This window comes from Marivirga atlantica (assembly GCF_016734805.1).
Classification (GTDB): domain Bacteria; phylum Bacteroidota; class Bacteroidia; order Cytophagales; family Cyclobacteriaceae; genus Marivirga; species Marivirga atlantica.
In genome coordinates this window covers 115,344-173,014 of sequence record NZ_JAERQG010000004.1, presented here as the reverse complement: position 1 = coordinate 173,014, position 57,671 = coordinate 115,344, and the positions used below count along the sequence as shown (strand labels likewise).

At 36.5% G+C, this 57,671-nt stretch carries 44 protein-coding genes (2 of these 44 cut by a window edge); 31 read left to right on the top strand and 13 right to left on the bottom strand.

Features of this window, described 5'->3' with window-relative positions:
• Window positions 1-1,155, bottom strand: partial view of an ADP-forming succinate--CoA ligase subunit beta gene (gene sucC, locus JKP34_RS15040; RefSeq protein WP_201923285.1) — the 5' portion only. The gene continues 57 nt to the left of window position 1, outside the view; the window shows 1,155 of its 1,212 coding nt (coding positions 1-1,155); it begins with the start codon at window positions 1,153-1,155; the stop codon falls past the left edge of the window.
• A 130-nt stretch (window positions 1,156-1,285) separates the two neighbouring features.
• Here sucC and JKP34_RS15035 point away from each other — a divergent pair, with 130 nt between their 5' ends.
• From JKP34_RS15035 to JKP34_RS15020, 4 genes are all read left to right on the top strand, one after another.
• Window positions 1,286-1,945, top strand: coding sequence for an ABC transporter ATP-binding protein (locus JKP34_RS15035; protein WP_201923963.1), 660 nt, complete (start codon window positions 1,286-1,288; stop codon window positions 1,943-1,945).
• Between the two features lie 65 nt (window positions 1,946-2,010).
• Window positions 2,011-2,619: a nitroreductase family protein gene (locus JKP34_RS15030; RefSeq protein WP_201923283.1), complete on the top strand. Its 609-nt coding sequence runs from the start codon at window positions 2,011-2,013 to the stop codon at window positions 2,617-2,619.
• Window positions 2,620-2,628: 9 nt separating this feature from the next.
• Complete coding sequence (locus tag JKP34_RS15025; protein WP_201923281.1) at window positions 2,629-3,120, top strand: VOC family protein; 492 nt, start codon at window positions 2,629-2,631, stop codon at window positions 3,118-3,120.
• A gap of 69 nt (window positions 3,121-3,189) precedes the next feature.
• A complete protein-coding gene (locus tag JKP34_RS15020; protein ID WP_201923279.1) occupies window positions 3,190-3,570 on the top strand; it encodes a VOC family protein in 381 nt (126 codons plus the stop codon).
• Here JKP34_RS15020 and JKP34_RS18380 read toward each other — a convergent pair whose 3' ends face one another.
• Both JKP34_RS18380 and JKP34_RS15010 read right to left on the bottom strand, forming a co-directional pair.
• Complete coding sequence (locus tag JKP34_RS18380) at window positions 3,571-4,956, bottom strand: energy transducer TonB (protein ID WP_201923277.1); 1,386 nt, start codon at window positions 4,954-4,956, stop codon at window positions 3,571-3,573.
• Window positions 4,949-5,521, bottom strand: coding sequence for an RNA polymerase sigma factor (locus tag JKP34_RS15010; RefSeq protein ID WP_201923275.1), 573 nt, complete (start codon window positions 5,519-5,521; stop codon window positions 4,949-4,951). Before JKP34_RS15010 ends, JKP34_RS18380 begins: the two co-directional genes overlap by 8 nt.
• Window positions 5,522-5,670: 149 nt before the next feature.
• Here JKP34_RS15010 and JKP34_RS15005 point away from each other — a divergent pair, with 149 nt between their 5' ends.
• The 3 genes from JKP34_RS15005 (at window position 5,671) to JKP34_RS14995 (ending at window position 10,328) form a co-directional block, all read left to right on the top strand.
• On the top strand, window positions 5,671-7,530 hold the full coding sequence (locus JKP34_RS15005) for a vWA domain-containing protein (RefSeq protein WP_201923273.1): 1,860 nt from the start codon (window positions 5,671-5,673) through the stop codon (window positions 7,528-7,530).
• Between the two features lie 214 nt (window positions 7,531-7,744).
• The gene (locus JKP34_RS15000) at window positions 7,745-8,227 is read left to right on the top strand and encodes a hypothetical protein (protein ID WP_201923271.1); all 483 of its coding nucleotides are present in this window, start codon (window positions 7,745-7,747) and stop codon (window positions 8,225-8,227) included.
• A gap of 61 nt (window positions 8,228-8,288) precedes the next feature.
• A complete protein-coding gene (locus JKP34_RS14995; protein WP_201923269.1) occupies window positions 8,289-10,328 on the top strand; it encodes an OmpA family protein in 2,040 nt (679 codons plus the stop codon).
• A 57-nt stretch (window positions 10,329-10,385) separates the two neighbouring features.
• Here the strand turns inward: JKP34_RS14995 and JKP34_RS14990 are convergent, their stop codons facing one another.
• The 3 genes from JKP34_RS14990 to JKP34_RS14980 form a co-directional block, all read right to left on the bottom strand.
• The gene (locus JKP34_RS14990; RefSeq protein ID WP_201923267.1) at window positions 10,386-11,003 is read right to left on the bottom strand and encodes a porin family protein; all 618 of its coding nucleotides are present in this window, start codon (window positions 11,001-11,003) and stop codon (window positions 10,386-10,388) included.
• Window positions 11,004-11,165: 162 nt separating this feature from the next.
• On the bottom strand, window positions 11,166-12,338 hold the full coding sequence (locus JKP34_RS14985; protein ID WP_201923265.1) for a T9SS type A sorting domain-containing protein: 1,173 nt from the start codon (window positions 12,336-12,338) through the stop codon (window positions 11,166-11,168).
• Between the two features lie 198 nt (window positions 12,339-12,536).
• Window positions 12,537-13,628, bottom strand: coding sequence for a T9SS type A sorting domain-containing protein (locus tag JKP34_RS14980; protein ID WP_201923263.1), 1,092 nt, complete (start codon window positions 13,626-13,628; stop codon window positions 12,537-12,539).
• Window positions 13,629-13,894: 266 nt separating this feature from the next.
• Between JKP34_RS14980 and JKP34_RS14975 the strand changes: the two genes are divergently transcribed.
• The 17 genes from JKP34_RS14975 to JKP34_RS14895 all read left to right on the top strand — a co-directional run bounded on the left by JKP34_RS14975 (window position 13,895) and on the right by JKP34_RS14895 (window position 37,338).
• Window positions 13,895-14,683 carry an enoyl-CoA hydratase/isomerase family protein gene (locus JKP34_RS14975; RefSeq protein ID WP_201923261.1) on the top strand — a complete coding sequence of 263 codons (789 nt, stop codon included), beginning with the start codon at window positions 13,895-13,897 and terminating at the stop codon, window positions 14,681-14,683.
• Window positions 14,684-14,742: 59 nt separating this feature from the next.
• A complete protein-coding gene (locus JKP34_RS14970; RefSeq protein ID WP_201923259.1) occupies window positions 14,743-16,221 on the top strand; it encodes a lipopolysaccharide biosynthesis protein in 1,479 nt (492 codons plus the stop codon).
• Window positions 16,222-16,250: 29 nt separating this feature from the next.
• On the top strand, window positions 16,251-16,685 hold the full coding sequence (dut, locus tag JKP34_RS14965; protein WP_201923257.1) for a dUTP diphosphatase: 435 nt from the start codon (window positions 16,251-16,253) through the stop codon (window positions 16,683-16,685).
• Window positions 16,686-16,726: 41 nt separating this feature from the next.
• A complete protein-coding gene (locus JKP34_RS14960) occupies window positions 16,727-17,737 on the top strand; it encodes a sugar phosphate nucleotidyltransferase (protein ID WP_201923255.1) in 1,011 nt (336 codons plus the stop codon).
• A gap of 5 nt (window positions 17,738-17,742) precedes the next feature.
• Entirely contained in the window at window positions 17,743-19,482 is a 1,740-nt protein-coding gene (locus JKP34_RS18375) for a tetratricopeptide repeat protein (RefSeq protein ID WP_201923253.1), read from the top strand.
• Entirely contained in the window at window positions 19,475-20,215 is a 741-nt protein-coding gene (locus JKP34_RS14950; RefSeq protein WP_201923250.1) for a DUF4292 domain-containing protein, read from the top strand. Before JKP34_RS18375 ends, JKP34_RS14950 begins: the two co-directional genes overlap by 8 nt.
• On the top strand, window positions 20,208-21,410 hold the full coding sequence (locus JKP34_RS14945) for a murein hydrolase activator EnvC family protein (protein WP_201923248.1): 1,203 nt from the start codon (window positions 20,208-20,210) through the stop codon (window positions 21,408-21,410). Before JKP34_RS14950 ends, JKP34_RS14945 begins: the two co-directional genes overlap by 8 nt.
• Window positions 21,411-21,523: 113 nt before the next feature.
• Window positions 21,524-21,733: a Sec-independent protein translocase subunit TatA/TatB gene (locus JKP34_RS14940; protein WP_201923246.1), complete on the top strand. Its 210-nt coding sequence runs from the start codon at window positions 21,524-21,526 to the stop codon at window positions 21,731-21,733.
• A 9-nt stretch (window positions 21,734-21,742) separates the two neighbouring features.
• A complete protein-coding gene (gatA, locus tag JKP34_RS14935) occupies window positions 21,743-23,167 on the top strand; it encodes an Asp-tRNA(Asn)/Glu-tRNA(Gln) amidotransferase subunit GatA (RefSeq protein ID WP_201923244.1) in 1,425 nt (474 codons plus the stop codon).
• Window positions 23,168-23,175: 8 nt separating this feature from the next.
• On the top strand, window positions 23,176-24,543 hold the full coding sequence (locus JKP34_RS14930; protein WP_201923241.1) for a lytic transglycosylase domain-containing protein: 1,368 nt from the start codon (window positions 23,176-23,178) through the stop codon (window positions 24,541-24,543).
• Window positions 24,544-24,573: 30 nt separating this feature from the next.
• Window positions 24,574-25,674 carry a DUF4837 family protein gene (locus JKP34_RS14925; RefSeq protein ID WP_201923239.1) on the top strand — a complete coding sequence of 367 codons (1,101 nt, stop codon included), beginning with the start codon at window positions 24,574-24,576 and terminating at the stop codon, window positions 25,672-25,674.
• Window positions 25,675-25,718: 44 nt separating this feature from the next.
• Window positions 25,719-28,001 (top strand): NADP-dependent malic enzyme, encoded by a 2,283-nt coding sequence (locus JKP34_RS14920; protein ID WP_201923237.1) that lies wholly within the window; start codon window positions 25,719-25,721, stop codon window positions 27,999-28,001.
• The gene (gene ruvA / locus JKP34_RS14915) at window positions 27,998-28,591 is read left to right on the top strand and encodes a Holliday junction branch migration protein RuvA (protein ID WP_201923235.1); all 594 of its coding nucleotides are present in this window, start codon (window positions 27,998-28,000) and stop codon (window positions 28,589-28,591) included. The genes JKP34_RS14920 and ruvA overlap by 4 nt, the downstream gene beginning before the upstream one ends.
• 13 nt (window positions 28,592-28,604) lie before the next feature.
• A complete protein-coding gene (sov, locus tag JKP34_RS14910) occupies window positions 28,605-35,738 on the top strand; it encodes a T9SS outer membrane translocon Sov/SprA (RefSeq protein ID WP_201923233.1) in 7,134 nt (2,377 codons plus the stop codon).
• An 88-nt stretch (window positions 35,739-35,826) separates the two neighbouring features.
• Window positions 35,827-36,207, top strand: a complete 381-nt coding sequence (gene gcvH, locus JKP34_RS14905; RefSeq protein WP_201923231.1) for a glycine cleavage system protein GcvH — start codon at window positions 35,827-35,829, stop codon at window positions 36,205-36,207.
• Window positions 36,207-36,578 (top strand): VanZ family protein, encoded by a 372-nt coding sequence (locus JKP34_RS14900; RefSeq protein ID WP_201923229.1) that lies wholly within the window; start codon window positions 36,207-36,209, stop codon window positions 36,576-36,578. The genes gcvH and JKP34_RS14900 overlap by 1 nt, the downstream gene beginning before the upstream one ends.
• A 79-nt stretch (window positions 36,579-36,657) precedes the next feature.
• Complete coding sequence (locus JKP34_RS14895; RefSeq protein WP_201923227.1) at window positions 36,658-37,338, top strand: energy transducer TonB; 681 nt, start codon at window positions 36,658-36,660, stop codon at window positions 37,336-37,338.
• A 41-nt stretch (window positions 37,339-37,379) separates the two neighbouring features.
• Here JKP34_RS14895 and JKP34_RS14890 read toward each other — a convergent pair whose 3' ends face one another.
• Window positions 37,380-39,128 carry an MASE1 domain-containing protein gene (locus JKP34_RS14890; protein WP_201923224.1) on the bottom strand — a complete coding sequence of 583 codons (1,749 nt, stop codon included), beginning with the start codon at window positions 39,126-39,128 and terminating at the stop codon, window positions 37,380-37,382.
• Between the two features lie 108 nt (window positions 39,129-39,236).
• Entirely contained in the window at window positions 39,237-40,430 is a 1,194-nt protein-coding gene (locus JKP34_RS14885; RefSeq protein WP_201923222.1) for an exo-beta-N-acetylmuramidase NamZ family protein, read from the bottom strand.
• A gap of 22 nt (window positions 40,431-40,452) precedes the next feature.
• Between JKP34_RS14885 and JKP34_RS14880 the strand changes: the two genes are divergently transcribed.
• Window positions 40,453-41,670, top strand: coding sequence for an ABC transporter permease (locus JKP34_RS14880; RefSeq protein ID WP_201923220.1), 1,218 nt, complete (start codon window positions 40,453-40,455; stop codon window positions 41,668-41,670).
• Here JKP34_RS14880 and JKP34_RS14875 read toward each other — a convergent pair.
• Entirely contained in the window at window positions 41,667-42,419 is a 753-nt protein-coding gene (locus JKP34_RS14875; protein ID WP_201923218.1) for an SDR family NAD(P)-dependent oxidoreductase, read from the bottom strand. The genes JKP34_RS14880 and JKP34_RS14875 overlap by 4 nt on opposite strands.
• 9 nt (window positions 42,420-42,428) lie before the next feature.
• Entirely contained in the window at window positions 42,429-43,277 is an 849-nt protein-coding gene (gene prmC, locus JKP34_RS14870; RefSeq protein ID WP_201923216.1) for a peptide chain release factor N(5)-glutamine methyltransferase, read from the bottom strand.
• A 48-nt stretch (window positions 43,278-43,325) separates the two neighbouring features.
• Between prmC and ribD the strand changes: the two genes are divergently transcribed.
• From ribD to JKP34_RS14840, 6 genes are all read left to right on the top strand, one after another.
• The gene (ribD, locus tag JKP34_RS14865; protein WP_201923214.1) at window positions 43,326-44,360 is read left to right on the top strand and encodes a bifunctional diaminohydroxyphosphoribosylaminopyrimidine deaminase/5-amino-6-(5-phosphoribosylamino)uracil reductase RibD; all 1,035 of its coding nucleotides are present in this window, start codon (window positions 43,326-43,328) and stop codon (window positions 44,358-44,360) included.
• Window positions 44,360-44,842 carry a GAF domain-containing protein gene (locus JKP34_RS14860; RefSeq protein ID WP_201923213.1) on the top strand — a complete coding sequence of 161 codons (483 nt, stop codon included), beginning with the start codon at window positions 44,360-44,362 and terminating at the stop codon, window positions 44,840-44,842. Before ribD ends, JKP34_RS14860 begins: the two co-directional genes overlap by 1 nt.
• Window positions 44,843-44,958: 116 nt before the next feature.
• Entirely contained in the window at window positions 44,959-45,723 is a 765-nt protein-coding gene (locus JKP34_RS14855) for a Ser-Thr-rich GPI-anchored membrane family protein (protein ID WP_201923212.1), read from the top strand.
• Window positions 45,724-45,730: 7 nt separating this feature from the next.
• Window positions 45,731-51,082, top strand: a complete 5,352-nt coding sequence (locus JKP34_RS14850; protein WP_201923211.1) for a cadherin repeat domain-containing protein — start codon at window positions 45,731-45,733, stop codon at window positions 51,080-51,082.
• Between the two features lie 28 nt (window positions 51,083-51,110).
• Window positions 51,111-52,298: a caspase family protein gene (locus JKP34_RS14845; RefSeq protein WP_201923210.1), complete on the top strand. Its 1,188-nt coding sequence runs from the start codon at window positions 51,111-51,113 to the stop codon at window positions 52,296-52,298.
• Between the two features lie 205 nt (window positions 52,299-52,503).
• Window positions 52,504-53,841, top strand: a complete 1,338-nt coding sequence (locus JKP34_RS14840) for a PhoH family protein (protein ID WP_201923209.1) — start codon at window positions 52,504-52,506, stop codon at window positions 53,839-53,841.
• A gap of 56 nt (window positions 53,842-53,897) precedes the next feature.
• On the opposite strand, the gene JKP34_RS14835 is transcribed toward JKP34_RS14840, so the two are convergent.
• The 3 genes in view from JKP34_RS14835 to JKP34_RS14825 are tightly spaced (at most 32 nt apart) and all read right to left on the bottom strand, a layout consistent with a single transcriptional unit that may run on beyond the window.
• Window positions 53,898-54,275, bottom strand: coding sequence for a hypothetical protein (locus JKP34_RS14835; protein WP_201923207.1), 378 nt, complete (start codon window positions 54,273-54,275; stop codon window positions 53,898-53,900).
• A 32-nt stretch (window positions 54,276-54,307) separates the two neighbouring features.
• Window positions 54,308-55,753: a SusD/RagB family nutrient-binding outer membrane lipoprotein gene (locus tag JKP34_RS14830; protein WP_201923205.1), complete on the bottom strand. Its 1,446-nt coding sequence runs from the start codon at window positions 55,751-55,753 to the stop codon at window positions 54,308-54,310.
• Between the two features lie 11 nt (window positions 55,754-55,764).
• Window positions 55,765-57,671 carry the 3' portion of a SusC/RagA family TonB-linked outer membrane protein gene (locus JKP34_RS14825; protein WP_201923203.1) on the bottom strand. The gene runs 1,315 nt beyond the window's last position, so 1,907 of the gene's 3,222 nt are visible here — the last part of the coding sequence; its start codon lies beyond the right edge, outside the window; the stop codon is at window positions 55,765-55,767.

Sequence of the window (57,671 nt, the reverse complement as noted above, 5' to 3'; positions counted from 1 at the left end):
TACTTTTAAGCCAGACTCTTGAATGATTTTAGCACCTTCTTCAGCATTAGTACCTTGCAGTCTAACGATAATTGGTAAATCAAGTCCTTCAATGTTTTTATAAGCTTCAACCACACCTTTAGCTACTCTGTCACATCTAACAATACCACCGAAGATGTTAATCAAGATAGCCTTTACATTAGGGTCTTTAGTGATAATTCTGAAACCAGCTTCCACAGTTTGTGCATTGGCACTACCTCCTACATCAAGGAAGTTAGCAGGCTCACCGCCAGATAACTTAATGATATCCATTGTAGCCATTGCTAATCCGGCACCATTTACCATACAACCTACATTACCATCAAGCTTCACATAGTTAAGGCCAGATTCACCAGCTTCAACTTCAGCAGGATCTTCCTCTGTGATATCACGCATTTCAGCAATATCTTTCTGACGGTACAATGCAGAGTCATCAATGTTTACTTTAGCATCAACCGCTAAAATTTTGTTATCAGATGTTTTTAATACCGGGTTAATCTCAAACATAGAAGCGTCTGTAGCCTCATATGCGCTGTATAAAGAATAGATAAACTTTACCATTCCTTTGAAAGCATCACCTTCTAAACCAAGTTTAAAAGCTACTTTTCTTGCTTGAAAACCTTGTAGTCCTAAAGCAGGATCAATCCACTCTTTAATAATTTTCTCGGGAGTATTTTCAGCAACCTCTTCAATGTCCATACCACCTTCTGTAGAGGCCATAATTACATTGCTTCCTGTAGCTCTGTCTAATAATATACCTATATAATACTCTTTTGGCTCGTTTTCACCAGGGTAGTAAACATCTTGAGCAATAAGTACCTTGTTTACTTTTTTGCCTTCAGGGCCGGTTTGGTGAGTAACTAAAGTTCCACCCAAAATAGCTTCTGACTTTGGAGAAACTTCATCCAAGCTTTTTGCTAAAACTACACCGTTAGAGTCAGTTTCTTTTACTTTACCTTTTCCTCTTCCACCAGCATGTATCTGAGCTTTTACCACGTACCATTCCGTACCTGTTTCTTTATTCAGTTGTTCAGCAGCTTTTCTGGCTTCTTCTCCAGTTTCGGCAACTATTCCTTTCTGAATGGTTACTCCATGCTTTTCAAGTATTCCCTTGGCTTGATATTCGTGTATGTTCATTCTTGGATAAATTTTTGTGCGAATGTACGGCAATAATAGTAATTATTCAACTTCAATTTAGTTTGAATAAAGGATTGATTTTTAATTATACCTTCAAAGTCTTTTTGATTATTATCTTTACAGTATGAGTATACTGGCTGCTAAAAATATTGTTAAGCAATATGACGATTTAACCGTGCTAAATGGGATTGATTTTGAAATTGATAAAGCGCAGATAAAAGCAATTGTTGGTCCTAGTGGTGCGGGTAAAAGTACCTTGCTACATATTTTAGGAACGCTTGATGATGCCGATACTGGAGAGTTAGTTATCAATAACCAATCTATTAAAGGGTTGAATAAGAAAACGCTTTCTGGTTTTAGAAATAAAGAAATAGGCTTTGTATTCCAATTCCACAACCTGTTGCCTGAATTTACAGCGGCTGAGAATATTGCTATTCCTGCATATGTGGCTGGTAGAAAGCAAGCCGACATCGATCAAAATGTTGACGAACTTTTAAACCTGCTTGATATAAAAGACAGAGCTACTCATAAGCCAGCCCAATTAAGTGGAGGGGAACAACAAAGAGTAGCAGTAGCTCGGGCCTTAATTAATTCACCGGGAATTGTTTTTGCCGATGAACCTAGCGGTAACCTGGATTCTAAAAATGCTGAAGACCTTCATCAACTGTTTCTTAAACTGCGTAATGAATTAGGTCAGGCTTTTGTCATAGTCACCCACAATAAGGAACTGGCCCAAATGGCTGATGAGCGTCATGAAATGCGTGATGGAAAGTTAACACACCAATTATAATCTCATAAAGTTCTAATTTATAATACATGTAGCAACATGTAATAAATGTTTCCGTAAATAATCTTATGGAAAATATACCTACAAATACAATAACTGAACAAGCTGAAAAACAATTAGTACTGCTTAAAAAACGTAGAAGTACTGTTAATTTCTCTGAAAAAAGTGTGCAGGAAGAAGAGTTGAAAATGCTTTTCGAAGCAGCACGATGGTCGGCTTCTTCCAGAAATGAGCAGCCCTGGCGCTTCATTGTAGCTACTAAAAATCAACCGGAAGCTTATCAAAAAATTCTTAATGGTATAAATGAACATAATAGGGTATGGGCTCACAATGCTCCTGTTCTCATCTTAACTTTTGCCAAAAGCAATGTTGCTGAGACCAGTATGCCAAATAACCACAGCTGGCACGATGTAGGTCTGGCTATTGGCAATATGAGCGCACAGGCAACTGCCATGGACATCTATCTTCATCAAATGGGAGGTATTTTACCAAAAGAAATTTACAACACATTTGACATTCCGGAAGAGTTTGAAGTAGTGAGTGCTATTGCTTTAGGTTATTTGGGTGATGAGGATAAGCTTGATCCAAGGTTTGAAGCTCGAGAAAATAAGGAGAGAGTCAGAAAACCCCTTGATGAATTTGTCTTTGGTACAAGTTGGGGGGAAGGGAAATTTTAAAATGAATTCATGGAAGATAATTATAAAGTCCCCGAAAAAACTAGAATAGGTCACGTGCACCTGAAGGTTTCAGATTTGGATAAGTCGCTTGATTTTTATCATGGCTTATTAGGTTTCGAAATAATACAAAGATTAGGTGATCAGGCCGCTTTTATTTCAGCAGGAGGTTACCATCATCATATTGGTTTAAACACCTGGCAAAGTAAAGGAGCACCGCCTGCACCTAAACACAGCACTGGTTTGTTTCATACTGCTATCGTTTACCCTGACAGGAAGTCTTTGGCTCAAATTTTCAAAAGATTGCAGGAGGCAAATTATCCTTTTACGGGTGCTGCTGATCATGGTGTTTCTGAAGCGCTATATTTGGATGATCCTGATGGAAATGGAGTTGAACTTTATGTTGATAGGCCTAAGGACGAATGGCCAAAAACAGAAGATGGAGAGATTGATATGTATACCAGAAGACTGGATATTAATGACTTAATGAGTGAATTGGATTAAATATTATTGTTAAATTCAATGTAAGACAGCTGCCTTTTTTAATCTGTTCATTAAAAACTACAACGAATTATGGAAAATGCTATCAACTGGTTTGAAATCCCCGTTCAGGATTTTGAGAGAGCGAAGAAGTTCTACGAAACCCTGCTTCAAATAGAGCTAGAGTTATTTGAAATCCCTAATGGACCTACTATGGCTTTGTTTCCTGTAGATGAAAATGGCTCTGGGATTGGAGGTGCATTGGTGCACTACCCCAGATTCTACTTTTCAGGAGAACAAGGTCCTTTAATTTATTTAAATGCTAATCCGGATTTACAAAAGGCTTTGGATAGGGTAGAAGCGTCTGGTGGTAAGCATGTCCTTCCCAAGAGGATGATTACGGAAGAGAGAGGCTATATGGCTGTTATAAATGATACAGAAGGCAATAGAATAGCACTTCATAGCAATAACTAACTATTGCCTAAACTTAATACTCACTTTCGCTACATCACTTTCTGGTATGCCATTTCTGGTAGCAGGTTGCCATTTTGGGCCGCTTTTGAGTAAGCGAATAGCTTCTTGGTTACATGCCTGAGAAAGAGATTTAATAACTTTAATGTCAATAATCTCACCTCTGGACGTTACTGTAAATTGTAGTTTTACTTTTCCAGATACTTCTCCACTTTTCACTTCTTCAGGAAGCCGTATGTTTTCTTCCACATAGTTTTTGAAAGCTCTTTTTCCGTTTTCAGGTTTGGCACTTATATAAACTTCAGTTTGCTCTTTTTCTTCTCCATGTGAGGTTACCACTACTTCACTTAATTGCTGAACATCAGTTTCTAATTCTACATCAATAGTACTATTGTTGCCTACGCTCACTTCTTTGGTTTGCATGCCAATAAAAGCGATTTGTAAAATATCATTAGGAGAGGCTTCAATTTCAAAATAGCCATCAAGGTTAGTATTTGTTCCCTGAGTGGAGCCTTGCACTAATACATTCACGCCTGGTAAAGCTTCACCAGTTTCTGCATCAGTCACATAACCCGAAATAGTTTTACTCTGGCTACTTTTTTTCTTTGCCATACTTCTTTCAGTGGCCATTCCTGCGCTTTTTGAGAGAGAAGGCTCTTCTTCTTTTACTTCATCGGCCATAGCTATTTCTAATTCTGCCGGTATATCAATTTGAATAGGTTCTACCTGAACGTTTATGGCAGCTACTTTAGGAGAATCAAATACTACTTCTGTTTTATTAGGAGTGGCTGCAATCATATCTGAATCCTCGAATACTATTTCCTCTAAGTCTGATTGTTCCTGAATTTCCATTTTAACTGGCTTATTATCGGCTAATGTCTTGGTTTGAGTGGTTTTGGTTGGTTGAGTTTTTGCAATTTGCTCCGAAGCATAATTATCAACTGTTTGATTTACAGATTCTTTAGAAGGTTTAACAGGTAGTTCATAGGTGAATAAATCTAAATCAATCTCATCACTATCTTTTATTGAAATTGGGTTTATTTCTTTATCTTCTGAAGCATATTTTAATACAATAATAGTGGCTGTAAGCAATATTATCAATGTTGCTGCATAAGGTAAAGCTCTCTTCCATAATGGAATCACTTTAGTTCTTTTCTCTTCTTCTTGATTAATTCTCTTATCAATATGTTGTTCAAGCATAGGAATGTCTTGAATAGCTTCCGGAAAAGTTTCGAAACCATCCATGGCTTCTGCCTCGAAAGGATGATCTAATAGGTATTTTTCCACCCTGTACTGATCTTGTGCATTAAGCTTATTATTTAAATAAGCTTCCATCATTTCAGGACTTAGACTTTTAAGAGGTTCAATATGGTTGTTTTTATCACTCACCTGCTTCCATGCAAATCTTTAAATTTCTTTTTCCATTTTGTATAAAGCTTTTCACTTTTTTTAGTTCAAGCTTCGTCTGTTCTTCTATTTGTTTATAACTCTTTTGTTGAAGATAAAACAGCTTAACACACAGCTTTTGTTCTTCTTTTAGTTGAGCTATGCATGACTCAAGCTTTTCAAGCTCCGTTTCTTTTTCAAGTTTATCTTCACTTGTATGATGCCTGGCAGCCTCACTTTCCATAAAACTTAAGTGATTTTCTGAAAGAGATTCACTATTCCGTTTCTTTTCGCTCCTTAATAACATTAAGCAGTGATTTTTAGCCAATACATAAAGCCAACTTTTAAAATTGTCTACTTCGAATTTTTTCAACTTCACTACAAGCTCTTCAAATATTTCCATTACGGCATCTCGAGCCTTTTCTTTATCCTTTAAATACTTAAGGCAAAGTCCGTACACAAGTGGCATATAGGGCTTGTAGAGCTCTCCTAATTTGGATAACTCTCCACTCTCCTGATAGGCGATCAGCAAAGATTGTTCCTTCGATATGTCTGAATCTTTCTTCAACTAGTAAAGACTAAATCATAAGATAAGCCCATTTTTAATCCACTTCAAAGGGATATTTAAGCCATTTTATAAAAAAGTTGAAAAACTTTTATGGAATCTTTTCAACCGCTGCATCCTAAAGGAAAAATGTCTCACTAAAATTTATGATGATGAAAAAGCTAACAATGATTTATTTTTTCTTCGGGTTGCTGATAACTGCCAGCCAGTTAGTAGCCGTAGAGGCGCAAACAGTAAGTGGAGTGGTAACAGATGCCACAACGGGAGATGCGCTACCAGGTGTCAACGTTAACCTAAAAGGAACTAGTATAGGAGTTACCACAGATATGGATGGCGAATACTCAATTAGCTTCAATAAAAAGAATGCAGTGCTGGTTTTTTCGTATATCGGCATGCAGCAGAAAGAAGTAGCAGTAAACGGACAAACTGTTATTGACGTATCACTAGCTCCTGATGTGAAACAGCTTTCGGAAGTTGTTGTACAAGACAGAAGCTTGGGCTCAGCCATTAGAAATGTCTTCTCCAAAAAAGCCAGTTATGAAATGGCTGATATGGAAATGATTCCTTATCCAATGCCGAATGAAAGACCAAATACTGAAGAATATGAAGGTCTTGATGAAAACACTTTTAAGGAGCCTACCAAAGAACCTCATTCTACTTTCTCAATAGATGTGGATGCGGCTTCTTATGCCAACCTCAGAAGGTTTATAAATGGTGGCCAATTACCACCAGCTGATGCTGTCAGAATAGAAGAAATGATCAATTATTTTGATTACAACTATGAGCAGCCAAAAGGAAATGATCCTTTTTCAATCAATACTGAAGTTTCTCAGGCGCCCTGGAATGAAAAGCATCAGTTAGTGCATATAGGTTTGCAAGGGAAAAATATTCCTACTGAAAATTTACCTGCATCTAATCTCGTATTTCTGATAGATGTTTCAGGTTCCATGTCTGATGTGAATAAATTACCATTGTTGAAATCAGCTTTTAAAATGCTGGTAGAGCAATTAAGACCTGAGGATAAAGTATCAATTGTAGTGTATGCCGGAGCTGCCGGATGTGTACTTCCTTCTACCTCCGGTGATGAAAAGGATAAAATTATTGAGGCACTCTCTAATTTACAGGCTGGTGGTTCTACCGCAGGTGGTGCAGGTATTAACCTGGCTTATAAAATTGCTAAAGACAACTTTGTGAAGGAAGGCAACAACAGAATTATTCTTGCTACCGATGGTGACTTCAATGTAGGCGCCAGCAGCAATGAAGCTATGGAAGACTTGATAGAGCAAAAAAGAAAAGAAGGTGTGTTTTTAACAGTCTTAGGCTTTGGCATGGGTAATTATAAAGATTCCAAAATGGAGATATTAGCAGATAAAGGAAATGGAAACTACGCCTATATCGATAATTTACTCGAAGCAAAGAAAGTATTGGTTAATGAATTCGGAGGCACCTTGTTTACCATTGCCAAAGATGTGAAAATACAGGTAGAGTTTAATCCTGCCAATGTTGCTGCATACAGACTGATTGGCTATGAGAATAGGGTGATGAATGCCGAAGACTTCAATAACGATAAAAAAGATGCAGGCGAATTAGGCTCAGGTCATACTGTTACAGCTTTATATGAAATAATTCCTAAAGGAGTAGATAGCTGGTTCAAACCAATTGATGACCTGAAATATCAGGACAAGAAGGATGAAAAACCCAAAAGCAATTTTGGTGATGAGCTGCTTACCGTAAAGTTCAGATATAAAAGGCCTGATGGTGATGTAAGTAAGCTGATTGTGAAAACAGTTGATAATGAAACTATTTCGTTGGACAAATCTTCGGATAACTTAAGGTGGTCAGCTGCAGTAGCAACATTTGGTATGCTTATTAAGAATTCAGATTATATAGAGGATGCAGACTTTAAAACAGTTCTAAAATGGGCTAAGAGTGCTAGGGGAAAAGATGAAAATGGTTACAGAATTGAATTCATCAAAATGGTAGAAACTAGCCAGTTCATGAGTAAGAATTGATATAAACAATGAGTTGCGGGCTTCGAGTATATTTTCTCGAAGCTCACATCTCAAAACTTTCAATCATCGTATTCTTATTAAACCTTTTCAACTTCCAACCTCAATCTTCCAACTTCTACCTTTAAACTTCTATCTCCCTTCTTCAAACTACTTTCTTCCTACTTCTCCAAGAACTTATTACCTTTAAGCCTCGTTTTAGCAAAAAAAATCAACTATGTATATTCCATTTGATGAACTAAATCCCAACGCAAGAGTGTGGGTGTATCAAGCAGATAGAAAACTTACGGATTCGGAGGTAGATTTTATTAATAAAGAGGGTGTCAATTTTGTCACTAGCTGGACTGCCCATAGCAAAGCCCTGAAATCATCAATAGAGATATTTTATAATCAATTTATCGTACTTTCAGTAGATGAAAGCGCAGCGGCTGCAACAGGCTGCTCAATTGATAAATCAGTTCATTTTGTGCAGGCACTTGAAAATCAACTAGGAGTTCAGTTGTTAGATAAATCAAGGGTAGCATATGTTGATGGAGATGCCATAAAGCAGGTTCCTTTTCCAGCTATTAAAGAGAAAGTAAATGATGGTACTTTAAATAAGGAAAGCATTATATTTAATAATATGGTGACAGACTTGGGTAGCTTTAAATCTCAGTGGAAAATACCAGCTAAAGATTCGTGGATGAGCAGATACTTTTAGTATAAGTTTTAGCTGAAGTAAACGTTTATAAGCTGCAGTACTTTTGAGTAAAATATATTTTATGAGCCTTAGGTTATTTTTTTTATTTCTTTTTTTAATTACGCTAAACGCTTGTTCAGTTTATAAGAAGGCTGAAAAGAAGTTTGAAAAAGGTGAATATGATGTAGCTATTGACTTCTACAAAAAAGCTATTGATGAAGATGATGAGCACAGAGCTCAGGCACTCTTTTATACAGCTGAATCTTATCGCTTATCGAACAGATTAGAAATTGCAGCTCCATACTACAAGTCAGCAATTGATGCAGGAATGACAACTCAGGAAGTGTATTATTACTATGCTCGTTCTTTAAAAGCCAATGGTAATTATGATGAAGCCAGAAGGGTTTTAGAGGTTAACATGTTGGATGTTGCGCAAGATGAAATAAGAGATTTAATGCGCGATGAGCTTGAAAACCTGGATAACATCAATGAAATTCTTGAAGATAGCTCACTATACACAGCAAATAACCTTAGAGCGCTGAATACTAAAGCTGCCGAGTATGCCCCATTTTATCATGATGGCTTTTTGTATTTTACTTCAACCAGAAATAATGACAGAATTTATAAGGCTACAGGTGATGGCTTTTCAGATATATACAAAATAAAAACTCAAGGAGCTCGCGTTGATACTACAACAACAGAAAAACTCCCTGCCGTTATTAACTGGCCTAATGCTAATGAAGGTTCTGTTGCTATAAGTTCTGATGGTAGAACAATGGTTTTTGCCAAAGGAAACACTGGTAAAAGAAAAGGAGCCAATGATGTAAATCTTTACATAACAAGGTACAGAAATAAGCGATGGTCAGAACCTCAGTTAATGGCTATCAATGATCCAAATGCATGGAATTCTACTCCCGCCTTTAGCTCCGATAATAGAACATTGTATTTCTCCTCAACTCGTGAAGGAGGTTTCGGTGGAGCTGATATATACTCTGCCACAGCGAACAGTCGAGGAAGATGGGGTAATGTGAGAAACTTAGGGCCGAAAATTAATACAGCTGAAGATGAAATGTTTCCTTCCACTTCACAAGATGGCAAACTATATTTCAGTTCAAACGGTCATCCCGGATTAGGTAAACTTGATTTATTCACTGCAGAAAGAAAAGGAGGGAAAATTAATATTACCCATTTGGGCGCTCCTATGAATTCTAATAAAGATGACTTCGCACTTTTTCTTTATGCACCAGATAGAGGCTTCTTTTCTTCAGACAGAGAAGGTGGAGTTGGAAGAGATGATATCTACACATTCAAAAATGAAGATCCTAACCTGAAAATCGTCAACTATTTCCTTGCAGGTACAACTACTACGCATAATCAAGATGATAAGGAGGTGATATTGCCAGGTGCTCAGGTTCGTTTTTATTCGTCAGATAGTGTACTGATAGGAGAGGTGCTAACGGGACAAGATGGTAAATTTAATTTTAGAGTTAGTGAGGAGGAAGACTATTTTATTATAGCTGATAAAGCAGACTACTTCACTACCAGAAAATTATTCTCTACTAAAGGCAAAAGTTTAGATAAAAGTAAATTGAGTGAGCTTGTTACTAATAAAACCTTCGAAACTAATATTCTGTTGGAAGAAATCATTCTTGATAAAGCCTTTGAGCTTGAAAATATTTACTACGATTTCGATTCAGCAAACATTAGAGTTGATGCAGCAAAGGAGTTGGATAAGTTGGTAACCATATTAGCAGATAATCCTCCAATTAAAATTGAATTGAGTTCCCATACTGATAGCCGCGGAGAACCGTCTTATAACCTGGATCTCTCGAAGAGAAGAGCAGAATCAGCAGTGGCTTATATTATTAGTCAGGGGATTGATCCGACCAGAATAAAAGCCAAAGGTTATGGTGAAAGTAGATTGATTATTAAAGATGCTAAAACGGAAGAGGAGCATGAAACGAATAGGAGAACTGAATTTAAAGTGACGGAATATGATAAAGAAATTGCCCGTCAAATAAGAGAAGCAGAAGATGCACTCTTTAAAAGAAACACTTTAGAAGTTGAGATTGTAAATGAAAAAGAAACTCCTGTAAAGGATGATGAATTTGATTTCAACTAATAAAAAAAAGAGCTTCAATTTTGAAGCTCTTTTCGTTAAAGGTTTAATGTATTTTTCTTAGAAGTTCAGCTGAAGATATACCTGTAAAACTGAATTCTTACCTAAATTGGTATCTTCTAAACTGTTTTCCCAAATCACGTCATTCATTCCTAAATTATATCTTAAGCCTGCAGAAATACCTTCTAAGTCAATTCCGCCATCAAAAGATAAACCGTAATCTAATGTAGTAAAGTCATCACGATCATATTCTTCTACATCCTGAGTAGAGCCGTCATCATCAACAGTTTTTTGTTTAGCACCAATTAATAGTGCTGCATAAGGTCCGGCACCAACGTGTAAGGTCTCTGTTAAGTGAAAGTTTAAAAGAACTGGTAATTCTATGTAATTCAGAATACCTCTTATTTCACCATCACCGAATATATTGTTATAGGTAAATGTTGAGCCTTTTTGACTAAACTCTAGTCCTGGCTGTAAACTTAGGTTCTCAGTTAAATATGACCTGTAAAAACCTCCAATGGCAAAACCTACTTTTAAGTTTTCATCGTTTACATCATCACCCGTATACCAGTTTGAAAGGTTTAAAGAACCTCTGATACCTGCATGACTATCTTGTGCAGTCGCGTCAATTGAAAAAATGACCATTAGTAGTACTACTCCAAAAAATTTAGTTTTCATAATTATTGTTTAAATGTTTGATTGATACCAACACTAACTATTAAACAAACACTATGTTTTAATCTAAATAAATCATGAAATAATTAAACCATCAGATAAGGGCATAAAAAAAGCAGCCTAAACCTAAATAGACTGCTTTAAAATACCTTTCAATAATTAAACTTACTGTATCAATAATCTTAAATTCTCTTCCACTCCGTTGTGCTGCACTTTAATAATATACATACCAGCTTTCACAGGTTCATCAAACTGTAAACCAGAAGAAGCATCAACATTCATTAGTTGAGATATTAGCGTACCATTTAAGTCATAGATCGATACCATATCAACCTTATCATTAAAAGAAGATGGTAGGTCAATTCTGATGTCTGAACTATAGTTAGCTGGATTAGGTGAAAGTTTCACCTTGCCTTCAAAGCTATTTTTTACCTGAATAATAGGAGAATATTCAAACGATCCATCGATATCAACGGACTTTAATCTGTAATATATTTTACCAAATGGCGGATTGTTATCCGTGAAATCGTAAGCTACATCTGAAAGGCTCTCACCTAAGCCTTGTACAAAACCTATTGGGTCAAATTTCTTTTGTTCTGTTGATCGCTCAACCTCAAAATGTGAAAAGTTTTCTTCTTTAGCTGTAACCCAATTAAGTGCTACTTCTTCAAATCTTAATTCACCATTAAATGATTTAAGTACAATAGGTAAAGTACCTCCTGAAGACACAAAATTGTAAAGGTTTTCATTTTCATTGGCTAGGTCACTTTGTGAACTAATTGAACTTGTAAAGTCACATGCAGAATAGCCATCACAGCCATTGATATCACCTCCGCCAGTCACATTAGTATTTCCGAAAGTATATACTTTGCTACTATTGGTCATGTTGCCATTAAGTACGTCTAAATCTCCTGTAACGACTACAGTTCCTGTATTGTCCATATCAAAAGAACCATTGAGTTCTAAATCACCATCGACAACTAATAAACCTCCTGATTCAACTGACATACTTGCACTTGAAGCCAAAGTCACATTTCCCTTGATAAAGAGGGTATCTATCACTCTTATCAAAGGACTGGCACTTGCCACGTTAAGACCTCCAGAATTGATGGCTACATAACCATTAATGTTAGCCTGACCGAAATTACCGTGGGTATTTGGCTGGCCTGGAGTATTTGGCGGCCAAGCAAGTCCCGGACTACTTCTGCTCCAGGTTGCGTCTTGAGTCCAATCTTGAATACCACTATTGCTGCTAGATGTATAGGTAAAAGGACCTTGACCAAGAACGGTTGTCGAGTAAAAGATAAATAATACTATTGTGTATAAATTTGATTTCATTTTGAATTTAATCAGATCAATATATAAGTGTCTTTATTACACTAAGTTAACGTTTAACATTTGTATTCGTTTGCTTGAATTAATGATATTCGATAAAGCATACGTGTAACAACATGTTTCTCAGATATCGTTCGTTAAAACAAATAAAAAATGCAGTCCATTGGGCTGCATTTTTTATTTAAAGAGCTAATGTTCAGATCACTGAACTAATAACCTTAAATTCTCTTCCGCTCCGTTATGCTGTACTTTTATGATGTACATCCCAGCTTTTAAAGGTCTATCAAACTTTAAATCAGAAGAAGCATCTACATTCATTAGTTGAGATATTAGAGTACCATTTAAGTCATATATCGATACCAAATCAACCTTATCATTAAAAGAAGATGGTAGGTTAATTCTGATGTTTGAAATAGAGTTAGCAGGATTAGGTGAAAGATTTACTTTGCCCTCAAAGCTATTTATTACCTGAATAATAGGAGAATATTCAAATGATCCATCAATATCAACTGACTTTAGCCTATAGTTAATATTGCCATAAGGAGGATTGTTATCTGTAAAGTCGTATGAAACGTCTGAAAGGCTTTCACCTAAACCTTGAACAAATCCAATGGGATCATAAATTTCTTTATCGGTTGTTCTTTCAATCTCAAAATGTGAGAAATTCTCTTCTTTGGCTGTAACCCAACTAAGCACTACTCTTTCAAATTTTACTTCACCTTCAAATGATTTAAGTACTATTGGTAACGTGAAGTTACCATCATTACATACTCCACCTCCTGAGCATGATTCAGCAGTCATAGTAGGGCAAGTGCCTGAACCACCAGAACCTGGAGAACAAGTAGTATCTCCACCACCAGTAATGGTTTTAGCACTTATTGTACCTGTGCCATCTATTTCAAATTGAATGCTTCCGAAGTCAAGAGTTTCGCCAACATTTAAGTTGCCTTCAACAACCAAAAACTTATCCTTATCTGGCTGACCGCCAAAAGTAAGTCCTTGTGTAATTGTTACAGTTACTCCACTTGGTATTTCAATAGTAATTGGCTTATTACCATTCTGAAAGACTATGTTTAAACTATTTAAGGTAACGTCTGAAGCAAACCTTAATACACCATTACCACCTGCATCTGTAATAGTAACATCTCCATTAGGACAGTTAATGATATCAGAAAATAAGAAAACATCAGATGCTCCACTATTTTTAAGAGTACCGTTATCAGTACATTGGGCAAAAACGCTTCCTATAGATAGTGTAAAGATTACTAGTAAAGAAGTTATAGACTTTTTCATAATACAAATATACGGGTATAACCTCATACTTGGATTTATTATTCGCTTAATACACTTAAAATTCTTACATTCAGAGACTTATTGGATTCAAATCATGCCTATTTTCTTTCAATCTGGCATGTTTTACTATGTATGATTTAATTTGCTCGACAAATAAGGTATTTCATGATGTGGTTTACCCCTTAAACGATATATAAATATATCTACTTTGCTATTGCACCTGCATCAGTTATATTTGCTTCTTCAACAACCATAAATTTTCTTACATGGCTGATTATAACAATTTAAAAGTAGTTAACGAGAATGGTGTCTTAACCATTACAATTAACAGGCCTGATAAACTAAATGCACTTAACTTAGAAACAATTGAAGAGTTAAGAGTTGTTTTTCAGGAAGTTGTATATGATGATGATAGTGTTAAATCAGTTATTCTAACTGGGGCAGGTGAAAAGGCTTTTGTAGCCGGTGCTGATATAAGTGAGATTGCCGAGCTAAATGAAATGAACGGGAGAAAGTTTGCCGAGAGTGGTCAGGAAGTTTTCAGTATGATTGAAAAATGTCATAAACCTGTCATTGCTGCAGTAAATGGATTTGCTTTAGGAGGAGGTTGCGAATTAGCTATGGCTTGCCATTTTAGAATTGCAACACCAAATGCTAAGTTTGGTCAGCCGGAGGTGAATTTAGGAATTATTCCAGGTTATGGCGGTACTCAAAGACTCCCACAGTTGATTGGTAAGGGTAAGGCCCTAGAGTTAATGATGACTGCGGATTTTATTTCTTCTGAAGAAGCTAAGGCTTTAGGATTAATAAATCATATTGCTGAAACACAAGAAGGCTTGATAGAAATGGCCAATAATTTGCTTCAAAAAATTAATAGCAAAGCTCCTTTAGCCATAGGTATGGTAATAGAAAGCGTAAATGCTTACTATGCAAAAGAAGAAAACGGCTTCCAGACAGAAGCTAATAGTTTTGCATCGTGCTGTAAGTCAGAGGATTTTAAAGAAGGAACAAAAGCCTTTTTAGAAAAAAGAGCAGCAGAATTTAAAGGTGAGTAATAAAATATTATAATTGAATTAGTATGCTTCAGCTAGTAATAGACTGAAGCATTTTTTTTATGAACCCATTAAAAAAGTTAGCAAGCGAAGCAGGTTTATATGGACTACCGAGTATACTCGGTCGGTTGCTTAATTATTTATTGGTTCCATTACATACAGCTGTTTTCTTTCCTGATCAGTTTGGAGATATTACCATTCTTTATGCTTATGTGGCCTTTCTAAATATTACTTATACGTTTGGAATGGAGACTGCCTACTTTCGTTTCACTACTAAAAATAAATCTGCGGCCTATTATCATTATAGTTTCTCTATAGTATTGTTAATCTCTGTTGTGTCTAGTACCCTGATTTTTATGAATAATGATGCTATTATTCATTTTTTCGATTTAGACGCTGATACCAATATTATAAAATACTTAAGTGTTATCATGCTTGTTGATGCACTAGTAGCTATTCCTTTAGCTAAGTTGCGTTTAGAGTCAAAAGCTAAGAAATTTGCATTAGCCAGAATTTCAAGCATTGTACTTACAGTAGGCCTTAATTATATTTTTCTCAAGGTATTACCTTACTTCTCTAAGGAAGGCATGATTAACTGGCCGTCTCAAAAACCCATGGATATTGAGTTTGTGTTTCTGGCCAATCTTATTGCCAATTCAGTGATGCTAATCATTTTGGTTAAAGAGTTTTTAGGGGTTAGAATAAAATTCAATATTTCAATCTCTAAAGAGCTTTTGAGTTACAGTTCACCAATTTTTATCATGGGTATTGCTGGTATGCTGGTTGAAAGTTTTGATAAAACCGGGATCTTTGAATACCTACTACCGGCCGGCTTTTATGATGGTTATAATTCTGAGGAAGCTTTTGGTATATATAGTGCCACTTTTAAGCTTAGTGTATTTATGGCATTAGCTATTCAGGCGTTTCGATATGCAGGTGAACCGTTTTTCTTTAGCAGAGCTGAAGACAAAGAGTCTCCAGAATTATTTGCCAAGGTGCTATATTATTTTGTCTGGTTATCTATCATTATTTGGGTAGGTGTTAGCCTCAATACAGATTTAATAGGAGACATATTCTTAAAGGGAGAATCTTATAAAGAGGCTTTATTTTTGGTTCCTATCTTATTATTTGCAAAACTTCTTTTTGGTATTTATATCAATTTAAGCATTTGGTTCAAACTAACGGATAAGACTTACTACGGAATACTCATTAGTGTGCTTGGTTCTGTGGTGATTATTGGGGGTAATATACTCTTAATTCCTTTACTCGGTTATCTTGGCTGTGCTATTGCCTCTGTACTGGCATATCTGGCAATGGTTATATATTGCTATTTTACAGGTCAGAAATATTTCTACATTCCCTATCCTGTTTTAAAAATTATTAGAAATATTGTTGTTGCTGGGTTATTGATAACAGCCTACTATTATCTGAAGCCGGCCAATGATATCTTAAACTATGTACTAGGACTTATAATAACTTTTATATTTACAGCGTTCGTTTACTTTTTTGAACGTAGCAGAATATTTTCAGATAAATTATAAACCTTTACTTTTGAAGAAAGAATAGAATCATGATTGTAAAAGTAGTTAATAAATCTAAGCATCAATTACCTGAATACCAGACAGAAAGCTCTGCGGGGCTTGATCTTAGAGCCAATATAGAAGATAAGATAACTTTGAAACCCCTTCAAAGGGCCTTGGTGCCAACAGGTTTGTTTATGGAATTAGCACAAGGACATGAGGCACAGATAAGACCAAGAAGTGGACTAGCTTACAAGCACGGTATTACTGTTTTGAATAGCCCAGGTACCATTGATGCTGATTATCGTGGAGAAATAAAGATACTTTTAGTAAACCTTTCAGAGGAAGAATTTGTCATTGAAGATGGCGAAAGAGTAGCTCAAATGGTTATTGCCAAACATGAGCAGATACAATGGCTACCAGTTGATACCTTAGAAGATTCCACCAGAAGTGCTGGTGGGTTTGGTAGTACTGGGAAGAAATAAGCTGATTATTAAATAGACTTAAAACCTTTAAAGATATACAGATGAATATCATCATTCCTATGGCCGGCATGGGTAAAAGAATGAGGCCACATACATTAACTGTTCCTAAACCATTAGTACCTATAGCTGGCAAGCCGATTGTTCATAGATTGGTAGAAGATATTGCTAAGGTTTGTGATAGCAAAGTTGATAAAGTAGGTTTCATTATTAAAGAGAGTTTTGGTAAGGAAATTGAAGAGATGCTTTTAGCTATTGCAGATCAGATTGGGGCTAAAGGTTCCATTCATTATCAGGAAGAAGCACTGGGCACTGCTCATGCTATTATGTGTGCAAAAGAATTGTTAGACGGTAATACTGTTGTGGCCTTTGCCGATACACTTTTCAAGGCAGACTTCAAGTTAGATACTTCAGAAGAAGGAATTATCTGGACTCAGGAAGTTGATGACCCTTCAGCCTTTGGTGTGGTTAAAGTAGATAAGGATAATGTAATTACTGACTTTATTGAAAAGCCAAGTGAGCCTGTTTCCAATCTGGCGATTATCGGAATTTATTATTTCCAGAAGGGAGAGGATTTACGCAAGGAGCTTCAGTATTTGCTTGATAATGATATCAAAGATGCTGGTGGTGAGTTTCAAATCACTGTGGCGCTTGAAAATATGAAAAGCAAAGGTGTGAAACTTAAGCCTGGCACAGTAACTGAATGGCTTGACTGTGGTAATAAGGACGCTACCGTTTACACTAACCAACGTTATCTGGAGTTTATCAAAGATTCAAATCTTGTTGCTAAAAGTGCTAGCATCAATAATTCTGTAATTATTGAGCCAGTTTATATAGGTGAAAATGTGAAAATCATCAATTCAGTCATCGGTCCTCACGTTTCTATCGGAGATAATACTGAGGTTGAGGATTCAAGAATTGACAATAGCATCATCCAAACTCATACTAAAGTGACAAATTCAAGGTTAACAAACAGTATGCTGGGCAACCATGCACTTTATGATGGCGTTGCAAAGGATTTAAGTGTAGGAGATTACAATAAAATTATCGGTTAACATTAGTGGGTAGAAGCATTACATACTTCTTTACGATTTCTCTATTTGCAATTGGTTCAATAGGATCATTATTTGCTCAAAGGCCTGAGCCAATTCAGGACGAGCAAATGACTCCTATTATTGATTCGCTCGAACTTGAGAGAACAAATGTTGAGTTTTTGATTACGGAAGGCATGCACTTTCTTTCAATCGAAAACCAAACGAAGGCATTGAATAGCTTTTTAAAGGCGCATGAGCTAATGCCGGAAAACGCTGCCGTAAACAGCAAGATTGCAGAAATATATCAGCAGTCGGAAGAATATGATAATGCACTTTTTTACGCAGTTAATGCCAATCAGCAGGCACCTGAAAACCACTTCTACGCAGCTCTATTAGCGAATATTCAAACGGAAACGGGAGATTTATCCGGAGCGATTAATACTTATGAAGAACTTTATGAGAATTCTGATGATGCCCCGGATGATTATTTGTTGGAGTTAGCAGCTTTATACATCTATAATAATCAACCATCAAAAGCCTTAAAAACTTATGATAGGATTGAAAACAGATTAGGGATATTAGAGGAAGTAAGTATTCAGAAGCAAAAGATCCTGCTCAAGCAAAATAAGCTAAAGGAAGCAATTGCTGAAGGTGATAAGTTAGTGAAGGCATTTCCCCATGTTGGCAACTATGCCGTTGACTTAGCCCAAATCATGATTTCTAATGATAAGGCGGACGATGCAGTAGAATATTTGACTAACTATTTGGACGAAAATAATAACCAGCCGGTAGCTCATTTGGAATTAGCTGAATTACTGATTCAAAGAAATCTGTATGATCAAGCCTCTATTCATTTGAGAAAAGCTTTTGAGTCGGAAGAGATTTCTTTACAGGATAAGCTCAATAACTTTGTACCGCTAGTAAAACAACTTAACGACAGGGAAGCACTTATTAAAGAGCTGGGTAAGATTTTAGTAGAAGTTCACGCTCAGAATTCAAATGCCTATGCTGCCAATGGTGACTTGTACTTCTCATTAGATCAAAAGGATAGTGCTTTGTTTTTCTACAGAAAAGCTGTTGAGTTTAATGCCTCAAATATGCAATTGTGGCAAAACATTCTCAACCTTGAACTAGAAGCTAAGAACTATGAAAAAGTAGCTAATTATGCCGAAGAAGCTTTGACTTATTTCCCAAACCAACCAGTTATTTATCTTTTTGGAGGAACAGCATATTTTTCAATGAAGAAGTATCAGCAGGCTATTAATATGTGGAAACAAGGAAAAAACATGGTGTTTGGAAATGACCAGTTAAAAAGTACGTTTTCTGCACAAATGGCTGATGCACTACACGCCAGCAAACAATACAAAGAAGCATTCGAAGCTTATGAGGAAGCCATTAAAGCAAATCCTAATAACTATTTTGCCATTAATAATTACGCTTATTATTCCTCTCTAAAAAAGCAAAATCTGGAAAGAGTCAAGAAACTTTCAAAAAGAATGATAGAGGCTAACCCCGAAAATGCTACCTTTTTAGACACTTATGGGTGGGTGCTATTTCAAATGGAAGAATATGATGTGGCTGAGAAACAGTTAAAGAAAGCAGCTGAAATTAATCCTTCAGGTACAATTGTTGAGCACTATGGTGATGTGTTATTCAAATTAGGGAATACTAAAGAGGCACTTACTCAATGGCAAAAGGCTAAGGAAATAGGAGGAGCTTCTGATCGAATCGATAAAAAAATTCAAGATAAACAGTTTTATGAATAAACTTTCAATAGTACTTTTTTCAGTGTTTATACTGCTTTCAGCATGCTCTAAAAAAGCGATTCCTGTATCCACCATCGAGCGTGAATATGGATTGGAAAATTTTGATTTTGAGTATTTACAAGCTAAATCAAAAATCAAGTATGATTCTGAAGATAGGTCTTTGACTTCTTCAGCTACTATCAGAATGAAAAAAGATAGTATCATCTGGATATCGCTTACTCCGGTATTCGGTCTTGAAGCAGCCAGAGGAATGATCACTCGAGATACGGTGGTTTTTATCGACAGGGTAAATAAAGATGTTTACCGATATAATTATAAGTCATTAAGCAGCATGGTCAACTTTGAGGTGAACTATGACATCCTTCAATCAGTGCTTTTAGGTAATCAGGTTTTTAAATTCTTACCTGAGGATAAATATTCCAAAAGCACGAATGAGTTGAAAATTAATCAGCTAAGGCAACGATTTAACGTGACCACACTGGCCGACAAAAACTCTCGTAAAGTAACTAACATTAACGTGAAGGAAGAGCCGGATGGTAATGAAATGTTTATCACTTTTACGGATTTCAATACTGTTGAAAATCAGGCCTTACCATATCAGGCGCTTGTTCTAATTAAGAGTAAAACTGCAGGTAAAATAGAAAATACAGAAGTAGAAATTAACCATTCAAAAGTTGATGTAGGTTCTGAGGCTATTTCATTCCTATTTAGTGTACCTTCGAAGTATGAATAAGAAGTATCTTTTTCTTTTATGCATATGCCTTCTAATTTGTATTCCTGAGCTCCTTGCACAGAAATCCAGATCTGAATTAGAGAAAGAAAAGAAAGAGAACCTACAACGGATTGAGCAGGCTGAAAAAATACTGAATCAAACCACCTCAAAGAAAAAAGCCACTATTGGTCAACTTAACGCTTTAAACTTCAAAATTGAAGTACAGCAGTCGCTTACTAAATCAATTTCAGAAGAGATTAATCTCTTAAATGCAGAAATAAATGAAATAGGTGGAATCATTAATGCCATGCAACGTGATGTTGATAAAATGAAAAAGGAGTATGCTGCAATGTTGTATTCGGCACAGAAAAGCGATCAATCATTGAGTAAGTTGGCTTATGTGTTTGCGGCATCTTCTTTCTATCAAATGCTTATGCGTATGCAGTATATGCAGTATTATGCAAAAGTGCGCAGAAACCAAGCTGAGCAGATTGAGGTCATGAAAGATTTACTAATTGATCAGCAAGCTGAAGCCGAGAAGATCAGATTAGAAAAAAGTACACTTTTACAAGAGCAGATTTTCAGAGTAAAGGAACTGGATAAACTTAAAGTAGATCAAAATAAATTGGTCGCTCAATTAAGCCAAAGAGAGAAAGAAGTTAAAAGTGAAATAAATAAACGAAAAAAGGCTGTTGAAAATTTAGAGAAGGTTATTGCAGAACTCATCAAGAAAGAAATTGAAAAGAGTTCAGCAGGCAAATCATCAACTAAGTTTGCGCTAACACCAGAAGCAAAAGAATTGTCTGATTCTTTCGCGGGCAATAAAAGTAAGCTCTATTGGCCTGTAAGTGCCGGCTTTATTTCACAAAAGTTTGGCCAGCACCCACATCCTGTTTATAAAAACATCACTGTTAATAATGATGGAATTGATATTCAGACTAATCAAAATGAAGAGATAAGAGCTGTTTTTGCTGGAGAAGTAAAATATGTAGCCTTTGTGCCTTCAATGAATAATGTGGTGATGGTACAGCATGGTGAGTATTTTACTGTATACGCCAAACTGAAGGACGTAAAAGTAAAAAAAGGTGATAAACTTGAAGCCAAGCAAGTGCTAGGTACGGTATATACTGATAAAGATGGTACTTCTGAGATTCAATTCCAGGTGTGGCGAAATAATCAAAAGTTAAATCCTGAAAGCTGGTTATTTAAAAAGTAGCAGGAACTTATTTCATTCATTTTATCTTACATCATCAGTCCTCTTTTTGTAATGTGCAATTGGTTAGGACTAATATTATTAATTAACTTTACACCAAATTTAAAAACAAAGCAATGAATACAGTATTTGCATTTCTAGGTGGTTTAGGTGGTTGGGAAATTATGCTGATCATCCTTGTGATTTTGATATTCTTTGGAGCTAAGAGAATACCTGAATTAGCCAGAGGATTAGGTAGAGGCATTAGAGAGTTTAAAGATGCTACCAACGAAATAAAAGACGAAATTGAGGATAACGATAAAAAGTTAAAATCAGACGATAAATAAGCACACACCTTGGTGAGATATCAAAGCCTGTCGCTTTTTCAGGAAGCCCTGAAACAAAAGAATATTGATCTTACATCTGCAGTAAATCATTACTTAAATGCTATTGAAGCTAATAAACAGCTAAATGTTTTTTTAGATGTTTATGCTGATGAGGCACTCGAAAGAGCCAAAATGCTTCAACAAAAATTAGATAAGGGAGATAAGCTGGGAAGGCTTTTCGGTCTTGTGATTGGCATAAAGGATGTTTTGGTTTATAAAAACCATAGCGTAAGAGCAGGGAGTAAAATTCTTGAAGGCTTTGAATCACAGTTCACCGCAACCGCAGTACAACGACTTTTAGAGGAAGATGCCATCATTATTGGTATGCAAAATTGCGATGAATTCGCAATGGGTTCCACTAATGAAAACTCGGCATATGGAGCAACTTTAAATGCTGCCGATCATAATAAGGTGCCGGGAGGATCTTCAGGAGCTTCGGCAGTATCTGTGCAGGCAGGCTTATGTATGGCTGCTTTAGGAACTGATACAGGAGGTTCTGTTAGGCAGCCAGCTGCATTTTGTGGGGTAGTGGGTTTAAAACCTACTTACTCGAGAGTTTCCAGAAATGGACTTATAGCATATGCCTCTTCTTTTGACTGCATTGGTATTTTCACCAACAACATAGAAGATAATGCGCTAATTCTTTCTGTAATTGCAGGGAAAGATGAATTTGATAGTACAGTTTCTTCCGAAGAAGTACCTGAATACCAAAAACACCTTCAACCTAGAGAAAATTATAAGGTGGCCTACATCAAAGAAACTATTGAAAATGAAGGGCTGCAAAGGGAAATAAAAGAGGCTTTAATGCACAAAATCGACCTTTTGAAGCGCAATGGTCATCAGGTTGAAGAAGTTACGCTTCCCCATTTAGAATATTTATTACCCACATATTATATACTCACTACAGCGGAAGCTAGTGCAAATCTTTCAAGGTTTGATGGCGTAAGATATGGGTACAGAGCACCCGAAGCCCATAATCTGGAAAGTATGTATAAGCTGACCAGAACACAAGGTTTTGGTGAAGAGGTTAAACGTAGAATCATGCTTGGCACTTTTGTGCTGAGCGCAAGCTATTATGATGCTTACTATACAAAAGCACAAAAAGTAAGAAGAATCATTCGTGATGAAACCAGAGAAGTGCTCAATAATTACGATTTTATTATCTTACCTACAACACCCACAACAGCATTACCAATGAATTCACAGACCGAGAATCCTGCGGAGATGTATTTAGCGGATGTTTTTACAGTTCAGGCAAATGTTACAGGCATTCCTGCAATATCTATTCCTGCAGGCGTTGATAATGAAAACATGCCAATTGGTATTCAATTAATGGCTGATGTGTTTAAAGAAGATCAGTTATTTGCATTTGCTGACTACCTTATGAAAGCTTAATATTGACTATGAACTTAATAAAGTATCATATTGCCGCTTTACTGATTTTGGGTACGCTAAACTTGAGCGCTCAGTATAATGATGTAGATACTGTCTATAATAGCTACGAATATGTTCCTGACGTAGTAGAAGATACTGTTCAAGCCAGGTTAGCAGCTATTGAAAATGAAATCCCATTAACTTTCAATAATAAGGTTTTAGGCTTCATAAACTATTTTGTCATTAAAGATAGGGCATACACTAAGGGGGTTGCCAAATTGCAATCTCGTTACTTTCCGCTCATAGAAAAATATTTAGAGGAATACGGTCTTCCTGATGAGTTGAAATATTTAGCAATAGTAGAATCTGGCCTAAATCCCGTTGCGCAATCAAGGGCTGGTGCCGTAGGTTTATGGCAGTTTATGCCGCTCACAGGAAGGTTAGATTATGACCTTTACGAAAACTGGTACAATGATGATAAGATGGATTTTGAGAAATCAACCATTGCAGCCTGTCGTTATTTATCATTTCTATATAATTATTTCGATCAGGACTGGCATTTGGCCCTGGCAGCCTATAATACTGGGCCAGGAAATATAAGAAAGGCAATCCGCAGAAGCGGCTATAAAAAATCGTTTTGGGAAATATACCCTTATCTATACAGAGAAACACGTTCATATGTACCTCAATTCATAGCAATTACTTATGCCATGAATTTTATGGAAGAGCATAATATGTTCTTAGATGAAATGGATTATTTACCAGAGTATGATACTATTCAGGTTTCACAGTTTTTAAACCTTAAACTGTTTGCTGAACATACTGGTATTTGTCATCCTACCTTAGAAATGCTTAATCCGGCTATAAAGAAAGGTGCTCTGTCAACGCATAGTAACAAATACGCTTTACGAATACCCAAGCAGCAAAAGGAAATAATAGATGCTAATAGGAATGAGATACTGGCTATAGCTGAGCAAGGAGCAGAGCATTGGGACAAATTAGCGCGAAACGAGGCAGGTAGTACTTATGGTCGCCAAAAGTTAAAATATACGGTAAAGTCAGGCGATGTTTTGGGTAAAATTGCCAACACCTATAATGTGCGCATTGCTGACATTAGGAGTTGGAATAATCTACGATCAAATACAATCCGTATTGGTCAACGTCTTGATATATGGATAGCAGATGGATTTTACGATGAGGTTAACAAGTCTATAGAGGAATACACGAATAAATCCAAAGTTTATAAAGCTGAAAATGGCTATTACAAAGTTCAGCCAGGTGACACCTTATGGGATATCTCACGTAAATTTGAAGGATTAACTGTGGAGAAGTTGAAAAAACTTAATAATTTGGAAGGTAACGCCATAAAACCTGGCCAAAAGCTCAAAGTGAGCTAAATCAGTTATAAGAACACTAAAACCAGCTCTATGAACTCACAAAGATTTTATAACAATCTATTGCTTTTATTATTGATTTCAATTTTCACAGTAGCTTGTGGAGGAAATAAAGAAGATGGTAGTTCTTCTAGTGTTTCAACGATGCAAAAAGCCAGAGGCGAAAATGGTGAGATCATATTGGTAATTGCACCAAACCACTGGGAAGGACCTGTTGGAGAAAAGGTTCGAGAAATATTCAATCAGTCCATAAAAGGAGTTCCTCAAGATGAACCAAAATATAATCTAAAGAAGGCAGATCCTAGCAAATTGAATAGTGTGCTCAAAGCTTCAAAAAATTTGCTTTTTGTAGCAACTACAGATAATAATACATCAGAAGGCAATTACATGAAAAAGTATTTCACTGATAATTCCATTCAACAAATAGAAAATAACCCTAACCTATTCTCTTTTAATCAAAAAGATGTTTATGCAGCTGGTCAAGAAGTACTTTATTTATTTGGTAGAAGTGAAAAAGAGCTTTTAAATAATTTAAATGAACACGAGAAGCAAATCTCGGAATTCTTTAATGCTAAGGAACAAGAAAGGCTTTTAGTCGATTTAAAAAAGTCTGCTTCAACTGGTATTATGAAATTTTTATCTGACACCATTGGTCTTGAGATGCTTGTTCCTTATGGCTATGATATAGCCAAAAAGCAGGAGAATTTCTTATGGGCAAGGTTGCTTGATAATCAGGAAGAATTTAATCTGTGGGTGGCTGAAATGCCTTACAGCAGTGAAGATATGTTCGATCCTGCTAATATGAAGAAAATCAGAAATACATTAGGCAAAAGATATATCACCGATATTGATGATGACTCCTTGTATTTAACAACTCAAGATGAATTACCATTAACCATAGACACTGTAAACCTAAATGGTAATTATGCATTACAGGCCAGAGGTTTATGGAAATATTCTGACAACAGCAGAGGAGGCGCATTTATTAGTTATTTACTGGCTAATGAAGAAACTGGAAAAGCGTATTATGTAGAAGGCTATCTTGACAACCCCGGAAAAGATAAACGCGAGCCTTTAAGAATTCTGGAAACTGTATTAGGTACAACTGATATTCCAGATACGATTAATGACTAATAGCCAGTATTCTGGTTAAACTTAAAAATTTTTGATTAGCACTTATGTCTAAGAAGATAAGAAGAATAGATGCATTAAATTATCACATGCAAGGTACCCCTGGTAAAATAGAGGTAGTACCTACTAAATTACTTAGTTCACAAAATGATTTAGCTTTGGCGTACTCTCCCGGAGTAGCTGAGCCGTGTAAGGAGATAGAGAAAGACAAAGAAAACTCTTATAAATATACTGCCAAAGGAAATCTCGTAGGTGTTATTTCCAATGGTACAGCTGTTCTAGGATTGGGAGATATTGGCCCAGAAGCCTCAAAACCCGTAATGGAAGGTAAGGGAGTTTTATTTAAGAAATTTGCAGGTATAGATGTGTTTGACATCGAAATTGAGGAGAGAGACCCTAAAAAGCTTATTGAGATCATAAAATCTCTTGAGCCTACTTTTGGAGGGATCAACCTTGAAGATATAAAAGCACCCGAGTGTTTTGAGGTTGAGCAGGAATTGAAAAAGCAAATGAACATTCCTGTAATGCATGATGATCAACATGGAACTGCCATTATATCCAGTGCAGCACTTATAAATGCTTTAGAGCTTGCAGGGAAAAAGATTGAGGATGTGAAGCTCGTTGTAAGTGGTGCGGGAGCATCAGCTATTTCATGTACAAAGCTATATCACTCTTTAGGCTTAAAGAAAGAGAATATTTACATGTTCGATAGATCTGGCCTTATCAATAAAGAGCGTGATGATCTTGATGAGAATAGGGCATTTTTTGCGCAGGATAATGCTAAGGGTATCGATAATATTCTGGATGCCATGAAAGGTGCAGATGTGTTTCTGGGCCTTTCAGCCGGAAATGTGATAGGTAAAGAACACATCAAAGCAATGGCTGATAAACCAATAGTATTTGCTTTAGCCAATCCGGACCCTGAAATCCCTTATGATGATGCAATGGCTGCCAGAAAGGATATCATTATGGCCACAGGCCGTTCAGACCATCCTAATCAGGTAAACAATGTATTGGGTTTCCCTTATATTTTTAGAGGAGCTTTAGATGTTAGGGCGACAGCTATTAATGAAGAAATGAAATTAGCTGCGGCTTATGCTATTGCTGATTTGGCCAAGCAGCCAGTACCTGAATTGGTAAACAAGGCTTACGATGACCAAAAAATTGTTTTCGGAGAAGAATATTTAATTCCAAAACCACTTGATCCACGTTTAATCACCACTATTTCTCCAGCTGTTGCCAAAGCAGCAATTGAATCAGGAGTAGCCAAAACAAAAATTACGGATTGGGCAGCCTACGAAGTTGAATTACAAAAAAGAATAGGAGTTGATCATAAATTGATGAACCGAATTCTTTCAAAGGCTAAGAAAGATCCTAAACGTGTTGTTTTTGCTGAAGCAGACAATGTTAAGATATTGAAAGCTGCTCAGATGGTGATAGATGAAGGCATTGCCAAACCAATCCTTCTGGGGAATAAAACTAAAATTGATGAACTTATAAATGAGCATCAATTGGATATTGAAGGTTGCGAAATCATCGATACCTTCCAGCAAGATAAGAAGAGAGAAGAATTCGGTAAGATGTTTTACGAGAAGAGAAAGCGTAAAGGTGTTACTGAATATGAAGCAGTCAAGTTGATGCGTGACAGAAACTACTTTGGTAGTATGATGGTAGAAGTGGGTGAAGCTGATGCTATGATTTCAGGATTAACAAAAGATTATCCGAAAACAGTAAGACCAGCATTGGAAATTATAGGGCCTGAACCAGGAAAACGTGTGGCAGGTATGTACATTCTATTTACATCAAAAGGTACTTTCTTCTTTTCAGATACCACTGTTAATACTAATCCTACGGTAGATCAATTAGTTGATATTATAGGATTAACAGCAAGAGGTGCTAAATTTTTTGGTATAGATCCGCGCATGGCAATGCTGTCTTACTCTAATTTTGGGTCAAGTAAAGGTGATATACCTTATAAGGTTTCCAAAGCGAGAGAAATTGCAAAAGAGCGCTGGCCAAACCTTGTTATCGATGGAGATATTCAAGCTAATATTGCCGTAAATAAGGAGTTGTTAACAGAGACTTATCCTTTTAGCGAGTTAGCTGAAAAAGGTGCTAATACTTTTATATTTCCTAATCTGGAGTCTGGTAATATTGCTTATAAACTATTAATGGAGCTCGGGAATGCAGAAGCCATCGGGCCAATTTTGATGGGTATGAATAAGCCTGTTCATATTCTCCAATTAGGTAGTTCTATAAGAGAAATTGTAAATATGGTGGCTATTGCTGTGGTAGACGCCCAAATCCAAAATAATCAGATTAGTATATGATAGCATACTTAAAAGGAGAAATCCAGTCTCTGGAAGCAACCTATTTAATAATTGATGTTGCCGGAGTAGGTTATCATGTAAATATTCCATTATCAGCATTTGATGCTTTTAAAGGACAAAAAACGGCTACAGTGTTAACGCATCTTCATATTAAAGAAGATGCACATACACTGTATGGTTTTCAATCTGCAGTAGAGAAAGCTGTTTTCTTAGATTTAATTGGGATATCTGGAATAGGGCCTTCAACAGCTCTGGGCATGTTGTCTGCCATGAATCCTAATGAAATTAAGGGTGCAATAGCAGCTGAAAATGTAAAGCAGATACAATCAATAAAAGGTATTGGAGCTAAAACAGCTCAAAGAGTAATCCTCGAACTTAAAGATAAGTTCAGGAAGGAAGATCTTCTTGAAGAATCTTCACCTTCTTCAGTAATTTCAAACAATAGCGTGAAAAAAGAAGCGTTATCTGCATTAATTAATTTAGGATTTGCTAAAAACTCAGCCGAAAAAGTAATTGATAAGATTTTGCAAAAGCAGGGTGAAAAATTATCTTTGGAGGAATTGATAAAGCAAGCCTTAAAATCAGCCTAAACCATTAATTATTTTGCAGAGTAAAAGGATTAATCTTCTTTTATGGGTTATTTCTGTTTTTTCCTTTTTATGTGGACCACATCTATACGGAGAAACTAACGAAAACAATTTATTATTGTTTCAACAGGTTGCGCAACAACAGGATTCTGTTGCTAGTGACAGCACAAAAACTGACTCGGTAAGAAATTACCAACCGACCAAAAGGCCTACCTACCAGGCACAAGATAGATATGGAGACCCCTTCTCTTCCAATCTAAGTCAAAGTCCTCTTTTATTAGGTGACCCTGCTGCATTAAGCCTGGATGTGGAAATTGATACCGGTTTGAACTACACCATCTACGAAAAGATAGGTGACATCAATTACAGGCCAACCAGTTCCATGAGCTTTGAAGAGTTTAATCAATACCAAAACGAGAAGATTCTCAATGATTATTGGCGTGAGCGATCATTAGGGCTTGATGGAGAAAGTGCGGTAAGCGGAAGGTCTTTAATTCCACCACTTTATGTGAGTCCTGCATTTGACAGATTGTTTGGTGGTAGTTTTGTTGAAATTATTCCTAATGGCTTTGTTACACTTGACTTCGGAGCACGCTTTACCAGAAATAAGGATCCTAATATACCGGTAAGATCCCAACGATATTCAAGCTTTGAATTTGAGCCTCAGATAAACATGAATGCCGTTGGTAAGGTTGGAGAGAAGCTCGCTGTAACGGCAAATTTTGCTAATAATAACTCATTCGATTACCAAAACGACCTTAAGGTAGAATACACAGGCTACGAGGAAGAAATTATCAAGAAAATTGAAATTGGTAATGTGAGCATGCCGGTTAATAACTCTTTGATAACTGGTGCTCAGAACTTATTTGGAGTAAAAACGCAACTCCAATTCGGACACTTATATGTGACAAGTGTTGCCTCAACCCAAAGAGGTACAGCCGAGACTATTACAGTTTCTGGTGGTCAGGGTCAACGACAAGAGTTTGAAGTGCGCTCATCTGATTATGATGAAAACAGGCATTTCTTCTTAGGTCATTTCTTTAGAGATAATTACGAAAGGTGGCTTAATGGCTTACCTCGCTTAAACTCAGGTGTTAATGTAACACGTGTAGAGGTTTTTGTAATTAACCGAACGCAAAACACCAATAGCCAAAGAAGAATCGCTGCTTTCATGGATATAGGTGAGGCAAACCCAGTTAATATGGGTAACACAGATTATTTGGAGAACCAACAAGGAAATCTTCCTACAGATAATCAAATTAACAGCTTGTGGTCACAGGTGCAGTCATATCCTAAGGATTATGATTCATTTGTTGATGCTGTTAGCGCTGATCCGGATCTCACAAGAACGGAAGATTATGAGGCGATTAATGTGGCCAGAAAACTGGAAGCTTCTGAATATACTTTTGATGCCCGGCTCGGCTATGTTAGTCTACAAAGACAATTACAGAACGATGAGATGTTGGCTGTGTCTTATGAATACTCTTATAATGGACAAAGATTTGTTGTCGGTGAATTATCAGAAACTTATGGTGTTAGGGCTGATAATGAAGTGGCTATTCTAAAATTACTAAGACCTTCAAAGGTAAATATTGATGCGCCTACCTGGGATTTGATGATGAAGAATATTTACAACTTACCAGGTAATCAGATCACTCAAGATAATTTTCAGCTAAGAATCATTTACAGAGATGATAGAACAGGTCAGGATAACCCAAGTTTGCACGAAAGCTCTTTGAAGGATATTCCATTATTAAGACTTTTCAATCTTGATAGTCTTAACCAAAATGGTGATCCACAGCCTGATGGTAATTTTGACTACATACCTGATGTGACCATAGATGAATCTAATGGTAGAATTATATTTCCAGTGCTTGAACCTTTCGGAATGAGCCTAAATGAGCTCTTTTTGCAGGAAGAACAGTCGTTTAAAGGTAAGTATGTATTTAATACGCTATATGAATCAACCAAAAACGATGCGCAACAGCTTACCTCCAAAGATAAATTCTTCATTAAAGGGCAATATGCAAGTGGCTCATCAACAGAAATTGCACTTCCAGGAATTAATATTTCACCAGAATCGGTAGTGGTAAGCTCTGGTGGAACGCAACTAACACCTAACATTGATTATCGTGTTGATCCTAATCTGGGAAGGGTAACCATACTTAATCAAGGTATTTTAAATTCGGGAAGAGACATCACCATCAGCTTTGAACGAGAAGATTTATTCAACTTTCAATCAAAATCTTTAATCGGTACCCGCTTCGATTACATCATTAGTGATAAAATTAACTTTGGAGCTACCGTTTTAAGACATACACAACGTCCTTTAGGTGTGTCGAGATATTCTATCGGTTCAGAACCAACAAATAATACTAAATGGGGACTTGATATTAACTACAGTAGTGAAGCACCATTCCTAACAAAAGCTGTAGACGCTATTCCATTTATTGATACCAAGGCGCCATCAACCGTAACTTTTAGAGGTGAATTTGCTCAGATGATTCCTGGAACGTCAAATCAAGTAAATGGTGAGGGGGCTTCTTATATAGATGACTTTGAGCAATCGGTTACCATTAATAATTTGGGATCAGATGTAACTAGCTGGAATATAGCCTCAACGCCTGAGACAAACGACAACCGATATGTAGGATCGGGAAAATATGCAGCCAATAAGAAGAGAGCAAAGCTGGCGTGGTATCAAATTGAACAGATTATATATAATACCAACGGAGCGAATGTTCCTGAAATCTCTGAAGCTTCTTTGCAAAACCATTATTCTCGTTTCATTGCTCCACAGGAGATATATAAAAACAGAGATAGAAATATTGGTATTAATGCGCTTCCAGTCTTCAATTTAGCTTATTATCCTTCTGAGAGAGGTATGTACAATTACACTTCCGACTTAACAACTGATGGAATGCTCAAGAACCCAAGAGAAAACTGGGGAGGTATTACCAGGGCAGTAACTTCAGAAGTTGATTTTGATAAGGCTAACATTGAATATATTGAGTTCTGGATGCTTGATCCTTTCATTGACACGCCTCGTGGTGTAATCGATGATGGTTCTACAAATCCTACCTCAAATACAACGGGTGGAAAATTGATTTTTCACTTAGGAAGTGTTTCCGAAGATTTACTTCCGGATAATAAGCTATCATATGAAAATGGTCTGCCTGAGGACAACAATGGAGCGGATGTGGTGATAACGGATTTTGCCAGAGTACCTGGAGATGCGCCTATTAATGAGGCTTTTTCCAATCAAGCAGGTGCCAGAGAGAATCAGGATGTGGGTTTAGATGGTGTGAGAAATGATGAAGAAGCAGCTTTTTTTCAAGAATTTATTGACGAGATCAATGGTAATGCCGGTATCTCTGCTGAAGCCAAGGAAGCCATTATTAATGACCCTTCGGCTGACAACTTCCGATATTTCTTAGGTGATGATTTTGATGCAAGACAAGCTTCAATTCTTGAACGATACAAGAATTTCAACAACTACGAGAATAACACACCAATAGCAACCAATAATCAAGAATTCAATCCATCAGGCTCTAGAACACCTGATAGTGAAGATCTAAATAATGACAGAACTGTAGCAACACTAGAAGAATATTACGAATATGAAGTGGCACTAAGTAAAGATCAGTTAAGTGTTGCAGACAATCCACTTATCGTTGATGAAGCAACTTCAGAGGATGAAGGTGTTAAGTGGTATTTATTCAGGATTCCTATACGTGAACCTTCGGCTTCTTTTGGCGGTATAAATGGTTATAAGTCTATCAGGTACATCAGAACTATTTTAACAGATTTTCAGCAGCCTGCCGTGTTAAGAATGGCTGATTTTAGATTAGTGGGCTCTCAGTGGCGAGAGTATCAGGGTTCTCTTGCCAAAAGTGGCATTTCGGAAACACCAGAGAATAAGGATGCTAACTTAACCGTATCAGTTGTTAGTATAGAAGCTAATTCTGAAACCGGAGAAGGTAAAGTGCCTTATGTTCTTCCACCTGGTATTCAGAGAGATCAGGACATTTCAGCCGCTGCCAATCAGGTAAGACAAAATGAGCAATCCATTCAATTATGTGTTGATGATTTTGAAGATGGCGAGGCCGTAGCAGCTTTCAAGAATGTGAATTTTGATTTGGTAAATTATGGCAGACTTAAGATGTTTTTACATGCGCAAAGTCCTAATGCAACGGATGATGAAGTAGTTGCTTTTGTAAGGCTGGGTACTGACTTTGATGACAACTATTACGAAATAGAACTTCCGTTAAAAATAACTCCTTATCAGTCAATAGATCCGGCAGTAATATGGCCAGAACAGAATGAAATAAACCTGGCGTTTGATCAGCTTTATCAATTAAAGTCAAGAAGAAATAGATCTTTAGGCATCAATAATGTGCTGCTTCCTTATTCAGAAGAGTTCGGTAAGTATACCTTAACAGTAAGAGGTAGGCCTGATATGAGTTCTCTGCAAACGATTATGATTGGTCTAAGAAATCCTAGAGGAGGAGGCTCCGCACCAAAAGATATTTGTATTTGGGCAAATGAGATGCGTGTTACTGACTTTGATCAAACATCAGGTTGGGCAGCAAATGCGACTCTTAATACACAGTTGGCCGATTTCGCTAATATCACTACTAGTACTCAGTATACATCTGTTGGTTTTGGTGGTATTGAGCAAAATATATCTGAGCGTACCAGAGAGCGTTCAACTGGTTTTGATGTTTCAGCCAATATTAGTCTGGGTAAGTTCTTTAAGGAAGAAAGCGGCATTAAAATACCGATGTATTTAGGCTATCAAACTTTCACAGCAGTTCCATTTTTTGATCCCACAGACCCGGATATACCGCTGACTGCCGCTCTGCAGGGTATTGAAGATGCTGAAGAAAGAGAGAATTACCGCAACATTGTTATAGATCAGGAGAGAAGGCGAAGTATCAACTTTACTAATGTTAGAAAGGAGAGAAAGAACACTGAAAAACTAGCGTGGCCAATTGCCATTTCTAATTTCGACTTCACTTATGCTTACAGCGAACAAACTAGAAGTAACCTGCAAACGGCATCATATGAAAATAGAAATTATAAAGGAGCCGTTGGCTATAATTATACCTTCCCTAATGGAAGTATGGCACCATTCGAGACTTCAGAGAAGCTTAAATCACCTTATCTTAAAATCATAAAAGATATCAACATCAATCCTTTACCGGCAAGTTTTGGCTTTAGGGCAGATTTGGATAGAAGCTATATTAAGACCCAGTTAAGAAATGATAGACTTACTATTGATGGTATAGAACCTCAATTTGAAAAGAGTTTTACAATGGCGAGGTCTTACAACCTGAACTGGAATTTAATGCAAAATTTGAATGTGAATTATACAGCCAGAGCTTTTGCTATTATTGATGAGCCTGCCGGAGAAATAAACACAGAAGCTAAAAATGATTCCATATTGAATAACCTGAGTAATTTAGGTAGGATGAAGTCTTTCGATCAAAGTGTTGTGACCGGATATACGGTTCCTTTAAATAAAATACCTTTTACAGACTGGATTACGGCAGATTTAAGATATAAAGTTGACTTCAACTGGACTTCAGGCTCATTAGGTCAGATAGATTCATTGGGTCATGTAATACAAAACAGTTCGGAATACGGTATTAATGCTGGCCTTAATATGAATAAGCTTTATAATAAGGTGAAAATACTTAATCAAATTAATAATCCTCCTAGGTTACGTGCTGGTCAGAAGGACACCACTTTTCAATCACCGGGAGGTAAATTGACGAAAGGGCTTTTAAAGTTATTAATGTCTGTAAAAAATGTTACTGGTTCATATTCTTTAAGAGGAGGAACATTATTACCAGGTTATAGGTATAGGCCATATCTGTTTGGTTTAGATTCTTCTTTTAATGCTCCGGGCTTACCCTTCATTTTTGGTAATCAGGATGCTGATATTCGCTTTAGAGCGGCAGATAATGATTGGTTAACCAAATCAGAGTCTCAGAATGCTTTTTTCACTCAGTCTACGGTCGAAAGTATTAATCTGAAGGCAATACTGGAGCCAGCTAAAGACTTAAACGTTCAGTTAGATTTTAACAGAGTAATTAATGATAATTATCAGGAGAATTTCAGGTATGTGGAATCTCTTGATCGATTTGATAACCTAACACCATCCAGAAGTGGTAACTATGTGTTGAGTTATAGCATTATCAATACAGCCTTCACAAAATCTACGGAAGATGATGCACCAATCTTCGAACAATTCAGAGAAAACAGAGAGATAATCAGGCAAAGATTAGAACAGGCAAACCCTAATGATTCTGAAGGTGCATTCTATTTACTTAACCAACAAGATGTTTTAATTCCAGCATTTCTGGCAGCCTATAGAGGTAAAAGTGCTAATGAGGTTGATTTGAATCCTTTTCCTCAGATTCCTCTGCCGAACTGGCGAGTGGACTATAAAGGTTTGAGTAATATTAAAGCTATAAAAGAAGTGTTCCCTTCAGTAACGCTGAGCCATTCGTATGTTTCTACCTTCAACGTTAGTAATTATGTGAATAATACGACCTATGATAATGAGGGTCTAATTAACTTAAATAATAGTATTACCAACTATCCTTTTCCATCAGAACCTGCTGATAGCGGTTATTACTTACCAGTTTATAATATTGGTCAGGTATTAATATCTGAAAAATTCTCACCACTGATAGGGGTTAATCTTAGAACAAAAGGCAGGTTAACCGCTAAAGTAGAATACAGAAAAGAAAGAAACCTGGCTCTTAGTACATCAACATCTCAATTAACCGATCAGCGTAGTAACGACTTTGTGCTTGATATAGGCTTTACCGACCCTAGCTTCAAATTGCCTTTTAAAGTGAAAGGTAGAGTTGTTTCTCTCAAAAATGATTTAACAATGCAGTTGAGCGTAACAGTCAGGGATACGGAAACTATTCAACGTTCAGTTGGTGATGGTGATAGTGAAACTGTTGATGGAAATTTGAATTTCCAACTCCGGCCAACAGTTAACTATACTGTTAATGAGCGTCTTAATCTTAATTTGTACTACCAACGAAACTTTAATGAGCCTAAGTTGACTAATTCGTTTCCTACCACAAATACAGCTTTTGGTGTACAAATTAGATTTGGGTTACAATAATATTTTTCTGTAACAAAAATGAATGTATTTTTGGGTACCTTTTCAGGTAACTCTAAAATCATATTTTAAACTAATTAATAAGTTACAAATGAATATTCCTGCCGATTTAAAATATACTAAGGATCACGAATGGATTAAAGTTGATGGTGATATGGTGATTGTAGGTATCACAGATTTTGCACAGCGTGAACTTGGTGATATTGTTTATGTTGAAGTTGAATCAGTTGATGAAGAAATTGAAGAAGGAGAAGTGTTTGGAACAGTGGAAGCTGTGAAAACCGTTTCAGATCTTTTTATGCCAATTTCAGGAACGGTAATTGAGTTTAATGAAGACTTGGAAAGTGAGCCTGAAGCCGTAAATGAAGATCCTTATGATAAAGGGTGGATGATCAAGATAAAGCCGGCAGATATGTCATCAGTTGACAATCTACTTTCAGCAGATGCTTATAAAGACCTGATAGGGGAGTAATGTTTTTCAGGTATAACCTGTTTGGAATCATCTGGTTAGTGATTATTATTTTGCTTGGTTTAACACCAGGCAAGTCCATGCCTCTAACTAATTTATGGGAGATTTTAAGCTTTGATAAAGCAGCTCATTTTGCAGTATTTGCAATATTTAGCTTCCTGTTAATCGTAGGCTTTTCCAAGCAATATACCTACTTGTTTTATCGTTACCATGCTGTTAAATTAGCAGTGCTCATAAGCTTTGGTGTTGGTCTGTTTATTGAAATTAGTCAGGCCTTTATACCAGGTAGGGGTTTGGAAATTTGGGACATGTTAGCCAACTCTTTAGGAGCTTTTGCTGGTATGGGCGTATTCTATCTGATTTATAAAATTTGATATTTACCATACTAAAGTGATTATAGAATTGGAATTTATTTTAAGAAGTAATAGTTTTACTTTATAAACAATGTGATTTATGGAACTTAAGAAAAATCCGAAAGCGGACATAAATAAGAAATCTACCCTTTTTTTAAATATAGGGTTAGTGGTTTCTTTGTCTTTGACTTTCCTTGCATTTGAGTGGAAGTCTTACGATGAAGGGCCAGCTATGGATTTAGGTCAAGTGGAAGATAACATGGAAGAAATCATGGACATTCCACCAACACAGCAGCCGCCCCCACCACCACCAAAGGTGAAACTTCCTGAAATCGTGGAGATTCCTGATGAGGAAGAAATTGAAGAAGATATCGATATCGATCTTGACCTAGATATGTCAGAAGATACTGAGATTGAAGATATCATCTTTGAAGAAGATCCGGGTGAAGAGGAAGTTGATCAGATATTTACTATCGTTGAGCAACAAGCTGAACCTAAAGGTGGTATTCAAGCATTCTACGATTATGTGGCTGGAGAGCTTTCTGATAAGTATCCTCGTCAAGCACAGCGTATGGGTATTGAAGGTGTTGTTTACGTTCAGTTCGTAATCGAGAAAGATGGTTCTTTAACGGATGTAAAAGCTGTTAAAGGTATCGGTGGTGGATGTGATGAAGTAGCAGAGGAAGTTGTGAAAAACGCACCAGCTTGGACACCAGGTAAGCAAAGGGGTAGAGCTGTACGTTCTCAGCGTGTAATTCCTATTAGATTCGTTCTTAACTAATTAAAGTTAGGTTAACTATAGAAGAAGGCCGATTTGACTAATCAAATCGGCTTTTTTTGTGTCTTTATTTTTTTGGCAGAACTGATATTGGGAATTCTAAGATTGACTGTAGTACCTACACTAACTTTTGAGTCAATTGACACTTCTCCATTTAGTTTATCAACAGTTTCTTTAACAATGTAAAGCCCTAAGCCGGAGCCTGCATTATCATCAGTAGCACGATAAAACATATTAAAGACCTTTCCTATGTGCTGCTCTTCAATACCTCTGCCATTATCAGCAATTTTAATTAAGGCTTCTTTATCATCAATTTTAATATCAACCTCTATTTTAGGTGATTTTCCATTTCTGTAGCGGATTGAATTAGATAAAATATTATTAAGAATTACTTTCAGTCTCCATGGGTCAGATTGAAAATCTTTTTTACCGCTGATCTTAATATCTTTCTCTACCCTTTCATTGGGATTGCTAAACTTCAGCTGGTCGAAGGTGGTAGTTATTAAATCGTTGAAATCGATTTTAGCAGGCTTTAGCTCTAATCTGGAGTTTCTTGACTGGTCTAGAATCTCTTGAATAAACTCATCTTGTAGCTTAGCACTATCTTCTAGTTTAGATATGTACAACTCGTTCATCTCGGGTTGTTCATCACTTCTGATCAAACTAATGAGGCCTAGCATACTTGCTATTGGAGCACGAAGGTCGTGTGACACCCTATATACAAAATTATCCAGCTCAGAATTAATCTTTCTTAATTCAATATTTGAAGATTGTAGCTCAACCTCAGCCTTCTTTCTAACAGCGTTTTCTTGCTCCAGCTCTTTAGTTCTTTCCGTTATTTTTTCTTCCAATTGGCCATTCAGGTTCCTCAATTCAAGCTGAGTATCTGTTCTTTCCTGTTCAGTAGCTGATAGTATTACAGTAGATATACTTATCACACTGATGAAAATCTGAAGTATCAGCATAGCATTGTCCGAAGTTTCCATTACAAAAGGGCCTAATTCCTGAATGGTCATATAGACTGAAATGAGTGCAATCAAAATAGTAGCAAACATGGCTATTGAAAGATGAAACCTAAAGGCTAACCACAAGATTAACGGTAAAATTAAAAAAGGTAAAGCCATTTGGACAGGCTCTCTTAATGAGTCATTGTTCAGTAAAAAGGCAACTATGGTGACACCAACTGAAAATAGTACTGTTTCCAGTAAATGATTTTTATTAAACTTGAATATAATCTTCTCTTTAAAGGAGAGTATAAATGGAGTGAAAAGTAATATTCCTACTAGGTTGCCAACCCACCATGAAACAAAGCGGCTCACAAAATCTCCGCCTTCAAACAAACCCTGATAATAAAGAACACTCGTACCTATTGCTGCACTTACCAGTGAAACTAACAGGCTTATTCCCAGAAACCGGAAAACGAATACGGTTTTTGTAAAATACTTTTCTTTCCCGACCCATTTATTTACCAAAAAATAGCCTAGTAAGGCTTCTAAAGTATGTCCTGTAGCTATTACGGAAGAAAGCAGAATAACTGAATTAGAAGCCAAATCACCTGTATTCCAATAGGCTAAAATATTGGCTAGCAGCGCGCCTATGGTGATTCCAGGCCAAACTCTTCTACCTAGTATAATAATAAAGGCTAAGGCTAAGCCTGAAGGTGGCCAAGTAGGTAAAATATAGATGTCTTGAAATACCAGAAAATAGCCTAATCTGGCAAAAAAGAAATAGCCAAGTGCTACGAGAAGGATTTTAAAATCCTGTTGATATTTAACTAAAGCTTTGAGCTGCATGAGCTAAGGTGCTTATTTCTAGTTAAATATGGTTATAATATTTTAAACTTACTCTATGAAAGCTTCTTTTTGTTAGACGAAAGGTCTATAATTAAGGATTAAGCAATATTAATCTTCATATAGCAGGTACTTCTTTCTCATATTTTTATAATTATTGAGATCAGTTTGCCAGCTTAATTTAATTTCCTCTTCTGTAAATCCAGCTTCTATTTGTTCTCTTAACGATTGGTTGCCTACAAGTTTTGTGAAGAAATTATTGAAAAACTTATCCTTTTCATCAAATGCCTGATAAAAGTTTATCAAATATTGTAAGGTGAAGCCTTCATTATAGAGCTTGCTGTCAAACTTTAACCCAAAGCATTCTTCACCCTCAAAGGGCGGGTATTTAGCTCCTTCAGTGCTTGTAGGAATAAAACTATAAGTATAATCATCATTGAGTTTAGGATGACCTATTTGCTGAAATGGTATTGCTGTTCCTCTACCTACGCTGATGACTGTTCCCTCGAATAGACATAAAGACGGATACAAGGCGATGCTCAAGTCGTTTGGTAAGTTAGGAGAAGGTTTTATAGGTAAAGAATAATGCATCCCATGGTTGTAGTGTGCTACCTTAATCACTTCAAGTTGACACTTTAAACTATCATTAAGCCAGCCTTCATTGTTGATCATGCCCGCAAGCTCACCAACAGTTAATCCGTGTAAAATTGGAATAGGATGCATTCCTACAAATGATTGATGTGCTAAATCTAATACAGGACCTTCAATATACATCCCATTTGGGTTAGGTCTGTCAAGTATGATAAGTAGCTTATTATTTTCCGCACATGCCTCCATTACATAATGCATAGTGCTTATGTAGGTATAAAACCTGGCGCCTACATCCTGGATGTCGAAAATTACAATGTCAATATCTGATAATTGATCCTTCGTTGGTTTTTTATTGCTTCCATAAAGCGATATGATTGGAAGTCCGCTCTTTTCATCAATCCCATTTTTCACGATGGCACCAGCATCAGCTTTGCCTCTAAAGCCATGCTCTGGAGCAAATACTTTTTCAATATCCACTCCTAATCTTAAAAGACTATCCACTAAATGGGTCGCCTTAATGGTTGATGTTTGGTTAACAACCAGAGCTACTTTTTTATCTTTCAAAAGTGGTAAATACTGATTGGTTCTCTCAGCTCCTACTATAATTGATTCTCCATCAGTTTGAGAATATCCATCGCAACAAACCGCTGAAAAAAATAGGGGGATAAGAATGATGACTTTAATAATGATATTGTAATTTGCAGACTTAAGCATTTGTCAAAAATAGCAGTTATTCTTGAATCTACCTGATTTTATAGCAAAGCGTACAATTAATGCCAAAGGTGGTGCTTTCTCAGGAAGCATCTACCGGATTGCTATTAGTAGTGTAGCCATAGGCCTTGCTATTATGTTGATGTCCATCTTAATTTTAGGTGGTTTCAAGCAGCAAATCGCTGATAAGATATATAGCTTTACAGGTCACCTTCAAGTTTCGAAGTATACTTTAAGTAATTCACTTGAATCATCGCCTACTACTACCAATACTGATTTTTACCATAACTGGCAAGACCTGGATTACATTAAGAGTGTACAGGCTTTTGCTTACAAAGCAGGTTTATTAAAGGCCAATGATGCTGTAGAAGGTGTAATTATAAAAGGAGTCGGTGTTGATTTTGATACAGCAAGTTTCAGTAAAAACATGGTGGAAGGTACGTTTCCTAATTTTACTGAGGATGAATACACAACAGATGTTGTAATAAGTGAGAAATTAGCAAAGCTGCTTCAGATTAAGGTAAAGGATAAGCTTTTGATGTATTTTGTTCAGAATCCTCCGAGGTATAGACAACTTACAATTACTGGAATTTTCCAAACAGGTCTTGAGGAATTTGATGAGCGCATAATCATTGGAGATATGGGAATGATTCAAAGACTAAATGATTGGGAAACTGATCAGGTAGGTGGATATGAAATATTCTTGAAACAAGGTACTGACATTGATGAAGCTGAAACTGAAATATTTGATAAAGTAAACTCTGATCAATTCGTTAATAACTCGAAGCAAAAATATAACCAGTACTTTGAGTGGTTGGATCTCCTTAATCAGAATGTTAGAGTATTTTTAGGCTTGATATTATTTGTAGCCTGCTTTAATATGGCTGCTGTTTTATTTATATTAATAATGGAACGCACTAACATGATTGGCTTATTGAAAGCAGTAGGTGCCGATAATGGGCTCATTCGAAGAATTTTCTATTTTAGTGGTATTAGGTTAACACTGAAAGGGCTTCTCTATGGTAATGTTTTAGCGTTAGGCTTGGCAGCATTACAATATCACTTTCAAATTATACCATTAGATGCTGAGAATTACTATATGAGTTATGTGCCAATCTTGTGGGATGTCAAATCGATTTTGTTGATAAATTTAGCTGTATTGCTCCTGGTAGGTGTAGCTTTAACCTTGCCAACATTTTTAGTGACAAGATTAAAGCCGATAAAAGCTATCAGATTCGATTAATCTTTTTTGACCATAGTTGATGATGCTTGTGCTGTTGGGAATATGAGTACATCAGCCAAATTAACGTGAGCTGGTCTTGTCGCCATATAGTGGATTAGGTCAGCAATATCTTCAGCCTGAAGTGCATCAAATTGTTCATATACTTTTTTTGATCTTTCCTCATCTCCTTTAAAGCGTACTAATGAAAACTCCGTTTCTACCAGTCCGGGAGCAACCTGAGATACTTTTATATTATGTTTATTGAGGTCTAATCTCATAGAACTGTTAATGGCATCTACGGCATGTTTTGAGGCGCAATAAACATTGCCATTTGGATATGTTTCTTTTCCTGCCACAGAGCCAATGTTAATGATGTGTCCACTTTTTCGCTGAACCATCTGCTGAATAATTGGCTGACTAACATAGAGCAATCCTTTTACATTAATATCAATCATATTATTCCAGTCGTCCATATCGGCATCTTCAAAAGAGGCAAGACCATGAGCGTTTCCGGCATTATTTATTAGTAAATCCACTTGCTCAAATTCAGGAGGAAGAGATTGTATAGCTTTAATAACATCTGCTTGATTGCGAACATCGAACGTCAGCGTATAAATGTCAGTATGATCTTTTAATGCTTCCTTTAATTCATCGAGGCGTTCTTGTCGTCTTCCGGTTGCAATAATTCTAAAATTGTTTTTACCTAATAAAAGAGCCGTAGCTTGCCCTATACCTGATGTTGCTCCTGTTATAAATGCTGTCTTTTTCATTTCTGTTCTTTACTTTATGGCAGAGGTAAACCTGTTTTTCCCCTGCATATCTTTAATGAGTGTAATGTTTTTATACTTGTACTTTGTTAGAAGCTGTACCACTTCATCCCCAAATTGTTCATTAATTTCAAAATAAAGCTTACCGCCAACATTAAGTTTGTCATATGCTTTCTCTGCTATAACTCTATAAAAAAGTAAGGGGTCATCATCTTCTACAAATAATGCTAATGCCGGATCGTGCTCAAGAACTTTGGTATCCATTGTTTTTCGTTCAGAATTAGTGACATAAGGGGGGTTGCTAACGATGATGTCTGAATGAGCAAGATAATCGCTCTCTGAGTTTAAAATATCATCTTCAATAAACTCAACTTCTACATTGTTTAATTGGGCATTCCGTTTGGCTGTTGCCAGAGCCGCATGGCTAATATCAATTCCTAGAACATTATTCTCAGGCAATTCTTTTTTAAGGGTAATCGGTATGATTCCTGAGCCAGTACCTATATCAACTATTTTACCTTCTTTTAGACTTTTATCAGCGGTAATTATTAAGTGGATTAATTCTTCAGTCTCGGGTCTGGGTATCAGTACATTTTTATTTACAAGAAACTTGCGTCCATAAAACTCTGTATGACCTAATATGTGCTGAACCGGCTCTTTGTTAAGTAATCTTTCAATAATTTGATCTAGTCCATCTGCCTTATTTTTATAGTCAGGCACTTCTTTGTCAATAAGAACATCTGTTCTGGAAGAATGAAATAATTCATCCAAAATTATGTAGGTGATGCTATTAGCTTCTTCTTTTGATTCGACTGTTTTAAGCTTTTCTGAAATATGAATAAAAAGTTCTTTCGAACGCATACTTAGTTGTTTTCTGAAGACTAATTAAAATTAAGTATTTTTGCGGGCATGCATAAACTTGATGAGAAATTTATGTCAAGAGCTATTGAGTTAGCTCTTCTAGGTAAGGCCACAACCAGCCCTAATCCTGTGGTCGGCTGCGTAATTACCAGAGATGACCTTATTATAGGTGAAGGTTGGCATCGGCAGTCAGGCTTACCACATGCTGAAGTAAATGCTGTTAATTCGGTTAAAAACCAAGACCTTTTAAAAGACGCAACAGTCTATGTCACTTTGGAACCTTGTGCACATTATGGGAAAACCCCGCCATGTGCAGATTTACTAGTTGAGAAACAAGTAAAAAAGGTAGTGATAGGTTGTACAGACCCTAACCCTCTGGTTGCAGGCAAAGGTATTGCTAAACTTGAGGAAGCAGGGATACAAGTGGTGCTTAATTGTTTAAAGGATAGATGTTTATCTATAAATGAAGGTTTCTTTCACTCAATTAAGTATGCACAACCTTATGTTATATTAAAATGGGCGCAAACTGCTGATGGTTATGTGGCAAGAGAAAATTTTGATTCAAAATGGATTAGCAGTACACAATCGAGGCAAATAGTGCATAAATGGAGAAGTGAGGTAGACGCTATTTTGGTAGGGAAGAATACTGCTCATTATGACAACCCATCACTGACAACGCGTGCCTGGTCCGGTAAAAATCCATTAAGGGTAATAGTTGATCATAAATTGGCATTAAATAGCGACTTGCATATTTTTGATAATTCTGTGCCGACAGTAATTTACAATTTACTTGAGAACAAAGAGATTGGAACAGTAAAGTATGTGAAGCTAGAAGAGAAAGAATTCTTTCATCATTTATTAGCTGATTTAGATAAAAGGAACATTAGAACATTGTTTGTGGAGGGTGGCGCGAGTACGCTCAAGCATTTTATTGACAAAGACTTATGGAATGAAGCTAGAGTTTTTACCTCACAAACTACTTTTGATGGTGGTGTAAAAGCACCTCAACTTAATGATAGGTTACTCGTTGGATCACAACAAATTGAAACAGATATTTTAAACTACTTCAAAAAGATAGAATAATGGCAGAAAGCTTATTAGTAGATAGAACAGCACCGAAAGAAGAAATATACAAATCATTGATACCTCAGATAAAGGCTTTGACAACGGGAGAGGATGATGTGACAGCCAATCTGGCCAATATTGCAGCTGCATTAAAAGAAGGATTAGGGTTCTTTTGGGTTGGTTTTTATTTGGTAAAGGGAGATCAGTTGGTGCTTGGACCATTCCAGGGGCCAATTGCCTGTACGCGAATAGCGAAAGGAAAAGGCGTTTGTGGAACAGTTTGGCAAGAAGGTAAAACTTTAATAGTTCCAGATGTTGAAGCTTTTCCTGGCCATATAGCGTGCAGTTCTGCTTCTAAATCTGAAATAGTATTGCCCGCCTTCAAAAACAATGAAGTAGCTCTTGTATTGGATGTTGATAGTGATGAACTCAATTCTTTCAATCAGACTGATCAAAAACACCTAGAGGAGCTGATGCTTCATATACAAAGTTTTCTCTAGTCAGACTCTTCCATAGGTACAAATTAAAATAAGAATAATTCAAAAAATAGTTTGATTATTCACATTTTTAGTATATTTTTGGTTGTTAGATGATTGAGAATTAGAAACTTAACCGTATGCAAGCAAAGTTTACCAGAAGTATACTTTTTAGTCTTTTTTTTCTACTGACTGTTTCAAATGTTTACAGTCAGAGAGTAGAAATTGATAGGATATTTTTCAAAAATGCCAAAGTTCATGTGCAGTACAAACTGCATGATGATAAAAAAGATAGAAGTTATCAAATACAACTATATGGTTCTAAGGACAATTACATCTCTCCTTTAAAGGAAACAACAGGCGATGTAGGTGTTGAAATTTACGCGGGTGATAGCAAAGAAATTATTTGGGATCCTTTTGCTGAATATGGTGATGACTTCAATGAAGAAATCGCTTTGGAAATTCGAGGCCGAGTTTACATTCCTTTCGTAAAACTAGATGATTTTAATTACACCAGCCTCAAACGAGGTAAACTCTATGATTTAACCTGGACTGGTGGTAGTTCAAGCAATATCCTCAATATTGAATTATATAAAGGTGATAATAAAGTTGCCTTATTTTCCAATATTGCTAATGTCGGGGAATATGACCTGATCATACCAAAAGATGTTCAGCCTGGAAAAGGGTATAGATTACGCATATCTGATAAAAGCAATAAAGACGACATCGTCTTCTCAGATGAATTCAAGGTGAAAAGAAAGTATCCTCTTGCATTGCAAATAGGAGCAGGTGCTGTTGTAGCAGGTGGTATTTATTTTCTAATTACACAACTAGGTGGCGATGAGGCTGGCCCTGCAAATAATGATATTGAAGGCGCTCCGCAAACTCCTCAATCTGAAGATTAATTTAATTATGAGAAATATTTTACTAATCATATTATTTGTTTTCCCATTTATAACCCAAGCTCAGCTTGAGGGTGGCTTCGTTGATAATAACGATAAGGACAAAATATCCAGATTGTACTTTGATGAAGCTACACCTAGTAAGGATTTACCAATATCAGATATGGTGAATTTTGAAAAGGGTTTTTATACCTATTCTAATGGTATAATGGGCTACTATAATGTAGAAACTGAAGAATATAAAGAGTTTGATGACTATGGTCATCAAATAGCTAAGTTTGCGGCAACCTATAACAGATTTGCTCTTGTTAATTTCTACAATGGTGCAGGAGACTTTAAAGAATCTGCCATTTTTGATATGGTGGAAGGTTCCGTTGTTACACCTTTTGATTTGGAGTTATTTGATATTTACGCGGTTGAATCTTCATTTTATTTTGTGGTAAAGTCTGAAGGTATCAAACGCTTGGCACATGCATCAGATATAAGGGAAGCTCCCAAAGTTATTTCAGAAAATAGAGTTGTTGAAAATTTTAAGATTGAGGTAAATAGTAAAGGAATTGCCTGGATGAGTTTGTGGGACACTGACTCTAAAAACTGTGTACTATACAATATTCAGCCAGGTGAACCACAAAAATTAAATAATTTTGCTCAAACGCCTGATAGTACTTTTGCTTACGCGCAAAATTTAATTTTATTCAGTGAGAGTGGTAAAATTATAGCTGCTAACACCTCAGGTAACAAAGAAGAAATTAAGGATGTTGAAAGCTTCGGGTTTAAGTTTTTTAAATTAGGAGATAAACAGTTTGGGTTCTGGTCCAGTGATAATATTGATCCTACAAAAGCCTCTAAAAAGGACGTTTATTTCGTTGATTTTTCAAGTGGTAATCCTAAACCATATAGTCTTAATGAAATAGTTGAAAATTCTGCATTTTCAGATGATGTGACTAATATACTTCAGCCAAGTGATGATTTTGTCACCATAACCAATTTAGATGGTGATGAATACCAAACTGTAATATTTGATACTGAAAGATCTTTTTTAAACAAAGGTGAGAAGCTGATTACAAGGTATCCTGCTAACAGCGCCAAAGTATTTGGTGAAAAATATTTAGGGATACATTTTGAAGTAAACGATGGCTCGAGGGCCGAGGGCTCGCTGTTTTACTATAATCTGGCAGAAAAATCTAAGCTGGCATTTGATAGATTTCCATCTTATGACCCACAGGGGTTTGCTTTTGAACCTGAATTTGGATCAACCTCCAGCGGTAATTATGTAGTTTTTAATAGTGAACAAAATGGCTTCGAGTTAAATGTTCTTTCCACAAAAACCCAATCAGGTTATTTAATAGCTGAAGAAATAACTAATGATGACGCGGCCAAAACTGCTTTAAACGAGTTGAACGTTGAGAAGGTGTTAGAGGAGTATTCCACCTATCCTAGAAAACTCACTTCAATAAATGGTTCTCTATATTTTATGGCTCATGTGGCTTCGGGAACTTTTCAAAACTCAAATTTTCTTTATAAGCTAAATTTGAAACCAACAAATATTAGTATTTCAGCAAATACCGTTAACGAAGATATTAACTCACTTACTAATGTAGCTACAATTTCTAATGCAGATGCTGACGACAATAGTGACTTTACTTATGGATTGGTAAGCGGCACAGGAAGTGCAAATAATAACTTATTCAGCATATCTGGTAATACTTTAAGAACTAGTGGTGGTTTTGATTTTGAGAGTAAGAAGGAATTATCTATCCGTTTAGGTGTTGTTGATCCTCATGGTTTAACCTATACAAAGGCATTTACAATAAATGTAGCTGATGCAAATGATGCACCAACAGGTATAAGTTTAAGTAGTGATAAAATTGGAGAAAATGCTTCCATTGGTGATAAAATTGCAGATATCACTACTGAAGATCAGGATTCTGGAGATACTTTTATTTATTCTTTGGTGGATGACGCAGGGGGAGCATTCGCTATTAACAATAGTGAATTATTAACTAATGCTACTTATGATAATTCTGTTCAATCAGAGTATACCATTACCATCCAAACTCAGGATGCCGCTGGTGCAACTTTTCAAGATAACTTTACTATCGGTATCACTGATTTTAACTTAACACCAACTGATATTGTACTTAGTAGCTCCACCATAGCAGAAAACGCTGATTCTGCCACAGTTGTTGGTGAGATATCTACCGTTGATCCTGATGCTGATGATACCAACTTTAACTATGCGTTAGTGGATGGTACTGGTGGAGAAAATAATAGCGATTTTACTATTGATGATTCTACAAACCCTCCATTACTCAAATCTGCCAAAGTTTTTGATTTCGAAACCGTAAATGAATTAAGCATAAGGCTGAGAACGACAGACCCTAAAGGAGCAAACTTCGTGAAGGAGATTGTTATCAACGTAACTGATGCGAATGATGCACCTGATAGTCTAACAATTGATAATGATTCAATTAGCGAAAATCAAGCACAAAATACGGTCGTAGGAACGGTTTCTACAGTTGATGTGGATGAGAATGATACATTCAGTTACAGCCTTGTAGCCGGAACTGGGGATGAAGACAATGCATCTTTTACAATTAACCCATCAACCGGAGAAATTGTACAGGCAACAGATGGTTTCGATTTTGAAAGTAAATCAACGTATTCTATTAGAGTTGAATCACAAGATAGTGGAGGAGAAACAGTTCAATCAGTTATTAATATTTATATTAAAGATGAAAATGAGGCACCGAGTGCCATTTCATTGTCCAGTTTCGATGTAGAAGAGAATAGCGCTAATGCTACGATAGGAGAAGTTTCTGTTGAGGATCCTGATGCTGGCGATACTTATTCACTCTCTTTGCCAGATACCCTTAATAATAGCTACTTTGAAATTGTTACCGGAGGTGTAATTGGTTTAAATGGAGCTTTAAATTTTGAAGATAATAGTTTACCGAATCCTCTATCATTATATGTGAGGGCAACTGATGCTGGAGGTAAATCCAGCGGTCAGGATTTCTCAATTAATGTACTTGACATAAATGATACTCCTGATTCATTGGTGCTAAGTCTATCAACTCCAGAATTTGGACCAAAGGAGGCCAATGAAAAAATAAGCAGAATCTTCATTGGAGATGATGAACTATCTTCAACACTAGCAACAGTTTATAGTTCTGAAGGGTATTTATTAACAGTACCAGTTGGAGCTGGTAGTGATGTCTTTGCTGTCACTTATGATCCTAATGGGCAAGTTTTCAATTTAGTGGCTGGCGATTCTCCTATCACCTTTGATACAGGAAACCCTGATAACAATAATTTCACTTTTACCCTGAGACTTGAGGACTCTAATCATTCGTCAAATGAGACGAAAATATTTCAAAGAGAATTCACACTTTCTGTAGTCGATCCTAACGCACCTTTAGCACCAACTGAGATTGATTTATCAAACAATACCTTAAGTGAAAATATTGAAGAAAACTCTAATGGAAGAATAGTAGGAGATTTATCAACAGTTGATGAAAATGAAGAAGATACACATACTTATGCTTTGATTCCCGATGAAAGTAAGAATGATAGCATTTATGATAATAATAGTTTTGAGATCATTAATCCATCATCCGGCCTATATCAGTTGAAATTTAAAGAGGAAGTAAGCTTATCATACAATAGTGATTCTGTTTACTACGCCTATATAGAAACCACTGATAACACTGGATTATCTACAGCTCAACTGTTTCAAATAAATATTACGCAGTACATTGATAATGATGCACCTGAAATAACAGCAGATAATTTTACCCAGAATGTAGTTTCTAATGGCGAGGAAAGAATATTTGATTTAGGTATTGATGATTGGGAAATTGATAAAGTTGAATTTAGAAAGGCATCAGTTACTTCGAATTCTTTCACAAGTCCGCAAGAAATCAGTTTAAATACATCCACTAATACCTATCAGTTATCAATAGCTGCTAGTGATTATGATGAGTTTGGTGCTAAATTTCAAGTGATTGCTTCAGACATGTCTGGCAATGTGGATAGCTCGGAGATTTACTATGTCTATAGGGATTTACCAGTAGGTAATATGTATTCACCATTGCCAACTGAATTTATAGGACAGGGTAAGACTACAGCAGATTATCGAATGTTCTCCCTGCCTTATAAAGTGGAAAATGTAGATATTCAGAACTTTATGGAACAGCAATTAGGTGTTGCCTATAGCTTGGAGAATTTCAGAATTTTCAGCTACAATACTGCAACTGGTGATTATCAGAATACTGTGAGTCTTACCAATTTTCAGGAAGGTAAGGCTTACTGGTTTACTACCACCCAAGAAGCACCAGAAATTACATTTGGGCAGGGTAACCTTTTTAAATATAAAGCTGAAGGACAAGCAGGGGGGCAGTTTGTATGGAATCTAAAACAGGGATGGAATCAAATAGGCAATCCTTATCCTATTGCACTCGATTGGGAAGCTATTATTGCGGGGACTGATGTAGGAGCACTTTATGTTTATGGTGAAGGTGGCTATACTAATTCAAGTACTTTACCAGTTTATGGAGGAGGATTCGTTTTGGTCAATGAAGATATTGAGTTAACTGCCTCTATTAATACAGGAAGTTCACAGCGTAAACAAGAAACCCCTTTCGACTGGAAACTGAATTTATTCGCCTCACAAAATGAGTTGAAAGCAAGAGGTGCTGTTGGAATGCATCAATCGGCTGAGGTTGGGTTAGATAAATTTGATTTGGCTAATCCACCAAGATTTGAGAAATACCTGGAGATCGACTTTAACAAGACTGATCGCTTCTACAATAATTATAATCAGGACATAACGGCTCCTTCGGCTCAACATATATGGGAGTTTAATCTTAACAGCCATGACAAGAACAACCCCGTATCTTTAGCTTGGAATAATGAAGGTTTATCGCAAGGTCAGTTGTTCTTGATTGATCTAGAAACACTGAATAAAGTTGATATGGCTACAACTAGTCAGTACTATGCAGAAGACGGAAAAAGATCTTTCAAGATAGTTTACAGTCAGTATGGTGGTGATTTTGATTTGGGAACAATGATGGTTGGTACACCAATACCTAACCCGATGAACAACAATACTTCAATAGCATTTAACATTCCGAAATCTGCTAATCAGTGTAAGGTAAGTGCGGAAATATTGGATGTTAATGGTAAGCTTATCAAGAAAATAGCTGATAATGAACAATTTAGTCAAGGTTTTCATTTATTGAGTTGGGATGGCACAAATATGAATAACACAAAAGTGTCTTCTGCATTGTATTTATACAGAATCTATATACAAGGTGAAGATTCTGGAATATATACTGGTAGAATATTAAAGACGAATTAATAGTAATAAAGAACGTAACATCAGAGTGATGAAAAATATAAATAAATTAGTATCTGTATTAATTATAGTGCTTTTTACAGTATTTACTGTAAGCGGACAAGGTGTTTCTACTAAGACTGCCAGCATTAAAATTGACAATTCCACTCAGTCGGAAGAGGTGGTGGATTTACCAGAGATTGTATGGATAAATCCCAAGCTGGAGTATACCAATAGCGCAGAGAATAAAATTACTTTTAAAGCAAAAGTGAGTTCGGAAAGCGGATTCTCAAAGGTATCTATGATTGCGCTTAGAAAGGAAGATAATGGTAAACTCGGTAGTAAGGATTATTCCATTGAGGAGGGGCAAACAGAATTAAATATCACACAGGATTTTTTCTTGCCAGATGGAGACATCATGTTCAAAATAACAGCAACAAGTGCAAAAGGAGGTACGGTTAGTAGTTCTCGTAATGTACTTGTTGGTATGGACGCTATAAAGGATGCAGTTGCAATAGATAGAAAAGATTATGCTGTAGTTTTTGCCACAGATAAATATGACAACTGGGGAGATTTGGTGAATCCCGTAAATGATGGAAAAACCATAGCTGAAGAACTTAGGAAAAAATATGGTTTCGAAGTAGAGGTAGTTGAAAACCCTACGCAAAATGATGTTTTTGAAAAAATACTGGAATACAATAGAAAGGAATATAAGCCGCAGGATCAGCTGATGATTTTCTTTGCCGGTCACGGCCAGTTCGATGAAGATTTTGGTGAAGGTTATATAGTAGCAAAGAACTCATTAGCTAATGATAAGTCAAAAACCTCTTACATATCTCATGCACGCCTGAGGTCAGTAGTGAATAACATCCCTTGCGAACATATATTTTTAGCGATGGATGTGTGTTTCGGTGGTACTTTTGATCCTAGAATTGCTTCTAGCAGGGCAGCATTTGAGGCAGATGACAGGGAATTGCTGGCTAGAAAGCTTTCCTATAAAACCAGAAGGTATTTAACTTCAGGTGGAAAAGAATATGTTTCTGATGGTGTTCCAGGTGAGCATTCACCTTTTGCTAAGAAGCTTTTAGAAGCCTTGAGAAGTTATGGTGGCTCAGATCGAATTCTTACATTAACAGAGTTATATACTTATCTGGAAAGGTTGAAGCCAACGCCTCGTTCAGGTGAATTCGGTGATAATGAATCATTAAGTGACTTTGTATTTGTTGCTCAGGAATTCTGATTAAAAATTAATATTTGACTAGAAAAGCAGTGGGTAACCGCTGCTTTTTTTATTTTCAATGTTATTTAAGTATTAAATAATAATTGTATTTAACTGACGGTAAGTGAGTTGCTTAAAATTTATTTATTTCACTAATCCCAATTTCTTAACATATCGAAATATTTTATAAATTGATTGAGTTAAGTAACCCATCAAACTACGATACATGGCAGCAGCTAAGAAAGTTAAGAAGATATTCGTATTAGATACTTCAGTTATAATTTACTCTCACGATTCAGTTTTAAATTTTGCGGAGCACGATGTAGCCATTCCAATTACAGTGCTCGAGGAATTGGATCAGTTCAAGAAAGGAAATGACACCAAGAACTTTGAGGCAAGAGAATTCATCAGGTTTATTGATAAACTTGCAAAGGGGCAGTCATTAAGCGATTGGATACCGCTCAATGGAAAGACCAAGGGAAATGTGAAAGTGCTGATGCCAAGTGGAGATCCTTTCGATACGGATAATATTTTTCTGGAAGATATTCCTGACCATAAAATCTTGGGAAGTGCCCTACAGTTACAAAAGGAGGAGAAAAACAGACCTGTTATTCTGGTAACCAAGGATATAAATCTACGGTTAAAAGCCAAGAGCTGTGGCTTGAGTGCTGAGGATTATGAAACAGGAAAGATTAAGGATGTTTCCGACTTACATTCTGGAAAGAAGCAGATTGAAAGCGTTACTACCGAAACGGTTGATGAGCTTTACGACAAATATCATTGTAGTGTAAAGCAGGTATTAGGGAAGCAGAAACCTGTAAATAATACTTTCTTTATTCTTAAAAGTGATAAAAACTCTGCTTTAGGCTTTTATAATGCTGTTACCAATCAGATTGATAAAGTAGAAAAGAGATCCGCTTATGGCATAAAACCAAAAAATGCAGAACAAGCATTTGCTATCCATGCCTTAATGAACCCTGATATAAAACTTATTACTATTCAAGGTGTAGCGGGTACAGGCAAGACCTTAATTGCCTTAGCTTCAGCACTAGAGCAAAGAAAAGAATTCAAACAAATATACCTGGCACGTCCAATTGTTCCACTTTCTAATAAAGATATTGGATACTTACCAGGTGATATTAAGAGCAAGTTGAACCCTTATATGGAGCCGCTTTGGGATAACCTGAAGTTTATTCAGCATCAATATCAGGAGCATGAGCGAGAGTTTTTGAATATTACCGATATGGTCAATAAAGAGAAACTCATGATACAGCCACTTGCCTATATAAGAGGAAGAAGTTTGTCAAATATCTACTTCATTGTAGATGAGGCGCAGAACCTGACTCCTCATGAAGTGAAAACCATTATTACCAGGGCAGGGGAAAACACTAAGATTGTTTTCACAGGAGATATTAACCAGATTGATACGCCTTATCTCGATTCACAATCCAATGGCTTATCCTATTTGATTGATAAGGTGAAAGGACATGAACTCTATGCACACATTACCTTGGAAAAAGGTGAGCGTTCTGAGTTAGCGAACTTAGCAAATGATGTATTGTAGTAAAATTTTTGAGTGATCGCATGACTTGAAGTCATACGATCACTTTAGAATTATATTTATGATTCTGCCAACTTGCTAAGGTCTGCCGAAGCCTCTCTCAGTTTTTCTTGCAAATCGTTTAAATCCATTTTCTCCATGGATTTTGCATCTATAACGGTATTAAGTTGTCCATTAACTAGGCTGAATACTGCCGGTAAATCTTTCTTGGTTTGATACTTTTCCAGCCACTCATCTTTATGCAAAAATTCCATAGGTATATCAATAGTCTCCTTAAAACTTACCCATTCCTGCCTTACCTTAAAGATGCCGTGTGTTAAATCACACAACTTACAAGGGTAGGTAGCAGGGGAAACTATTTTATGTAAAATATCCAGATAGCCATTCCATTTTTTGGAGTTGGCGTTATATACAAAAATCAACTTTGGATCATCCATTACTTATTAATTTAATAGCCGATTTGAATAGCTTATTTTTCCCACCAACCTTTACTGTTGATATTGTCACCACCTATTCTGTTTACTGCTTCCTGGTAGTTTTCCGCATTAGTAGCTTGCTCAGATTCAGGGTATAGATACCTTACCGGATACAGACCGTTATTAACAGCATCTGGCCCTGCCTTAATTTGAGGAATAGCTGTTCTACGAATATTAAACCATGCTTCATGGCCAATATTGATGAGGCTTAACCATTTTTGGGTCATGATTTTTGTAAGATCATGGGTTCCGTCTAAGGTTATGGCTTCTCTGCTGAAATAATCAGCCGGTACATCAACACCATAATATTCGAAACTTGCTCTTACACCTGCTTCATAATATTGCTGTACACTTCCTGAGGTAATAAAGCCTTTTTGACGGGCTTCTGCCAAAGCAAATTGTACTTCAGCATATTGCATAAATTGAGCATCCACTCCATCAGGAACATCCCTAAAAATTGCACCGAAAACGGAAAGATCATCTATACCTAACCCCTGGCTTGAAACGGTCTCATTAGTTTGTCCATTTTGTATTCCTCTATAATAGACGGTGTCATTAGCAAGACCATTTGCAACGGGTTTGTATAGAACACTTACACGTGGATCATTCCATAGTGACAATACTGAGTCTACTGTTTTAGACATTACGTGTTCAACGAGCCCACCCACTGATGATAAATAAAATGGAAATTGATTGGGTGCTGCCGCTAAATAGGGAACCGCTGCATTGTCATCATTCGACTGCATAAGCTTTCCAGCGCTTGCAAGAGTTTCTATTTCAGAATAGTCAGAAAGGCGTTTGCTTATCCTCAAAAGAAAGCGCAAACGCAAGGAGTTTGCAAAGCGTACCCACTTATCCAGGTCATTATTAAACATCACATCTCCTCTAATACTCTGATTGGTATTTTCCAGAATTTCCGAGGCCTTCTTTAGTCTTACCAGAATACCATTCTCGCTATCAGTATAAATACTTTCCTGGCTGTCGTATTTTGGTTTATCAATACCCTCAGCCAACTTATGTGACTCGCTGTATGGCACATCATTCCAAAGATCAGTAAGTTGTGAATAAAAGAAGCAGCTCATAATTTCACCCACGGCCTGATAAGCCTCATTGCTTCCCGGAGCATTTTTCATTGACTCAACATCTGTAAGTAGGCCATTTAACGTTTCCCAATAGGTTGAATTTGAGCCGATAATGTATCGGTCCAGAAAACCAAAGTCTATCGCAGCAGCAAAGTGAGCAAAGTAGTTTGCCCGGTCAAATCCCTGATCATATGTGTTCTCATCTATAGCAACAGAGATAATGTTTGACAGTAGAAACTCCGGTTCAACGTTCTCAGGAGCATTCGGATTCTGATTAAGTTCTTCAAAATCATCTGTACAGCCAACAATAAAGCTAAATAGTAGGGCTATACTGAATATGGTTTTATATAATCTCATTTTTTTATCTCTTAAAATTGCGTTTTAATACTAAAGCCAAAGCTTCTTGTGGAAGGGTAAGACATGTCATCTACACCATAAACAATAGCTCTGCCTTGCGAGGCATTTAGTTCCGGATCAACATGCGGATTCTCTGTAATTAATAACAAGTTGTTGCCAATGAAACCTAAGCGAATATTCTGGAAACCAATCCGCTTACTAAAAGCTTTGTTAAGTGTATAATAAAGGCTCAGTTGCCTCAATTTAATATAAGAAGCATCATATAGTGAGCTTTCCTCATTTCCTCGGGAATAAAACTGGTTATTATAGTTGTAGGCAGAAATATTCGTGGTGTTTTCAACATAGTTTGGAGACTCTTCAGTACCAATATTAACCACACCATCGCCAACAATTCCGTTTTCTCGCCCTACAAGTGTTTCTTTCAAAACACCGGAAGTACTACCCAGGGCTTTTGTTCTTGAAGCGAATACACCGCCTTTTCTCCAATCTATCAAAGCGCTGAGAATGATTCCTTTATAATTAAATTCATTATTAAGACCCATCGAAAAGTTAGGATTGTAATTGCCGAGAAGTCTTAAGTTAGGGTCTGTTACAGGAAGGCCATTTTGATCGTAAACTATTCGTCCATCAACTTTTTTGAACCCTGTACCATACATATCGCCAACTCTTCCACCTTCTTTAGCTATATAGAAAATAGAGTTTGCTCCACCAGATCCACCAAAGAAATCTGCTCTTCCGGTAATAAATTGTTCTACACCTTCAGGAAGTTCAATAACAGTACTTCTATAGGTTGAATAATTTGTGCTTACTTTCCATTTAAAGCTTGGTTTATCTATTACCAAAGCACTTAATGAAGCTTCAAGGCCTCTGGTTCTTACTTTGCCACCATTTTCAAGTTTATTTGAATAGCCAGTAGTAAGTGAAATAGGACGGGCTATAATTTGATCTATACTTGTGTTTTCATATATACCCAAATCTGCCTGCAATCTGTTATTTAAGAACCAAAGTTCAACACCTGCTTCATAAGCATTAAGCCTTTCAGGTTTCAGGTTGCTATTTTTGAGTGTGTTCTGGTTAGTTACCCTTAAATATTCACCATAATTTTGGTTGAAGGTATAAGTGTTTCTTAGTTGATAAGGATCTGTATCATTACCGGCACTGGCAGCGCTTAATCTGAGCTTTAAATAGTTGATACTTTCGGGAAGCTCAAACATATTAGTAAGTATGTAGCTTAGACCTGCAGAATAATAGGCAAATGAATTGTTTTCCTGTGGTAATGTACTACTCCAGTCATTTCTCAAGGTAAAATCGAAGTAGAGCGCATTTCTGAAAGCAACATTTCCGATTCCATATACACTGTTAATTCGTTTTTCAAAAAGCTCATTATTCCCTACTAGTGGTGCTTTGGAATTAGCTAATGTATAAATGTTAGGTAATGAAAGTTGCGAGGCTTCTGTGTACTTATACGCTATGCTTTGATTGAACCTGTTAGAACCAACGGAAACGCCATATTTGAAATCTTCATTCAGTCTGTCATTATAGGATAGGAGAAAATCAGTGTTAATTTCTTTATAAACTACATTGTCTTCTCTGTAACTACCTGTAGGATTTGCATTTGTGCTGAGCGCTCTTTTAAATGCACGTCTATCATTATAAATGTCAACTCCGGTTCTTACACTAAGGCTAAGTTTCTCTGTGAAATCATAATTAGCCGAAGCATTTCCCAACACTCTGTCTTTATTGAAACTATTAGTATTTTCATAAAGCGTGAAATATGGATTGTTTACCCAGGCATAATTATAATTGAATTGTTCTCGTCCTTCCTGACCTGCTTGCCAGTAATCTTTAAGCGACTCAATATTTGTCTGACGTTGCAACCAATTAAAGCCATACATCACATTTTCATAGCCATAGCCCA

Excerpts from the sequence above, each read along its gene's own strand:
- JKP34_RS14840 (WP_201923209.1), top strand. The coding sequence starts at position 52,504 with ATGGCAGCAGCTAAGAAAGTTAAGAAGATATTCGTATTAGATACTTCA.
- JKP34_RS14995 (WP_201923269.1), top strand. The coding sequence starts at position 8,289 with ATGAGCCTTAGGTTATTTTTTTTATTTCTTTTTTTAATTACGCTAAAC.
- JKP34_RS14940 (WP_201923246.1), top strand. The coding sequence starts at position 21,524 with ATGAATACAGTATTTGCATTTCTAGGTGGTTTAGGTGGTTGGGAAATT.
- JKP34_RS15000 (WP_201923271.1), top strand. The coding sequence starts at position 7,745 with ATGTATATTCCATTTGATGAACTAAATCCCAACGCAAGAGTGTGGGTG.
- JKP34_RS14850 (WP_201923211.1), top strand. The coding sequence starts at position 45,731 with ATGAGAAATATTTTACTAATCATATTATTTGTTTTCCCATTTATAACC.
- JKP34_RS14950 (WP_201923250.1), top strand. The coding sequence starts at position 19,475 with ATGAATAAACTTTCAATAGTACTTTTTTCAGTGTTTATACTGCTTTCA.
- JKP34_RS14945 (WP_201923248.1), top strand. The coding sequence starts at position 20,208 with ATGAATAAGAAGTATCTTTTTCTTTTATGCATATGCCTTCTAATTTGT.
- JKP34_RS15030 (WP_201923283.1), top strand. The coding sequence starts at position 2,011 with ATGGAAAATATACCTACAAATACAATAACTGAACAAGCTGAAAAACAA.
- ribD (WP_201923214.1), top strand. The coding sequence starts at position 43,326 with ATGCATAAACTTGATGAGAAATTTATGTCAAGAGCTATTGAGTTAGCT.
- JKP34_RS14885 (WP_201923222.1), bottom strand. The coding sequence starts at position 40,430 with ATGCTTAAGTCTGCAAATTACAATATCATTATTAAAGTCATCATTCTT.
- prmC (WP_201923216.1), bottom strand. The coding sequence starts at position 43,277 with ATGCGTTCGAAAGAACTTTTTATTCATATTTCAGAAAAGCTTAAAACA.
- gcvH (WP_201923231.1), top strand. The coding sequence starts at position 35,827 with ATGAATATTCCTGCCGATTTAAAATATACTAAGGATCACGAATGGATT.
- JKP34_RS14980 (WP_201923263.1), bottom strand. The coding sequence starts at position 13,628 with ATGAAAAAGTCTATAACTTCTTTACTAGTAATCTTTACACTATCTATA.
- JKP34_RS14860 (WP_201923213.1), top strand. The coding sequence starts at position 44,360 with ATGGCAGAAAGCTTATTAGTAGATAGAACAGCACCGAAAGAAGAAATA.
- JKP34_RS14890 (WP_201923224.1), bottom strand. The coding sequence starts at position 39,128 with ATGCAGCTCAAAGCTTTAGTTAAATATCAACAGGATTTTAAAATCCTT.
- JKP34_RS14830 (WP_201923205.1), bottom strand. The coding sequence starts at position 55,753 with ATGAGATTATATAAAACCATATTCAGTATAGCCCTACTATTTAGCTTT.
- JKP34_RS14975 (WP_201923261.1), top strand. The coding sequence starts at position 13,895 with ATGGCTGATTATAACAATTTAAAAGTAGTTAACGAGAATGGTGTCTTA.
- JKP34_RS14845 (WP_201923210.1), top strand. The coding sequence starts at position 51,111 with ATGAAAAATATAAATAAATTAGTATCTGTATTAATTATAGTGCTTTTT.
- JKP34_RS14900 (WP_201923229.1), top strand. The coding sequence starts at position 36,207 with ATGTTTTTCAGGTATAACCTGTTTGGAATCATCTGGTTAGTGATTATT.
- ruvA (WP_201923235.1), top strand. The coding sequence starts at position 27,998 with ATGATAGCATACTTAAAAGGAGAAATCCAGTCTCTGGAAGCAACCTAT.
- JKP34_RS15020 (WP_201923279.1), top strand. The coding sequence starts at position 3,190 with ATGGAAAATGCTATCAACTGGTTTGAAATCCCCGTTCAGGATTTTGAG.
- JKP34_RS14875 (WP_201923218.1), bottom strand. The coding sequence starts at position 42,419 with ATGAAAAAGACAGCATTTATAACAGGAGCAACATCAGGTATAGGGCAA.
- JKP34_RS14895 (WP_201923227.1), top strand. The coding sequence starts at position 36,658 with ATGGAACTTAAGAAAAATCCGAAAGCGGACATAAATAAGAAATCTACC.
- JKP34_RS14985 (WP_201923265.1), bottom strand. The coding sequence starts at position 12,338 with ATGAAATCAAATTTATACACAATAGTATTATTTATCTTTTACTCGACA.
- JKP34_RS15025 (WP_201923281.1), top strand. The coding sequence starts at position 2,629 with ATGGAAGATAATTATAAAGTCCCCGAAAAAACTAGAATAGGTCACGTG.
- JKP34_RS14990 (WP_201923267.1), bottom strand. The coding sequence starts at position 11,003 with ATGAAAACTAAATTTTTTGGAGTAGTACTACTAATGGTCATTTTTTCA.
- JKP34_RS14835 (WP_201923207.1), bottom strand. The coding sequence starts at position 54,275 with ATGGATGATCCAAAGTTGATTTTTGTATATAACGCCAACTCCAAAAAA.
- JKP34_RS14920 (WP_201923237.1), top strand. The coding sequence starts at position 25,719 with ATGTCTAAGAAGATAAGAAGAATAGATGCATTAAATTATCACATGCAA.
- JKP34_RS14925 (WP_201923239.1), top strand. The coding sequence starts at position 24,574 with ATGAACTCACAAAGATTTTATAACAATCTATTGCTTTTATTATTGATT.
- JKP34_RS14930 (WP_201923241.1), top strand. The coding sequence starts at position 23,176 with ATGAACTTAATAAAGTATCATATTGCCGCTTTACTGATTTTGGGTACG.
- JKP34_RS15005 (WP_201923273.1), top strand. The coding sequence starts at position 5,671 with ATGAAAAAGCTAACAATGATTTATTTTTTCTTCGGGTTGCTGATAACT.
- JKP34_RS14970 (WP_201923259.1), top strand. The coding sequence starts at position 14,743 with ATGAACCCATTAAAAAAGTTAGCAAGCGAAGCAGGTTTATATGGACTA.
- JKP34_RS14960 (WP_201923255.1), top strand. The coding sequence starts at position 16,727 with ATGAATATCATCATTCCTATGGCCGGCATGGGTAAAAGAATGAGGCCA.
- dut (WP_201923257.1), top strand. The coding sequence starts at position 16,251 with ATGATTGTAAAAGTAGTTAATAAATCTAAGCATCAATTACCTGAATAC.
- JKP34_RS14855 (WP_201923212.1), top strand. The coding sequence starts at position 44,959 with ATGCAAGCAAAGTTTACCAGAAGTATACTTTTTAGTCTTTTTTTTCTA.